Consider the following 52918-nt stretch of genomic DNA (forward strand, 5'->3'; position numbering starts at 1 on the left):
GATCCGACCCCAAAAAATGAACGTTTCCGCAGGTCAGAGGCTTGCACAGGTGGGGCGGGTGGGACTCGAACCCACGGCCGACGGATTATGAGTCCGCTGCCCGGATGCCGCCCCTCGTGACACCTACTGTCAGCCTGTGCGAACCGGTGTCGAACAGTGCAGGTCACCGGCCCTTTCTGCACCCCCGGCACCCTGCCGTCGTGATGACTGGTGACGGCTTCTGTCGGGGACTTCCAGTGCGTACGGGCGAGTACGGGGCGAGCAGACACCCCTCGCGACCTGCGATGACGCGGCGCTCGCCCGGCACTCTACGCCGCCGCCTGGTCGTCGTCGCCGCCCTGCTCCCCCGGCCCGTCGTCCGTCGTCTCCCCAAGCTCCACAGCCTCGACGATGGAGGCCCGCCGAGCACGCGGGACCAGACCCGCCGCCTTCTCCGCGATCTCCCGGTCCGTCTCCTCCAGGAGCGCGGTGTACGTGTCCGACGTGAGCTGAATCGTCGAGTGCCGAAGCGTCGCCTTCACCGCGTGAATGTCGCCGCCACCCGCGTGCACGAGCGTCGCCGCGAGGTGCCGCAGGTCGCGGAGATTGATCGGCGGCAGCCCGGCCCGCTTCTGGATCCGGCGGAACTCGTCGCTGACCTTCTCTGGGTGCAGCCACGTCCCGTCGATGTCCGTGAAGACCTTCCCCGTATCGACCCAGTCCGCGACGTCCTTCCCCTTGCGCCGCTCCTCGACAGCGTGCCGGTTCCACGCGTCGCGCTCGGCGAGCTGCCGCGCGCGGTGCTCGCGCAGCACGCCGACGTTGAGGGAGTCGAGCGCGATCGTCGTCGCCGACTCCTCTGTCTTCGGGTCGTCCTCGAAGACCTCCCAGTTGTCGACGACGAGCGTCTTGGCTGGGGTGATGAGACCGGCGTCCAGGTCGACGTAGACCCACGGCTGCCCGACGCCCTCGCCGCGGCGCAGGCCACGGAACGCGATCAGATGGAAGAAGGCGTACAGCCGGCTCGACTCGGCCTCGTCGAGGAACATCCCGAGCTGCTCGGGTGTCCACACCATGACCGGGCTCGGCTTCTCGCCGGTCCGTCGCCAGTGGTCGACGTGCGTCGCTGTCCACAGCTTGGCCTGCGGCCGCTTCCCCGACTCCAGCTCGACCCATTCGGCCGGGTTGAACGTGATGAGCTGCTTCCGGATCGCGGCGTTCAGCGCCGCCCGGAGCGTCGCCCGGATCCGTTGCTTCGTCGCCGGTCCCGTTTCCTTCCGGTACGGGGGCATCACGGCGAGCCGCTCGCGCTCGACGGCCAAGCGCGCCGACACCTCCTGGGACGGGCGGCCGCCCTTCGTGCCGGGGCGCCACCGGCAGCGTGCTTCCTGCTCGCGCCGCTCGACGTTCTCGGCCCTGATGACCTCGTTCTGATCGTCGATCGCGTCGAAGAACGCCTGTGCGTGGCCGACGTTGAACCGGTCGAGCCGGTAGCGCCCGACGCCGGGCCCCAGGTGTACGCGGATGTGCGACTGGTAGCCGCTCGTCGTGCGCCGCTTCGTCTTCTTCGCCGCCGCCCACGAGTCGAGCCACTCCCCGACCGTCATATCGCTGTTCAGCGCGACGCCCCCAGCGAGCCGCCGCTTCACCTCGCCAACGTCGGGGATCGCCACGCGCTCGCGCATGACCTGCGCGAGCAAGTCGCTGACCTGATACCCGTAATGCTCGTCGTCGCCGGCGAGATCGAGGATCGCGCGGACCTTGTCGAGGTCGCCCTGTGCGTCCGTGACCTTGTCGTACCCGGTCCGGCGGAATGTGCGCCGTGTGCCGTCCGCTGCGGCGGGCAACTCCTGCCGTAACTGGTAGGTGCCGTGGTTGCGCTTCGCTAGCTGGGGGCAATCCTGCCCGAGCCGCTTACGGTCTTCCCCCCGGCACTCGCAGCGCCTTGTAATGCCGCCAGCACGTCGTGCCCCGGCCATGGTCCCTCCCTATGCGCTTGTCGGGTGCTCGCCCACACGGGTCGCGTCCACGCCCCGACAGGCCGCACACACGCTAAGTCGTCGTGTTGTGCCGTATCAACCAATCACGTAGCGTACTGCGCAGTGCTGCGCAGAAATGCGCAGTGATGAAAACCGGAGACGCACGGGGAGCTGCGCCATGACCGAAGACACAAGCCACGGAGCGGAAGCGCTGACCGTCGGCGACCTGCTCGCCCTCCCGGCGACCGTCAACGTCGAGACCGCCGGCCGCGCATTCGGTATCGGCCGCACCACGGCCTACCAGCTCGCGCGGACCGGCAAGTTCCCCTGCCAGGTCGTTCGGGCCGGTCGCGCCTTCCGCGTTGTCACCGCCGACCTCCGCCGCGTCCTCGGCGTCGAGCAGCCGAACGAGCAGGCACCAGCGGCCTGACGCCGACCACAGACCACTCTCCATCCCCCAACAGCGGGCCCGGCTCCTCCCCCCAGGCCGGGCCCGCTGGCATGCGTACTTCACGCGAAGGTCAGCCGGCACGCTGCCCAGTCGCGAGCCGCGGCAGTAAGCGCGGCGCGGTGAGGCATCGGGCGCGTACGCTCCCAGTCCTCCCACGCCGCGTAGACCGTGCGCGCGAAGACGGTCACCGTCGCAGGGTCGGCCGCACGATAGGTAGGAACCTGCGTGGCGATGTCCTCGGCCTGCTCCGGGGTGTGACCGGCCGCGATGAGCCGAGGAATCGTCAGCGCGGCGTCAGCCCATGCAGGAGCTGGGCATGCCAGGGCCCAGTCCAACAGCAGCAGCTCACCCTTGTCCGTCATCAGCATGTTGTGCGGGGACATGTCCGTGTGGGCCAGCGCTCGACCGTGCAGTCCAGGGGGCACGTCCTCGGGCAGAAACTCGGTCCACCTGGTGTGAAGCGGCTTCTTGCTCAGCATCTCGGGCCATGGCGCCTCGGACACGACGGTCAGGGCGTACACCAAGGGGGCGAGGTCATCGGAACCTGGCGCCAGGTCGGGGTACCGGCCCTCGATGTACTCATACCCGTACAGCGCCCATCCGCCAGCATCGACGTCCCACAGTGCGCGGGGGGCACATGGCGCATTCCGTGTGACCTGGAACTCGTGGCGGTAGACCCACGCCTGCGGATCGTCCCGGCGCGTGCCCTTGACGAACGTGTGGCCTCCTTGCGTGCGGACCGTGCAAGCCAGACGCGACATGACGCCGTGCGGTGCGGTGTCGGCCCGCTCCACTGGGCCCGTGCAGCGCTCAACGGCAGCTCGGGTTGCTGCTGGCAGTTCATGCCATGCGATGCGGTCCACCCGCGGCCTCCTGCGTTGATTGATCGAAACGGGAGGGCCCCCGGTCTGGCCACAGAGTGACACAGGCCGGAGGCCGCCGCTGGAACTAGGGATGGTTCGGGCTGTCCGAGCAGTTCGCGTGGCACTGCGAGCATTCCGCGAGATCCAGCTCTGGCCAGAACTCCATGTCGATCTCGAATCCGGCGAGGGTGATCGCGTCCACGGTCCGGGCCCGGAGTTCCTTGCCGCCCCCGTGCTCCTCACGGTCGAGGAAGCCGGGCTGGTGATCCAGGAACCTGCTGAAGTTCTCCTGGCAGAACTCCCGGTAGGCCTTGGTGTGGAGCAGGAACGCGTGCCAGAAGTCGTCCACCAGCGGCGAGGGGCTGAGCGGCCTGCCGCTGTAGTCGCAGGCCGCCAGGAAGGCGAGCATCTGGCCGATACCGCGGTCCGCCTTCTCTTCGGTCAGTTGAGGGAACTTGTCGCACATGTTGGCGACGAGGGTCTCCCGCATCTCGGAGCTGATCAGGCCCCGCGCGTCTGTCAGTGTGCGCTGCTGGGTCTCAGTCACGATTCGTGCCTCCTCGAGTTGGTGGCGCATGGTCTGATCCCTACGCTGCTGAGGCGCAGGGTCTGGCCCTCGTTCCCCGACCACCGTCCGGTCGGGGAACGAGGATCTTGCCCCTGCCGCCGAGGGGGGAGTTACACCCGGCGGCAGGGAGTTCATCGGATCCCGCGCAGTCGCTCCAGGTCCGAGACGTGTTTGCGGTACCAGGCGAGTTCGGCCCGCGCTGCATGGGCGTAGTGCCGCACGACGTCCTTGCCGAGCAGGCACTGGGCGATGGTGCTGTGCTCGAAGTGCTGGAGTGCCTCGGCCAGATCGGCGTAGAGGGGGATGGAGGCCCGGTCCTGGTAGGCGTCGCCGTCGCAGGCTGGCCGCAGCGACACTTTCTCCTCGATGCCGTGGGCCATCGCGGCGAGGTAGGCGGCCAGGGCGACGTACGCGTTGGCGTCGGCGCCGGCTAGGCGGACCTCCAGGTGGGTGCCGTCGCCGTGCCCCGTGACACGGATGGCGCAGCCGCGGTGATCGAATCCCCAGTTGTAGCGGACGGGGGCGAAAGAGTGCGGCTGGAAGCGCTTGTAGGAGTTGAGGGTGGGCGCATACAGCGGGGCCATGTGCGGCAGCGCGGAGAGCAGTCCCGCAACGGCCCGCAGCATCAGCGGCGGCAGCTCTTGTCCCCGGTGGTGGGCGAATCCCGGCTCGTCGCGCTCGGACCACAGCGACACGTGCAGGTGCAGTCCGCTGCCGGCACCGGTCTCGGGTGCGGCCATGAACACGGGGACCATGCCGCGCCGCCCGGCGATGTCGCGGATGAGGTGACGGAAGACTGCGTAGTCGTCGCATGCTTTCAGCGCCTCACCGTAGGCGAACGTCACCTCGGTTTGGCCTGCTGCGCTTTCCGTTTTGATCGCCTCGTGGACGATGCCGACGTCGCTCATCGCATCGGCCAGGTGGCGGAAGACGTCGCTGACTTGGGGCGGGTAGTGGAGGCCGTAGTCGAGATTTTCACCCCACACCGGTGTCCGGCCTGATGGCCCGTCCGTGTAGAGCGCGAACTCGCTCTCGACCCCCGCCTTCACCACGTAGCCCAGTTCGTGGAGCCGCTCGATCTGGGCTTCCAGCATGCGGCGGGGTGCCACCTCCACGGGAGTGCCGTCGTCGTGGACCGGCGTACCGAACACAAGGGCTGTGCCGGGCCGGTACGGCAGCATCCGCACGTTGTCCAGGTCCGGGGTGACGAGGAAGTCACCGAACCCCTGCTCCCAGCCGGTGAAGTCGAAGCCGTCGAGAGGTGTCATATCGACGTCGGTCGCCAGGACGTAGGAGCACATCTCCGCCCCGTCGGTCATCCGTTCCAGGAACACCGGGGCGTTGAAAGTCTTGCCGAGGAGCCGACCCTGGAGGTCCGGCACGGCCAGCATGATGTCGGTAACCGAGCGGTCCTTCAGCAGGCGCTGAAGCGTTTCCCGGGTCACCGGTCCTGTCGGCCACGGGGCGTCGGTGCGGTTGGTCTCTGCGTTCATCAGAAACCCTCACTGATCATGGCTTCGCCGGGCCGGGCCGCGCTGGCGGCGGTGAGCTGGTACTGCTGCTTGCCACGGGTCAGCCAGGTACCCCAGGCCAGCAGCAGCGCGGCCAGCAGGGTCACCCCGGCGTAGTTGAAGGAGTCGGCGGTGAACGGCGAGGACTGCGGCAGGCAGAACACGAGGGTGATGACCACGACGTAGACGACCGCGACGTACCCGACCGGCCGCCGCCACCGCCCCAGGCTCCACGGGCCGGGCCGGTAGTCGCGGCCCTTGACCAGGGCGAGGAGAACGGGGATGCCGTAGGCCGGCGTCATGCCGACCGCGTTGATCGCGGTGATCGCGCCATAGGCGGCAGGCGACCACAGGGCCGGCAGGGCAAGCACGAACGGCACGACGATGACGAACCACACCGCACGCGTGGGCGTCTTCGTACGGTCATTCACGATCCGCCAGCTCTGCCAGCCCGGCAGGGCCCTGCTGCGGGAGAAGGCGTAGACCATGCGGCTCGCCGCGGCGACCTCCGCGTTGCCGCAGAACAGCATCGCGACGATCACGACCAGGAGCAGCGCCTTGGCCCCGGATGCGCCGAGGACGTCGAGGAAGATCTGCGCGGGCGGCACACCAGTCGCGGAGTTCTGCGTAGCCGCGTAGCCCTGCATGGCGAACAGCAGCCCAGCCAGGAGCACGAACCCGGCCGCCCAGGAGACCCAGATGGAGCGGACGATGCCCTTGGGTGCGGAGGTCTGGGCGTCATTGGTCTCCTCGGCCACGTGGGCGGAGGCGTCGTAGCCGCAGAACGTGTAACCGGCCAACAACGAGCCAATGAGAAACACGTAGAAGGGGCTGGAGAAGCCGGAGTCGTTGTGGAAGTGCGTGAACACGAAGCTCGCCGACTGATGCTGGGCCGGGGCGATGGTGAGGGCGCCGACAATGACGGCCACGCCAAGCAGCTGCCACCACACGGATATCGAGTTCAGCACGGTGACCAGGCGAACCCCCGCCGAGTTCAGCAGCCCGTGCAGGAGCAGGATGCACCCGAAGATGGTCATCGTGGTGCCGTCCGTGGGGGTGATGCCCCACTGCATCTGCGCGAAGGCTCCGACGAAGGTGGCGGCCCCGTAGTCGATACCGGCGATCGCACCGAGCAGGCCCAGCAGGTTCAGCCACCCTGTCACCCAGCCCCAGCCGGCCCCGCCGAGCTTGTCGGCCATGAAGTACGGGCCGCCGCTGGTGGGGTAGGCGGAGACGACATCGGCCAGGGACAGGCCGACCAGCAGCGTCATGAAGCCGATGACGATCCACGTGCCGAGCATGACCACCGGGCCGCCGTGGCCCAGGCCGAACCCGAACAAGCTCATACCGCCGGCCAGGATGCAGATGACCGAGAAGCTGATCGCGAAGTTCCCGAAGGGCCCCATCTTGCGGGACAGCTCGGGTTTGATCCCGAGGGCAGCCAGGACGTCATCGTCACTGGCTGGTGCAGTCATGGCAGCGCTTCTGTGAGACACCAAAGATCCACTTTCAGGTGAAGAGGGGGAGACGGATGGGTCGGGAGCGCGTTGCGACCTGGCGGTGCCCGGCTGTGCGCCAGGCGCTGCTATCGCAAGACGGACGCGCGGATGCGGAGGAATGCGTCTGTCCAGTCCCGAGAGCGGCCGAGGCTGGCGTTGACGTCTTTCCAGGGCTGCGGCAGGGCGTAGGGGCCCATCGCCTTGAACACGCACGCGGCCCGCTCGTCCTCTCCGCAGGCCACCAGGGCATGAGCCAGATGGCTCAGATCGGAGATCGACAGCCACGGGTATTCCGTGGCCGGAAGAGGCGCGAACCATTCGTCGTAGGCCCGGCAGGCGAAGTGCCGCACCTGCGCGGTCTGCCAGAACTGGAGCGCTCCGCCCCTGCCGTCGCCGTGCCGCTCCCGGTAGAGGTCCAGGAGCGAGTACACAGGCAGCATGAGCAGCTCAGGATTCGACAGCCTGCCGGACACGAGCCAGGCCGAGAACTGCATGGCCGCCGCTGCCCCGCCGCCGCGGTACAGGAAGTACTCGCGCATGCGGTGATGGCCCTCCCGGTTGCCGGGGTGGAGCCGGTTGACCTCGTCCAGGAGCGGCCACGGCCCCCGGTAGTGCATGGCGGGATCGTCCAGCTGATCCCACGGAACCCGGCGCCTCTGTGCATAGGGATCGAAGTAGTTGGCCGAGTACGAGAGTTGGGTGAGGTGCAGGCGGCCGATCCACCGCACCGGACACTCCGGCCACAGCTGGTCCAGCCTCCGCCACTCCTGCTGGGCCAGGGCCGCAGCACGCCCCACCACCTGCTGACGCTCACCCTTGCGATAGGCCTCCACGGCCGCCCGGGTGAGCGCCCGCGCCCACATCATGCAGGCGTGCGGACTGTCTGGCTCCTCATCCCGCCATGCCTTGAAGACACCGGCCTCCCCCGCGCCGGCGGCGAGGAGCTGGCTGCGGCTCGTACGCAATGCCCAGTGCGAACCCGTCCGGTGCAACAGGTCACGGGCGGCCGAGTGGCGCCCCAGCTTTAGATCCTCCAGTGCTGCCCGCAGGTCTGTGTCCTCACCGATCGGGCTGACGATCAGGGTCATGTCACGTAAGGGCACTCGTGGTTCTCCGCGGCGTGTGGGGATGGCGCTGGTCGCTAACGAGTCAGGCATGGGGGCATCGGGGAGGGGGAGCGTGGGCGCAGCGGCAAAGGCATCGCCGTTCACAAGGCACCTACTTCAGCCAGCGCCGCCCGCCCGCGGTGGCACAGATCCCCCACCTCATCCATGTAGGTCAGGGCTCCGGGGGACTCCATCGGGACACACCAGTACGAGCGCCCGCGCGGCTCGGTGAGGTGGGTCGCCGGTACGCCGAGGAACGTGTCACGGCCGAGGCGCCCCACCTCGGGGAAGTCCCGTCCTCTCCACGGCCATCGCGTGGCCCCGCCTACCAGGGCGTAGTAAAGCTGCGCGTGGAGATCCATGAACACCGCGCCTCCACTGAAGAACCGGCGCAGGAAGTCGTCCACCTCGTTGAGGTCATCCGTCCTGGCCGCCGCCCACACCAGACGGGCGGGGATGCGCATAGCGGAGAGGACGCCGCCGCAGCACAGGAGCGCGATGCCCTGGTCAGCCCATTGGGAACGCGCCACTTCCCGGTCATCTGCGGCGGTCAGGAGCCACTGGGAGACGGCGAGTTGCCGCTCCTTAAGCATCACCACGGGTTCCCCCTCCACCTCGTCCGCCGCAGCTCGTTGCAGCTCTCCTTTCACCGGGCTACCTCCGCTCTCTCGTCACCGTGGAGCCTCGCCCTACGGCTGGGGAAGGCGTCCGCACATCCGAGGTAACCGCTTAACTACCTGGCGTTGACAGGTAATTGCGGGAGCGGTCTCTAAGCGACCAACCGGAAATTTTTACCTTCCGCCTCTGCCGTAGGCACGGATCGCTCTACCGTGAGGACATGACGGGTAACCCGCATCTGACCGCGCGCATTGAACGCGCTGGGCTGACACAAGGCGAGTTAGCAGACCGCCTAAACCAGCGAATCGGCGCCCTGACCGGCCAGTTAGGGAAGCTGACCGATCGCCACGTCAGGAACTGGGTGACCGGAAAAACCCGTTGGCCACAGACAAGACAGCGGCTCGTCCTCGAAGAAGAATTCGGTGTCACAGCGGAAGAACTGGGCTTCATCCCTCCCGCCGGACGAGAACGAGCACCATCGGAGGACCCTGTGCGGCGCCGCACCTTCACCACCGCTACGGCTTCCCTGACGGCTGCCGCCCTGCTTCCCTCCGCGCCGTCCAACGGCTCCCGCCGGGTCGGCATGAGCGACGCAGACCGCCTCGAACGCAACTTCGTGGAGCTCGTACACGACGACAACGAGACTGGCGCCAGCATCCGACTCGAAACCCGAGCCCTTGCCCACGCTCAGCACGCGCTCGACCTACAAGCCGTCGGCCAGGCAGCGACCCGGGTCCGGCAACGCCTGTACTACCTCGCTGCCGCATTCACCGGGACGGCACTCTGGGCAGCCGTTGACTCCCAGCAGCCTCAGCGTGCCCTGGGCCACCTCCATCAGGCGATGAAGCTGGCTGGCATGGCTGGAAGCAGCGAGATGCAGATGCGTTTGTGGGGACACGCGGCGCTTCTCTCGTATCAGGAACATCAGATGCACGACGCTCTGGCCGCAGCCGAAGCTGGGACCCGCGAGCACATCTGCCGACAGGACCCTCTATTCCGCTCTCTTGCAAGCGCCAGACTGGCAGGCATCCAGTCAGCGCTAGGGGAAGACACTCCGGCACGGCGCAGCCTGGCCGCGGCCGAGAAGGCGTACCAACGGGCCGACCTTGAGGATGAGCGCGCGGCCTGGATGGCGTTCTTCGACCGCGCGGAACTGGACGGTCTATCCGCTCTGGTCATGGGCCGGATGGGGCGGCACGCCGACAGCGAGGCCCACCTACACCGAACGCTGGCCCGCCTCCGTCCCGAGTACCGCCGTAACCGCACGTACTACGGGCTGAACCTCGCCCTGGCCCAACTCGCCCAGGGCGAAGCCGAGCAGGCATACGCAACAGCTCTAATGTATCTGCCTGCACCGGGGCAAAAGACGTCTGGGCGGACCGGCAAACTTCTGCAACAGTTCGACCAGGGGCTGACCCGCCTGGCCCCCGGTTCCCGCATCGCGGTCGAGTGGGCCGACCGCTACGCCGAAGGAGATCAAACACCGTGACGGTCGACGTAAAGCACTATGTCGCCGAGGACCTCCCCGAGATCCGGCAGCAGATCCTCGACACGCATGTCGAGGTCCGCCACCGCGACTTCGGCCTCACAGGCCCGTTCTACGACGTGGAGCGCTTTGACGAGCGCCTATCTGCGTACGCATCGCGCCCCGGATGGACAGCGGTACTCGGGTACGAGCACGGCGAGACCGTTGGCTTCTGCTTCGGCACGACCCTGGCACCAGACACCAAGTGGTGGAACAACATGCTCACCCCTCTGCCGACCGACGTCACCGCCGAAGATGGGAAGCGCACCGTCGCACTCAACGAAATCGTCGTGCGCAAGCAGTGGCGGGGACGAAGCGTCGCCTGGCAGCTCCACGAGGCCTGGCTGAGCCATCGGGCAGAGGAGCGCGTGACCCTGCTCGTCAACCCGGCGAATGGCGACGGCGCTGTCCAAGCCGTCTACGAGGCATGGGGCTACCGCAAGTTGGGGGACCAGAAGCCGTTTCCTGACTCGCCCGTCTTCTCGGTCATGCTGCGCTCCGTTAAGCAGGAGGATTGACTGCCGCCAGGTAAATGAGCGACAGCGCCCCTTGGTACGGTGCGCCGATGTCATCGATCAAACAGTTCCAAGTCACCTTTGACTGCGCGGAACCTGAGCGCCTCGCTCGCTTCTGGTGCGATTGAACGTAAACGACCACATCAGCCCTCTAGCCCCACCGTCGTGTCCATGATGGCTCACAAGCTGCCAGCCCTCCCTGCCATGTCGCTCAAGCGTCTGATCGACATCCGACCAGATGGAGTGGCCTTCCCGGGGACTGACGATCACGAACTTGTGCTCCCAATCTCCATGCCCCCCACTCTGCCTGGGCCGAGGCAGTCGCGTGCCCTGATGACCATGACCCAGGGTTGAATGACAAGCTCAGGAGCGGGGTTACGGCGTGGGACCGCTGCGCGACCACGGCTGACCGCCACGAACGCCGAACAGTCGGGGTACGGGCTCGGCAACACGCCTCGTCGGCGGCTGCCGCGGCTCGGCTAGGCGCGCCCGTGCAGGTACGCCGGCCTGGTGCCCCTGCTACTGGATCGTGGAGGGAGCAGCCGGGATGTGGGCCGTGGTGATCGTCATCGGGGTGCCAGTGACGGCGATGAGGTAAGCACCCGGGCCGTGGCTGCCCGGCAGCGCGCGGAACCCTCCCGCGGGTTTCACGTGGTACTCGGCGGAGGCGTGCGGGGCGCTGCGGCTTGGGTGGCCGCCGCCCGGGTCCTGGCCCAGGCGCCTCGCCTGATCCTCGCCGACGAACCCACCGGCCGCCTCGACCGCGCCACCGGCGCCCGCGTCCTGGACGCCCTGCTGACGGCCGCCGGCCACACCGGTGCTGCGCTCGTCGTCACCACCCACGATCCGGCCGTCGCCGCCCGGCTCACCGTCCGGCGCATCATGCGCGACGGACGGCTGCTCGCCCCCGAGGAGGTGTCATGATCACCGCATGGGCTCGCGGGCTGGCCCGCCACCGGCGCGGCCCGTCGGCCAATGTTGCCTTCACCGACGACGAGCACCTCGAGCACAGCCTCCGCCGCGGCTTACGCCATATCCAGCTCCGGCCTGACCTCATCGACGGGTGCTTGGCCGGCACCAGACTGACCCTCACTCAGCAGCCGACAACAACCCGAGAAGTTCAGTAGGGGCCACGGCACGACCGAGGACCGCTGCTGCGGCTACGAAGCCACACCGACGTCGAGATCCTCGGAACGGTCGCCCACCCCCGGCTTCTTCGCGTATGTGACGCTCAAGTGACCTCGGTAACAAGTGAGTCAAGTACTTGTGGAAGGTCCGTAAGTGCCGGTTAAGGTACTTCAAAGTACTTGAAGGTGACATCGATCCGTTAGGCGTACAGATGTATGCCATAACGGACCCGAGAGTCCCAATGCGCCGAGAGGCGGCCCGCGTCACTGGAGACGCGAGCCGCACGCGCTGGGGGCGGGCCGGGGACCCGCCGTTCTCGTGACGCCATCGAACATCTGCGCCATTTCTGGGGGGCATTCCTTGAGATATCTGTCCGTAGTCATCCCTGCCCTGAACGAGGCTGAGAACCTGCCGACGGTCATGGCATCCATCCCGCGCCGAGATCTGGCAGAAGCGGGCTGGGAAGTCGAGGTCATCGTCGTCGACAACGCCTCCACCGACAACACCGCTGAGGTGGCCCGATCGTTGGGCGCCAAGGTCGTGTCGCAGTCCCTGCGGGGCTACGGCAATGCCTACCAGGCCGGGTTCAACGCGGCCGGCGGAGACGTCATTGCCACGGGTGACGCCGACTGTACGTACCCGTTCGACGCTCTGCCGCACCTGCTGCACATCATGGATGCCCGGAACGTAGAGTTCATGACCACGAACCGGCTCGGCATCGAGAACCGGGAGGCGATGAAGCCTTCCCACACAGTTGCCAACCATGCGCTCAGCGCGCTGAGCCGGGTCCTGTTCCGCAACGGTCTGCGCGACTCGCAGTCGGGCATGTGGATCTTCCAGCGCCATGTGTGGCAGGCGATCGACGTCCGCTCGCCCGGCATGGCCTTCTCACAGGAGATAAAGAACGCGGCGACCCGGGCCGGCTTCCGCTGCCTGGAAGTACCCATCGAGTACCGGGTACGCGGCGGTCAGGTCAAGCTGAACGCGCTGCCCGACGGGGTCGCCAACTTCCGCCAGCTGTTCGAGCACAAACTCCGGGACAATCGTCTCCGGACGGCCCCCGCACGGATGGTCCCGCTGGCGGAAGTGGCCCGCGCCAATGCCGCTGCGGAGCGGGCCGCCGATGCCGCAGAGCGGGCCGCGTCCGCCGCGGAGCAGCTCAGCTTCAAGGTGACGCCCCTGTCGGAGCGAGGCTCCGCGCTGGACGAGGTCGATGCCGACACCCCGCGTCAGGCCGAGCGGTACGTTGGGGAGGAGTTCGACACTACTGCGGCGCTGTCCGCCGAGTTCGGGTCGTCAGAGGTGGACGAGTTGAACGCCGAGACGGCTCTGCCTTCCCTGCCGGCGCCGCGCACCGCCAATGGGGCATCCCTGGAAATGGCGTGACCACGACGCCGTACGGTCCCGAGCCGGACCGGTGGGCTGCGACGGATGACGGGGCTGTGCAGGCCGTCGACCGTGAGCTGGGCCGCCGGTCCCGCTCGGCCGCGCAGGGGTGGCGGGAGCGCGGGGACGGGCCCTTCCGGGGCTTTGCTGTCCGCATCGCCGTCGTGCTTGTGCTGCTGGGACTGTGCGGCGCCGCCTGGTCCGTTCCGGCTTTCCGATCCGTGCTGCGGGATTCCTTCACGGAACGTCAGCAGTCGTACATCGAGCTGTCCTTCGGCAAGGACCCGTGGTTCGACGGCAACGAACTCGTCGTACCGCTGCAGTTCGTCGAACACGGTGACAGTGGTGGCCGACACACCGTCAAAGCCTGGGTCCAGGACGCCGAGGGCCGTCGGCTGGACACCGGTACAGACACGGTGACCACCAAGCCGGGCGCCCTGATCGCCGTCGACGTCCGGCTGCGTCTGAAGGGTAAGGGGAAGAGCCGTGCGGACCTGGTCGACGTGACGCTGCCGGGACATCCGCAGCACCTCCGGGTGCATCTGCGCTGACGGGGCCCTCGTCCGCCCCCCCCCTGCACGCGTCCGCCCTGCCGAGCCGCACCATCCACCCGGGAAGCTTCATGCGCACCGTCGTCCAGATCACCCCCTACTATCCGCCGCACCTGGGCGGTCTTGAGCGCGTCGTCTCCAACCTCGCGCGGGAGCAGGCCAAGCAGCACGACGTGCGCGTCCTGACCACCGCGCTGGGGGCGGAAGGCGCGCCACGCACCGCCCGGGAGGACGGTGTCCTGGTGCACCGGCACCGGGCCGTGGAGCTGGCTCACACCGCCGTCGCCCCGGGCCTGGCCACGCGCCTCGTCAGGGTGCCTCGCGACGCCGTGCTGCATCTGCACTGTGCGCACGCCCTGCTGCCCGAGATGGTCGCTCTGGCCACCCGGCTGCGCGGCACCCGCTTCGTGCTGCACTTCCACCTCGACGTCGACGCCTCCGGCCCGCTCGGCGCCCTCCTGCCGCACTACAAGGAGCATATTTTCGGCCGGGTGCTGCGCTCCGCGGCCGGGGTCATCGCGCTGACCGCCGCGCAGGCGGCCTTTCTCACCCAGACCTATCGGGTGCCGGCCGAACGCGTCCACATCGTGCCCAACGGTGTGGGTGACGCCTACTTCATGCCGGTACGCGAGATGGGACCGGGGCGGATGAACCTGCTGTACGTCGGTCGGCTCGGCGCCCAGAAGAACGTAGCGCGGCTGCTGGACGCCATGCACCTGACCCGGCGCGACGTGCGGCTGCGGATCGTCGGAGACGGAGAGCTGCGCGGGCGGCTGCAGGAACAGGCCGCTCGGCTGGGGCTGCGGAACGTGGAGTTCAGCGGGGGGCTGCTCGGCGAGGACCTGGTGAAGGCGTACGCCGACGCCGACGCGTTCGTGCTGCCTTCCGACAAGGAGGGAATGCCGCTGGTCGTCCTGGAGGCCATGGCCGCCGGACTGCCGGTCGTCGCCACCGACGTGCCTGGCACCCGGGAACTGGTCCAGGACACGGGGCTGCTGGCCGCACCCGAACCGGCCGCCCTCGCTACCGCCATTGACGCTGTCGCCGGCGATCTCGAGCTCAGAGCCCGGCTGGCCCGCGCCAGTGCAGAGCGTTCTCGGAACTATTCCTGGGACACGGTCGCGCGCCTCGTCGACGACGTCTACGCCAAGGCGGGACTGTGACGACGAAAGACACGACCCTGGCCCTGCGCGTCACCGGCCCCGAACCGCAACACCAGGGCGGCCAGGTACCCCCCGCACAGACGAGCCGGGCCGATGGGCCCCGACGCCCCCTGGTCAGCCGTCGTTTGGCATTCCTGCTCAGCCTAGCCCCGGCGAGCGTCGTCGAACTGCTGCCCCATTCGCCCGGCGCGCTGCACACTCTCGCCGGGCTGTGGCTGCTGTTCGGTGCTCCCCTGCTGCTGTGGCGGCGCGTCGCCACCCGCATCGTGACCAGCGGAACGGCGGCGCTGCTGCTCTCCGTCGGGTTCACGGTCATGACGGACATCGTCGTCGCGCTCACCGTGAACACCGCGCTGCCGCCACTCGGCGTCGGCCGTCCGTTGACGCAGCTGATCCTGACGCTCGCCACAGCCTGCGCGGTGATCGCACTCGGGGTGCTCGCCCCAGAACCGAAACGCCCCGAGAGAGCCCGAAGGGAGGCGTGGTACACCGCCCGCGGCCTCAGGCCGGTCGCTGGGCTCGGTGGCCTCGCCGTCGTCCTCTCCGTCGCCGGGCCCATCCGACTCAACAACGGCCTGGGCGGCGCGGTCAGCACCGTAGCAACGGTCGTCGTTGCCGCCCTGATCGTCCTGCTCCTGCTGCGCCGGAGCCGCTACCCAGTCCCCGTCCTGGAGTTCGGCCTGTACTGCGCGTCGGCCGCACTGCTGCTGCTCACCTCGCTGCGCGGGCAGTACATCACCGGCCACGACATCCAGAAGGAGTTCCTCTACTTCCGGCTCGCCCTGGGCGGCGAGCACTGGGACATCAGCACCTACACCGACCCGTACAACGCCTGTCTGAGCATCACTCTGCTGCCGGTAAGTGTCTTCCAGCTCACCGCGCTCTCCGACACCGCGATCTTCAAGGTCGTCCTGCCGCTGCTGTTTGCACTCACCCCGGTGCTCGTGCACCGCGCGGTGCGCAATGTGGCGCCGCGCATTGTCGCGCTGATGTCGGCCGTGTACTTCATCGTGTTCCCGACGTTCTTCACGGACATGCCGTATCTCGGCCGCCAGGAGATCGCCTTCCTGCTCCTCGGCTGTGCCATGGTGGTCCTGACCGACTCCCGCGGGCCGCTGCTGCTGCGCCGGATCGTGTTCGTGGTGCTCCTGGCGGGCATCGTGCTGTCGCACTACTCCACGACCTACGTCGTGGTCGGCACCCTCGCGGTCTCCTTCTGCCTCGACAAGGTATGGCGGCTGGTGTCCCGGCGCGGCCGCGGGCGCGCGCGGCGCAGGCGCCGCGAGGACCGGATGCTGTCCTTCCTCACCTGGTGGATGGTGGCCGTGCCCGCGGTGCTCGCCCTGCTGTGGTCGGGCCCGGTCACCCACACTGGCGGCCAGGCCGAACGCACACTCCGGGCGGTGGCATCGGCAGTAGTGGGCGGCCAGTCGGAGTCCGGTTCCTCGGATACCGCGTACAGCATCCTCGGTGGCGCCAAGGTGCCACCCGCCGAGCGGCTGAAGGAGTACAAGGCCGACCTGCTCAAGCAGACGGCGGCCGAGCGGGCAGAGGGCAACTACCTGCCTCTGAAGGAGATCGACGGCCTGTCCACGCCGGTGGTCGAGGTTCCGACTATGAAGCTGACGTCCGTCGGGCGAGCCCTGGGCGCCGTCGGGATCAGCGTGTCCGGACTCAACGGTGGGCTCAGACAGGCGGCCGCGCTGTTCTTCCAGGTGATGGTGATGGTCGGGTTTGCGGTGGCGCTCTGGGCGCGACGCAGCGCGTTCCGGCCTCTGCGCGACCAGGTCACCATCGCCGCCGGTGCCTGGTGCATGGTCGCGGTCTTCACCCTCGTACCGCAGCTGTCGGTCGACTACAGCCTGCTGCGAGCCTTCCAGCAGGGGCTGTTCTTCTTTGCGCCATTCCTGGCCACCGGCACGCTGTGGGTACTGCGCTGGGCGGGCCGACGCAGTGTGCCGCTGGCCTGCGCGTTGCTGGCCGGGCTGCTGCTGGACCTGTCCGGGGTCGTGCCCAAAGCACTGGGCGGCTATCCGGCCCAGGTGCAGCTGTCGAACTCTGGTCAGTACTACGCCATTTACTATCCCCACGCGGAGGAGCGAAGGGCCGCGCTCTGGCTCGACGCACGGCTCAAGAAGGACGGCACCGGGCTGGTGCAGACCGACCGCTTCAGCTACAGCCGCCTACAGGCGCTGATCACGTACCCCACCATCGCCGACGTCCACCCGGCGGCCCTTCGCACCGACTCCTACGTACTGCTGGGTACCACGCCCACGCGCACCGACCAGGTGACCGTCTTCTACGGCGGCGACCTGATCACGTACAAGTACCCGATGAAGGTGCTGGACTCCAGGGATCTGATCTACAGCAACGGGGGAGCGGTGATCTACCGATGAGCACGCGAGCGTTGAGAGTTCTCCTGGTCTGCCACTACTACCCGCCGCATGTCGGCGGCATCGAGAACGTCGTACGCCACGAGGCCGAGGGCCTGGCCGCCCAAGGCGCCGACGTCACCGTCGTCACTAGCGCCGACCGTTCGTCCGTCCGCGTCGAGCACGGCGTGCGGGTGGTGCGTGTGGCTGCCTGGAACGGCACCGAACGCAGGGCCGGCGTGCCCTTCCCGATGTTCTCACCCGCCCTGGTCTCCGCCGCACTGCGCTGGGCGCGCCACGCCGACGCGGTGCACATCCACGACTGCCTCTACCTCAGCTCGTGGGCAGTCGGCCTGGCCGCGAAGCTGACCCGCACGCCGTACGTCCTCACCCAGCACGTGGCCGTCGTCGACCACCCGTCCGGCCTCGTCCGGGTCGTACAGCGCATGGTGTACGGCGTGGCCGGCCGGGCCCTGCTGCGCTCAGCCCGCGCGGTGTTCACGCTGAACGCCACAGTTGCCGGGTTCGTCCTCACGTACGGCGCACGGGAGGGAAGGGCGCACCACCTGGCCAACGGCGTAGACACCGAGCGGTTCCGCCCCGCCGCCTCCGCCACCGAACGGGCGCTCGCCCGCGAGCGGTTCGGACTGCCGGCCGACCGGGTCCTCGTCCTGTTCGTGGGCCGACTCGTCCCCAAGAAGGGATACGACCTGCTGCTCGCGGCACACACTCCCGACGCCAGCTACGACCTGGTGTTCTCCGGGAGCGGGGACGCCGAGGCCCTGGCCGGCCGGCCAGGTGTCCACCACCTGGGCGCGCTGGATCCGGAGGCCGTCGCCGAGGCGTACCGGGCCTGCGACGTGTTCGCGCTGCCCTCGACCGCAGAGGGGTTCCCGCTCACCGTCCAGGAGGCCATGGCTTCCGGGCTGCCTGTGGTCACCACCGACGACCCGGGATACGCCCCCTACGACCTCGACCGCGACCACGTGTCCTTGCTGCCGCGCGAGGTGGCCGTACTCGCCGCCGAACTGCGCGCACTGGCTGCGGACCCGGAGCGTCGGGCCCGCATGGGGGCGTACTCCCGGGCCTATGCGGAGAAGGCATTTGCCTGGGACGAGCACGTGCAGGCCCTGGTGGCGCACTACCGCGGTGAACGCCGATGACCGACGTCGTGAGTACCGCCCCGGCCGCACGCGAACGCGGTCGGCACCGCCGTGCCGGGGACCGGATCTACCGCAGCTCGTTCTTCCTGCTCGTTTCCACCGTGGTCACCGCTGGCCTGAGCTTCGTGTTCTGGGTCGTGGTCGCCCGGTTCTACACCCCCGCCCAGGTCGGACTCGCCACCTCGCTGATCTCCGCGACCTCGCTGCTGGCCACCTTCAGCCTGCTCGGCCTCAACAACACGCTTGTCCGCTTCCCGGCGGAGCGCGAGGCGCGCAACGCGCAGATCAGCCAGGCGATGGTGCTGGTGACGGTTGTGGGGTGTCTGGCGGGGGCGATCTACCTCATCGGTCTGCCGTTGTACGGCGCCAAGTTGACGTTCATACGCGACAACTGGCTGACGGCTGCTGCCTTCGCTGGTTTCTGCGGCTGCGCGGCGGCAAGCATGCTGGTTAAGTCGGTCTTCACCGCGGCCCGCATCCCCGAGTACAACGTCCTGATCGACGGGCTGACCCAGGGCGCCAGCAAGGTCGCCGTGCCGGCAGTCCTCACCGGGCTCGGTGTCTTCGGCATCGTCGCCTCGGCCGGAGTGGGCTATGCGGTGACGGTCGTGGTCGCCGTACTGGTGCTCAGGCGCCGCCTCGGTTTCCGGGTCGACCTGCGCACCCGCGGCACCCGGCTGCGCGAGAAGTTCCGCTTCTCCATGGCCAGCCATGTCTCCAACCTGATCAACCTGGCGCCGGTGCTGGCCACCCCGCTGATCGTGCTGCATCACCTGGGGGCCGCGCAGACCGGCTACTACTTCGTGGCCTTCCAGATCGCGGCCATGCTGAACGCCGTCTCCACCGCCGTGGGCGAGGCCGTCTTCGCGGAGGTCTCGCACGAGCAGGCACGGTTCCGAGAGCTGATGCTGCGCTCGGCGCGAATCATCGCGGCCGTGCAGGTGCCCGCCGCCGCGGCCGTGGTCCTCGGCGGCGGACTTCTGCTGCGCGTGTTCGGCGGTGGGTACACCGAGAACGCGCGCCCCCTGCTGACCGTGCTGGCCGTCGCAGCCCTGCCGGTCGCCCTGAACACGTGGGCCTGCTTCGCGCTCAAACTCGCCCAGCACATGCGGGAGTTGATCGCCGCCAACACCATCATGGCCGTGCTCTCCATCGGTCTGGGCTCCTACGTCGCGGACCGCGGGCTGGTATGGATCGGCTACTCGTGGGCCGTGGGCAATGCCGTCGCCGGTGTGTTCGCCACGGCGAGCCTCGTCCGGCGCTCGCGCGGTTCGTCGTCCCCGCCGACTGCGAGCGCCCCCGCAGCACCGGATCCCGAGGGCGCGCCGCAGGCCCCTACCGCCGAGCCCCGGCCAACCGGTCCCGGCCAAGCGCATCCGGCAGGGCACCGTGCCTGGTACCCAGCCGAACACGATGGGCCGAACCCGACGGTGCCCGGTGACCTGTACAGGATCGGGCTGGACTATCCGTATGCGGCGACCGCCGATCCCGATGAGTACCCGCACGGCCCGTATGCGGATCCCTCCGATTCCTATGCGGCCGACATCGTGGATCCCCACGCCTATGCGCCGGACCGCGTCGGCCCCTACCCATCCGGCCCCGCCGATCCCCGCGCGGCCGCCGCTTCCTTCCCCATACAGAGACCCAGTTCCGAGAGGTCCGCCCCTTGAACATCGTGGTGATCAACGCGTACGTCCGTGAGAACGCAGGCGACGCGGCCCTGCTCTCCGTCTGTCTGCGGCAGGTGCAGGAAGCCTTCCCCCACGCCGACGTGGTCATCGCGGGGATGGAGGACGCGGACGTCCACCGGTCGTTTGAGGGCGTACGCAACATCGGCTCGATCCGCCGCTACGTCGCCGACGGCACCGTCTCGCTGCCCCGCCGCCTGCTACGCAAGGCGCTGCTGGGCCTCGCCGGCACCGCAGCCGTATCGCTGCCCCGCCCGCTCGCCCGCGCAGTGCTGCGGGTGCTGCCCGCCGAGGCCCGACGCGAGGCGGACGCCGTGATGCGCGCGGACCTGGTGGTCTCTATGGGCGGCGGCTACGTTCTTGCCCGCCCCGGCCTCGACGGCTACCAGAACATCTTCTTCGTGCTTCTGCCCGCGCTGCTGGCTCAGAAAGCGGGCGTCCCGGTCGTCTGGGCCCCACAGTCCTTCGGCCCGTTCCCCGCCGCCGCCCAGCGCCGGCTGGTCGGCCGGGTCATGCGCCGCTCGGCGGCAGTGCTCCCGCGCGAGGACGTCAGCGTCACCGAGCTGCTGGCCTGCGGAATCCCGGCGGAGCACATCGAGCGGGCGGTGGACGCCGGCTTCGCCTTCGACCCGCAGCGCAGCACCGACTGGAGGGCCAGGCTCGGCCTCGGCCCGGAGGAACGGCTCGTCGGCATCACCGCCCGCCGCTGGCTGGACCGCACCGGTCAGGAGCGTTACGAACGGGAACTCGCCCGCACCATCGACGCCGTCCAGGCCACCGGTGCCCGCGCGGTCCTCATCCCCCAGGTCAGCACCGACTACCTCGGCGATGACGACCGCATCTGCGAACGCCGCATCGTCGGACACTGCACGAGCGGTCCGCTGATGGTTGACGAGGTCGTCGACTACCGCGACCTCAAGGGCCTCTACGACGAGTGCACGCTGCTCATCGGCACCCGCTTCCACTCGGTGATCTTCTCGCTCACCAGCAACGTGCCGTGCGTGGCCATCGAATACGAGCACAAAACCCGCGGCATCATGGCCGACCTGAACCTCGGCGAGTGGGTGCTGCCCATCGCCGACGTCACCCACGACCGGCTGTGGACGCTGGTGGAACCCCTCCTGAAGGACCCCACCTCCTACCGCACGATCCTCGACCGTAACCTCCCCGGATACGTCGCCCGGGCCTGCTCCCTGCCCGCCCGTCTGCGGGAGGCAGTGTGACCCGGCGCCGTACAATCGCGGTCGTCACCCCGTACTACCCGCCGAAGATCGGCGGCGTGGAGCAGTACACCGCACGCATCGCGGCCGCCGTGGCAGCTACCCCCGACTTGCGCGCCGTGGTGATCACCACCCGTCTCGACGGGGGACTGCGCACCACCGTCACCACCGAGAACGGCGTACCGGTCGTCCGGCTCGGCGTCTGGCTCAAACTGTCAAACACCCCACTCAGCCCTCTGTGGCCCCTGCAACTGCGCCGCTGGCTGCGCCGCACCGCCGCCGACGTCGTCAACGCGCACGCGCCCGTCCCCGGACTCGGTGACCTGGCCATCGCAGCGGCCGGCCGCCGCCCGACCGTGCTCACCTACCACGCGGGCTCGATGCTCAAGGGCGAGCCGGGCAGCGGCGCCGCCGACCGCCTCATCGGCCTGTACGAGAAGGCCGTACTGCCTCGCGTATTCGCCCGCGCCCGCCGCCTCGTCGCTGTCTCCCCGGTGTCACTGGCCGACGGCCGCCCACACGCGGTACGGATCACACCCGGCGTGGACACCGACCGGTTCACCCCAGGCGAGCCGGCCTCCCGACGACCCCAGACCATCGTGTACGTGGGCCGGATGGACCGCTCCTCGGCGTGGAAGGGCGTCAACGTCCTGGTCCGCGCCTTCGCCCGGCTGGCGAGGGAGTTCCCGCATGCCCGGCTCCGCCTCGTCGGCGACGGAGACGCCCTGCCCGATCTGAAAGCCCTCGCGGCCGAACTCGGCGTCGCCGACCGGCTTGAGACACCAGGTGCGCTGAGCGGCGCCGCACTGACGGACGCGGTGCGCACGGCCGCCGTCCTGGCGCTGCCCTCGCTCACCGAGGCGGAGTCCTTCGGCATGGCGCTGGTCGAGGCCATGGCCTGCGGCACGCCGGTGGTCGGCTCAGACGTCGGCGGCATCCCGCATGTCGTCGACGACGGCGAGACGGGCCTGCTAGTCCCGCCAGGCGACCCGGACGCCCTGGCCGCGGCATGCGCCAAGCTGCTGTCCGACGGGGACCTGGCCGACCGTACGGGCGCGGCGGGCCGCCGGGCAGCCGAGGAACGCTATGCCTGGCCCACTCTGACGGACCGTTACCTGGACTTGTTCCGGACTCTCTAGTCCTTCTTCTGCTGGTAGTCCCGGATGGCTTTCTCCAGGGCCTCGAAGGCGGGCTTGCGCAGGCCGCCGTAGTACGTCAGGCCGTAGTGGCGCGACTTGCGGCTGGTCGCGTTCTCCGGCTCCCCGTCCTGGTAGGAGTACCAGAACACCACGTCCACCGAGGGGATTGCCGCCGACGCCGGCACCATGTCGGCGGCGATCTTGGCCTGCAGCTGCAGGGTGGCGTGGTCGGTGCCTTGGGCGTCCTCGCTGTCTGCGGCCTTGCCCGTGGACCAGGTGGGCGCGCCGGTCTCGGTCAGCCAGATCGGCATGTCGGGCTTGCCGTACCGCTTGAGGATGGCGACGAGGTTGTCCGGCGTGCGGTCGATCTCCTGGAAGCGGGTGCCGGTGGCGGTCTCTGTGCTGGGCAACAGGGGATAGGTGTACGGGTGGTAGGAAATTGCGTTCACCTGCTTCAGCGCGCCCCGCCGACCCAACTCTGCCAGGAATGTCTGATGCGACACGTACTGCCTGGAAGGGATGGTGTCCACGGCGGCGAGTCCGCCGAGAAGGAGATAGGCCGTGGGATCGACGGCGCGGATGGCCGGGGCGGTCACGGCCAGCAGCTTGGCGTAACGATCGGCGTCGGGGCCGGTGTGCCAGAACGGCTTGATGTTGGGCTCGTTCCAGATCTCCCAGGTATGCACGCCCCTGGGCGCGTAGCGCGCGGCGGCCTGCCGCGCAAACTCGGCGAATTGCGCGTTGTCGGCGGGCGGGCAAGTCTGGCTGGTGCTTCCGCAGTTCGGGTCGGCGGCCCAGCGCGGGGTGTAGGAGATGGTGGGCAGGACGTCGAGTCCGCGGGTGCGAGCCGCGTCCACCACGCGGTCGAAACGCTCCCACAGAAACTGCACGGAGGAGTCGGGCTGGATATTGCGCCACGACAGGTCCACCCGCACCCAGCGCACACCCAGTTCCGCTGCGTCGTCCATCGCCTTGGCGAGGTTCGCGTCCGTCATCCAGGTCAGGGTGTCACCGAAGGCGAGCCCGAAGCGGAGGTCCCGGCTGCGGGTGCTGGCCGATTCCGAGGTGGTAGACGGAGAGGTGGACACGGGTGTCCCGATGCCGTCGTCAGGGGTACGGGACGGGGAACCTACGCCGGTCGTGGCCACGAGGACGGCCACGGAAGCACCAAGCACGCCGACGGAGACGAGCCCGCCGAGGAGCCGCCGCCCGATGCGCGATGGCAGGACACGGTGGGAACGCGGACGGGCGGGCACGGACAGTCTGGGCAGCTGGGACACCAGCGCAGCCTAATCTGTCGGGATTGCACGACCAGGCAGCAGGGTTGATGCGGCGCCTTTCCCTTGGTGCGCTCCTCTGCCCGTGACCCCCGCTTTCTACCTGTCTGATTACCTGTCTCGAAGGTTGGCGGACGCCGTCGATTGGGGATATAGAACGCCGCGCCGTCCGTCCTCGCAGTCCGCGAGGCAGGCTTGCGAACCAGCGGGCAGCGGATTCCCCTTCCGACACGCGGACACTCAGCCGAGACCTGGCTCACCTGTCCACAACCTCCCCGGACAGAACAGCTAGGAGGCCAGCGAAGCGAAGATCTTCGCCTCTTTCTCCTCAGCTATCCCGTGCTCCGCCCAGCGCGGGTGGTCCACGGGACGCTCATCGGACGCCCACCAACGCCAGGTGTCGCCGACCGTCTTGGCGATCGGCCGGCAGGTGAGGCCCGCCGACAAGGCACGGCTAGAGTCAACCGCCCACACCCCGGCGTGCGTTCGCCACAGGGGCAACTCCGTCCACTGCTTGACGCCCTGGTTGACCAGGACCGCGGGATCCACCCAGACAGGGGCTCCGGCGCCGCCCATCTCGTACAGACAGGCCTCCAGGAAGCCGCGGAACGTGATGCCCTCGGAGTGGGTGACGTTGTACCCACCGCTCGCGTCGCTGGCCGCCATCGTCAGCGCAAAGTCGGCGACGTCGCGCACGTCGACCGGCTGAATGCGCTGCTCGGCCGGGGCGGGGGCGAGGATGCGGCCGCCGCGTTTGGCGCGCTCGAGCCACCAGGGAAGACGTCCCACGTACTCGCCGGGCCCCAGGATCACGCCCGGCCGCAGGAACACCGCGCTGTCGCCGAACTCCTCGGTGACGGCGCGCTCACCCCAGCCTTCTGGAACCCGTACTGCGTGGGCGAGCCGTCCGGCCCCGTGTAGCCGTACAACTCGTCAGCGTCCGGCGGGCATTCGAGGAGCGGCGAGGCATCGGTGAGCGGCTGGTGCGGCCAGCCCTCGTACACGGACACGGTAGAGACGTGCACCCAGCGGTGCGCAACCGGACGCAGTGTGGCGGCGGCCGCCAGCACATCCCGAGGGGGAAGGTCAGAGCTCGAAGTATCGATCACGGCATCCCACGGCCCATGTTCGGCGAGGCGCTCAAGGTCGACGCGGCTCGTGCGGTCTCCGTGAATCGGCTCCACGCCGTCCACTCGCGACCGGATCGCCCCCGGTTGAAAGTGGTGACCTGCCACCCCCTCGCCAGCGCATTCTCCGCAATGTGCCTGCCCAGGAACCACGTTCCGCCCATGACCAAAATCCTCATGGGAAGGATCCTGCCGCGCGGGCCTGGTACAGGGGAAGTGCACCTCGGTGCGTCCTCAAGCCACCGCCGCAGGCTTGAAGTTGCGTACCTGCACCTCAAGCGGTGTCAGTGCCTGCTCGTATCGTGAAGTCGTGTTCCCCTCGACCTGCCCGAACGGGCTCCGCTGCCCTGCCCTGGATGACGTCAACGCCCGCATACGCACCCTGATGGGCGAGCCCGCCACACCGGCCCGCGCCGAGCGGTACCGGCTGCTGCTCGACCTGTGGGGCTCTCTCACACGCGGAAACCTCGAGCCGGCCGCGTGAAGCTCGGGAGCATGGTGCGCCGGGGCTTTGACGTCGTCATGCAGGGGGGAACGCCAGGCGGCCGGATTCTGTGACATACCGCCGCGTTAGTTGATCTAAGTACAGGGGGACGAACCACCAGTGACACCAAGTGACCTTTTCGAGTTCAACGTGCGCGAGAAGTTTCGATCAGAAGGGCCCCCCTCAGCTCACTGCTGAGGGTGGGCGCACGATCGCGCTGCCGTTGAGGGGCACCCCGAGGGCGTCGTGTGCACCACCCGTAGAACTCAGGGAAAGCCGAGTTCCGTGGTCGTGCCCGATCTTTCTGCCGTGCCCGCCTGGGGAGTTCTTCTCACTGGCGTCCTCACCACCGTTGCCTCAACGCTCATAGCGCTCGTTCGCCTCGTGCTGCACGCGCTGCCGCAGAATTCCGCTGATCGGCTTGAGTGGTGGAAGACCTTCCTCGCGTATCGACTGGACCGCCGACGCGTGCAGAGGGCTGAACAGCTCCATGAGCAGGAAAGCCGAAGTGACACCGCGCCGGTGCCTGAGCGAAGCGAAGGCACTGGAACTACTTGATGGTGTTACTTGATCTTCTTACTAAAGGGGCCCAACTGTTCAGCGGCCAGGATGCGCCTGGTCAAAGTGGTCCGTGATGGCGGTCTCGATGCGTTGGCGAAACGCTTCGTGGCGGGCCTCAGCGTGCGCGGTGAGCGCCTCATTCAGCTTCGCCGGATCGAGCGGCACGACGAATGTCCCCAACGGCTCGTGGCTCGGGTTCTCATCGTGGTACCAGCCGCAGCTGAGCGGGCACGAAAACCGCATCGTCCCCGACAGCGGGCCCCGAAGGCCGTACGGGTAATCCGGCATAGGGATGATGCTCGGCTCTGGCGGCGGCGCGGCTTCCGCTGCTCGGCGCGCGGCCTCGAGTTCGTCGAACACCTCGCGCGGCGTCTTCTTCGGCAGTCGCGCGAGCAGCTCGTCGAGGTCGTCTGCATTCATGCCGGTCAGCATGGCAGAGCCCCACCCCGCGGAGCGGTTGAGGGGCGAGGCTCAGTCTCGGGGCGGTCAGCGAACAAACAGAGCGGCAACACCGGTCGCGACGCCCGCGAGACCGGTCAGCGCGCCGATCGCTGGCAGCGGCCACCGTGCGGACTCCAGCGAGGCGATCCGGGCTTCGTCCCGCAATTGGCGCGGCGTCTCGCCGAGCTCCAGCGCACGAAGCCGAGCCTCATGGTCCGTCACGTGGCCCTTGGTCTCCCGACTGTCGGCGAGGATCCCGTCCAGCTTGCCGTCCATGCGGGAAACCAAACGGGACAAGTTCTGCACCTCCTGGTACATCTGCACTGGGGAGATGTAGACGCCGGACTCGGTCGGCGGCTGCGTGGTCATGACCGGCTCTGGCGCAGCAGCTCGACAACGTCATCCGTCCTCTTGTAGCGGGGAGGCTGCGCCCACCCAAGCAGAGCACCCGCCGCGCCCTTGACCCAGGCCGGCCCGCCGAGCTTCTCGACGACCCGCTCGACGAACCGGAACACCACGTAGTAGGCACCCGCCGCGGCGAGCGTCACGGCCGCCTGCGCCGTCTGGCTGTTGAGCGAAAACCCGAGATGGGTCAGGGCGACGATGATCCATCCGGCGACGAGCGGCACGACCGTACGGAGGAGAGAAGGCAGCAGCACGTCAGGACTCCTTGAAGACGAGCGCCGTCAGGACGGCGCTGGTGATGGTGATCGGCGCGTCGGACTGGTTCAGCAGCCTCACCCGCATGCCGCGGTCCTTCGCGAGCCGCTTCACGAGCGGCACGACCCGGAACGTCCCGCCGGGCGTGCCGATCAGTTCGTCGATCGGGTGGTCCTTCGCGAGCTTGTCGCCGTCGTACTCGGACATACGGGCCTGGACGACGTGCCCGACGGCCAGGCCGTCGATCGCCAGAGACACGCTGCCGGTGAACCGTGCGGCGCCGCGCACGAAGACGCTGCCGTCCGTTCCGTGGTCGCCGGCCGTGTCGTTCCACTCGGTGGTGAACTCGATCGAATCCCAGGCGCCGGGCTCGAGCGTGAAGGGCTTCGCGAGGCCAAGGTTCACGTATCCGGGCATGTCGTCGTCCTCCTGGTGGGTGGGGTCCCAGCTCGCCGGGTGGGCCAGGCGCTCGGCCACGTCCGCGCGGAAGCGGTCCATCGTGAACGTGAAGCGTCCGCGGTTGCCGTAACCGGCCACAGGGCCGCGAGGGTCGACCTTGCCCTCGACGCTTGTTTCGAGGTGACCGGCCACGGACGCTGCCGACCAGCCGTGATGACGGCAGATCGCCGCGTTGAAGCGGACCCAGGTGTCGTACTGCTCGGCCGTGTACGTGTCGACGTTGTCGCCGAGGTTTTCGACCTCGATCCCGTACATCGCATCGTTGCCGTCGACCGTGCCCGACGCCGTCGACTGCCTCGGAAGGTCTCGCTCGGCAACGAGTGCGTCGAACACGTTCTTCGCCGCCAGCCCGGCATGGTTGGCGCGGCCGTCGGCGACGAGCGTCAGCACACCGGACTTAGGCAGGTACGCGTGAGCGAGCGGCGGCGGCAAGTCCGGCAGGCCGTTCATGGCGACCGTCGCGAGGGAGTCACGGCCTGCCGTGTGGTGATTGAGTATGGCGTGCACCGGTCCGAAGGTCTTGCCCGTGGCCGCGTCCCGGCCGCGCGTGGTCCAGCCGCGGTACTCGACGAACCGCACACCTTCGGCGCGCAGCGCGGCACGCCACTGGGCAGGTGTCATCGGGGCTGCCATCACGCACCGCCCGTCGGCTCGGGCTGGTAGCCCGACAACGTGCGGGCCGCCTCGTCGGGAATCCCGGCGGCGATCAGTGCCTCGTAGGCGTCCCGCTCCCGCGCGGTCTCCGCTGCCCGGATGGCAGCCTGCCGCTGCTCCTCCGCCGCGTCGGCCGCCGCCTTCTTCGCGGCGTAGTCGGCTGCGGACAGCAGGGTCACGCCCTCGGGGTGGACTGGATTCTCTGCGGTCGTGACGCGCTCCGTGAGCGCACCCGACGGGTACTCGTAGTAAAAGGTCTGTTCGGTCATGACTGGCGCTCCCCCGTCAGTTGAAATGGTTGGACCACACGTAGGCGCGCAACGATTTCTGAACGCGCGTGATGGTGGCCCCGCCGCTTCCCCGGCCGGCCTCGACATTCATCGTGATCGTGCGGGTCTCCCCCGGCGCGAGCGTGAAGGACGTGATCTTGTTTGTCTGGGCGTGGGTGGCGAAGATCTGCCGGTTGCCGGTGTTGCCCAGATAGACCGTGTCGTCGCCGTCGATACCGGCCATAGCGCCACTGTTCGGGGGCAGTTGGAAGTCGAGGTCGACTTCCCGGAACAGCAGGCCGAGCCCACGCCGGCAGGGGTCCGGGTTGGTGATGTCGATGGACACCGTCTCGATCACGGTCTGCACGGCCGGTACAGGGATCGGGGCCGCGACGTACGAGGTCGTCGCCTGCTCGCCCTCGAAATCGGACCAGTACCGCGGGTCGGCGCGCAGTTCGCCGCTGGCCGGGTCGCAGTACACGCCGCTGCCGCTGTCGCCGATGGCACACGCGAATGGCCATTCAGCCACGTTCGCGGCAAGCGGGGACGCGGCCGTGCCGTCGCCACTCAGACCGCACGCCGTGACGGTGGGGCCAGCGACAACGGTGCATCTGCACCGCTTGCTGCCGCAGCAGTTAGCCATGCTTCCCTCCGAAGAAGAGAACCTGGCTCGGCCCAAAACCAGCAGCCCCGACAGTTTATGGCCCGGCCACCACGCCCCAACCGCCACAAACGCGAGCTCAATCACTGTCCAGCACACCCCCCGTGTAGCCGGACAGGCGCCGCGCGACCGCGTCCGGCAGCAGCGCGGCCAGAGCGATGTACGCGGTCCGCTCCTCGGCTTCCTGCGCAGCCTGGCGCTCGGCCTCGTCCCGGGCGCGCTGCTCCTCGATGGCGGCGAGCGCGGCTTCGTACTCCTCTGCGCTCACTCCCATCGCACCGTCGGGAACCGACACGTCTACGCCCTCGGACGTGGTCACCGTGCGCAGGCCGCCGTCCGGGAGCTGGTAGTAGCTGGTCGTCGTCTGGTCCACAGCAACCGCCCTATGCGCTCAGAGGGATGGAGAACAGCCAGGCCCGCATGGCGGTCTGGATGCGGTTGTACCTTGCGCCGCCGGCTCCACGGCCGACCGTCACGTTCAGGTTGATGGCGAGCGAGCCGCCCGCCGGGATGACCGCGTTGTGCATCACGCTGCTCTGGGACTGCCACGAGGTGATGCCCGAGCTGCCGGTGTTTTTCATGTACGCGAGGTCGTCGCCGTTGATCCCGGCCGCCGCTGCTCCACCGTTGGCCGGCAGGTTGAAGCTCACGTCGACCGCCCGGTGCACGATCACGAACGCGGGCCGGCACGGGTCCGGGTTGACCATGGTGATGGTGGTGGTCTGGATGGTCGTCTCTGTGCTCGGCACGACCCTGGCAGTCACCGTGTCGTTTGCGGCTGCCTCCCGGTATCGGGCCCGGAACGGGGGATCGGTCTTCAACTGGCCGCTGACCGGGTCGCAGTACACCCCGCCGCCGTTGGCCGCGATGCCGCAGCTGTGCGGCCAGGCCGCTGTGTTGGCGCGTACCGGGCTCCCGCCCGAGCCGTCGCCGAGCAGACCACACCCGGCCGTCACGGTGGCCGCGCCGGTCGGCACGTACAGGCCGTTGGGCCGTATGACGGCGTTGTTGCCCGCGTCCTCGGAGAGGTCGAGCGAGATCGCACCCGTCGACGAGTTGTACGAGATGCCCGCGCCGTTCGACAGACACGAGCGGACTTCGGCGCAGTTGGTCACCGCAGTGATGACGAACGGGTTCGGCGTACTGCCCGCGCCCGTCACCTCCGTGTTCTCACCGGCGACGATGACGCAGTTGCAGCCCGTCCCGCCGCATTGGCACCTGGCCAAGTCGCACCCCTTGAGGCGTCGATCCTTGGCCCGGCCCAGAACCAGCGGCTACACGTCAGTCTAGGGTGCTCTTTCGGATCTTCCCCCGGCGCGTTCCGGGCGGCCGCTAGAGTGCGCGCCGTGGGCATACCCGGTTGGTTCGTCTGGATCTTTCTCGTTCTGTTCTTCTGGCAGGTCCTCGGTCTCATCCCCGTCATCCATCGACTGCGGGAAGCCGACTCCGCGCTGCGTTTCAAGGCGCGCCTTGACCTGATGGAGGTCGTCGGCTCCCTGCTCCTCTTCGGCGGCATACCGCTGAGTTTCACGGTGGGGGAATCCTGGTTCTGGCTCGGCCTCGCAGGCTTCCCGCTCCTGACCGCTGTCTACGCCGTTAAGGGTGTGCACTGGCTGCGCGCCCACCGCCACCCCACGGCCTGATCCAAACGAATCTGCCTTTAGAAGCATCCGCTGGAAGCGACGAGCCGACATTCACGAAGCGTTCCTCAAACTCGCCTGCTGCCTCATCACCCACCGGCAACTCAGTCATTCAGTAGCCGTTGTTAGCCGCCGAGTGCGTCCGGAGCTGCCGGTATCACCCTCACGCCGGCCTCACGCAGGACCGTACAGGTCGCGTCGTCTCCCGACGCGTTGGTGATGACCACATCCAGGTCTTCCGGATCACAAATCTTCACCATGCCGGTTCCGGGGAACTTGCTCTTGTCGGCTAGAAGGACCACTTTGTCGCTGGCGGCGATCATGGCGCGCCTGGCGGGCACCTCGGCCACGGTGGTGTCCATGACCTGGCCTCCAGGGCGAAGGCCGCAAGCTCCCATGAACAGCCAGTCTGCATGGACTTGCCGGAGGTTGTCCTCGGCCATGAACCCATCCAACATGCGTGATTCACGGATGACCATGCCCCCGAGCAACATCAGGTCGATGTTTTCGTCATCGATGAGCACGTCGTAGACCGCAAGGTTGTTCGTGATCACAGTGAGTCGGCGGCCATGCAGCTGAAGCGCCAGCCGGTGCACCGTCGTTCCGCTGTCGAGAATGACCGACTGGCCGTCCTCGATCATCGTGACCGCTTGGGCGGCGATCGCGTCCTTCTCTCTCACCTGAACCGAAGCGGCCTCGTCGAAGGGCGGCTGATCCTCCTCGACGACCGCTCCGCCATGCACCCGGGTAAGCAACCCGTCCCCCTCCAGTTTTAGGAGGTCTCGCCGGATCGTCGCCGCACTGGCATCAAGCTGCTCGGCGAGGTCAGTCACGGACGCCGTGCCGCCCGAGCGCAGGGCCTGCAGGATGAGTTGGTGTCGTCGTTCAGCCAGCACGCAACCGGACACTACACGCTGCCAGCCAGCGCAACCTGGCGACCTCCACTGGCAGTTACCGAGTACTCGGGCGGCCACAGCAGTCACTCGAACCGTTTGAAGGCGACCAGGACACATGGCGTCGTCGAAAGGTCCGCTGTTACTGGCTCTAACAAAAGCGTTTGAGCATGTGACTGTCGGCTTGATCGCTCGTTGGTGTGGGCATGGGGAAGCGTCAGTCACGGCCGTGAATCGTGTCGGACGAACTGTGGTCGCTCATCGAGCCGTTGCTGCCCGAACCACCGCCGAAGCAGGTGGAGGGTCGGCCGCGGGTGCCGGACCGGCAGGCTCTGTGCGGGATTCTGTTCGTGCTGCACACCGGGATCCAGTGGGAGTACCTTCCGCAGGAGCTCGGCTTCGGCTCCGGGATGACCTGCTGGCGCCGCCTGGCGGCCTGGAACGAGGCCGGCGTCTGGGTGCAGCTGCATCAGCTGCTGCTGAACAAGTTGCGCTCGAAGAACCAGCTGGACTGGTCCCGGGCGGTGATCGATTCCTCCCACGTCCGGGCCGCCCGCCGGGGCCCAAAAGCGGACCCAGCCCGGTCGACCGCGCACGCCCGGGCAGCAAACACCACATCCTCACCGACGGCCAGGGCATCCCACTTGCGGTGTCGCTGACCGGCGGCAACCGCAACGACGTCACCCAACTGCTGCCCCTGTTGGACAAGATTCCGCCCGTTGCGGGCGTCGTTGGTCGGCCGCGACGGCGGCCCGACATGCTCTTCGCCGACCGCGGCTACGACCACGACAAGTACCGACGGCTGCTGCGCGAGCGAGGCATTCGCCCGGCGATCGCCGAACGAGGGCAGCCGCACGGCACCGGCCAGGGTGCCTTCCGGTGGGTGGTCGAGCGGACGATCTCCTGGCTGCACGGCTTCCGCCGGCTGCGCATCCGGTGGGAACGACGCGACGACATCCACGAAGCCTTCCTCGGCCTCGCCGTCTGCCTGATCACCCACCGCCACGTCCAGAGGCTTTGTTAGGGCCAGCCAGTAAGTCCTCGATGGCCCCCACTGCCGGCGAGCGCACTCGCGTACGGCGCCGCATTCCGCGTCCGTGCAGCTCAGCTCAGCCACCCCCGCGGCCCGTGCCGGCTGCCGCCGAGGTGACGATGTCGGCCCTGACCCGGGTCTCGGAGCCTAGCCATCCCGCACGACCACCTTGCCGCTGCCGAAGTCGTTGACAGCGAGGGGGGTTCTCCCAGCTCAGATTCCAGAGGAGAGCTACACCAGGTCACGAATAATGAGGAAAAACCCCAATGGTGCCGATATACCATTCGAATAAGGTATGAAACGCTACCCGATCCGCCTCTGTGCTGAAATCTGACGCACCAACAGCTGACGATGCGATACAGGCGCTAACCGGATGTATTCGCCTCCGGTAGTCACCCAAAGCCACTGCCGCTCAGGTCCGCCACCCTCCTGCTCCTGCGCTTGCCCGGGGAGGCGCGCACATCGTGCGGGTTGCGTGAAGGACCAGGTGAGAGGATCACGCGGCCGCAAGGTGCCCTCTTTTTAGGCCTGTTGCGTCCTTCATTGCTTGATTTCCTCTGAAAGGGCTCATCTGACGTGTTGTCACGAAGGTTTGCGGGCGGGCTGACAGGTCCGCCCCTTGCGAGACGCATCGCGATCGCGGTGACTGGGGCACTGGTCTCCACCGCGCTCACGGTCATCTCCCCGGCCAGCGCACCGGCATTTGCCGCCGCCGCGTCCGCGACTCCCGTCGCGTCGCGTCCGGACGCCTACGCGGCGATGATGGCGGCGAAGAAGCAGGATTCCCGGGTGGAGGTGTTGGACGACCGCACAGACGCTTCGCAGACCTTCGCCAACTCCGACGGCACCTTCACTTACGAGAAGTACGCCGCACCCAAATGGGTCTATCAGGACGGTTCCTGGAAGGTCCTGGATCCGACGCTGGTCAAGGACTCGGCGGGGGACTGGGCGCCGGCGTTGTCGGAGTCCGTGCTCAAGCTGTCCGGGGGCGGTAGTGGCCCGCTGGCCATCATGACCGTGGACGGCAAGCAGCTGTCCCTGACCTGGCCCAGTGTCCTGCCCACGCCGACTGCCTCAGGTGCGACGCTCACCTACCCCGCTGTGCTTTCCGGCGTGGATCTCCAGGTCACCGCCACTGCCGCAGGTGGTGTCGAGGAGACTCTGGTCATCGAGGACGCTACCGCCGCTGCTGATCCGGCACTGGCCGATCTGGTGCAGACGGTGAACACGAGTAACGGCACCACTGCGGCCACGGACGCCGGCGGCAACCTGACCGACACCGATACCCACGGGGATGTGCTGGTCAACTCCCCCTCCCCGGTGATGTGGGACTCGGCTGCCACCGCAGACGTCACCACAAGGGCCTCGGACAGCAGTTTCCTGACCCACGCCGACACCTCGGCGGGCTCCACCCACGCGCTGGCCCACGTCACGCCGGCGAGTCTGACGGCCCAGCCAGGCACCCGTTCCACTGTGCACGCGCCGGGCATGCGCGCGCATCAGGCGCCGGTGCGGGCGAACCTGAAGAACCACAAGCTGCACCTGGTTGCCGATAAGAGCCTGCTGGCGGCGAAGTCCACGGTGTTCCCGGTATACATCGATCCGGCCTACACGCCGCACCCGGCCAGTGGTTCGACGCTCAACTACGACGAGGTGCAGCAGGCGTATCCGACCACCTCCAACTGGGACACCGCCCCCAGCAACGGCAACGCCGTCGGGTATCAGGGCTTTTCCTCCCCGACCGGGATCGAGCGCACTTACTACAACCTGAGGGTGCCCTCCACCATCTTCGGGGCGACGATCCTGTCGGCCACGCTGAACACCACGGTCAGCTACGCCGCTGCCTCCGGATCGACCACGACCGCGGTGGACCTGTACTCGACCTGCTCGATCTCCACGTCGACGACGTGGAACAACCAGCCGTGCAAGGACAGTTCGGTCAACCCCAACTATCCCAACCCGGTACTCGCCAAGAGCTTCACCACCACAAGCCAGTCCCCGAACCTGGCCGTCGCGTTCAACGTGCAGGCCTCGATGCAGCTGCTTGCGAACGGCAGCCACAGCAACTGGACCATCGGGCTGTTCAACGCTACCGAGACCGACGACACCCACCTGGTGCGCTTCGCCACCAACCCGTCGTTCTCCATCACCTACAACCACCCCCCGGTGACCCCGACCAACTTGTCCATGACGCCGTCCAACGTGGTCGGCTCCACGTACACGTCCAGCGGCACGCCGACCCTGTCGGCGTCGGCCACCGACGCCGACAGCGACACCGTCCAGCTCAGCTACCAGATCCTGTCCGGCTCCACGGTCACAGCGTCCGGCACGACCGCATTCGTGAACTCCGGCACCGCGGCAACCTGGAAGCCCAGCTCCGCACTCGCGGACGGCTCCTACACCTGGAAGGTCCGCGCGTACGACGGCAATGACTACTCGGCCTGGAGTGCGGCGCAGGCGTTCACCGTCGACACCAGCACCCCACCGGCGCCGAGCGTGTCCTGCCCCGGCTACCCGCACGGGGTGTGGACTGCTGCGATCTCCGGCGGCACCACCTGCTCCCTGAGCGACACGGCGAGCGACGTCATGGGCTTCAGCTGGGGCATCGATTCCGGCAACGGCACCTGGACCTCCGGGACCTCGGCCACCATCAGCATCAACCCCCCGGCCGGCTACCACACCCTGTGGGTCTCCGCGTACAGCAACGCCGACAAGCAGGGCACGGAGACCTACTACGTCTTCGGAGTCGGATCCGCTGGCATGACCAGCCCGGCCGACCAGTCCGCGACCTCCACCACCCTGCCCCTGTCCGCCAGTGCGCCCACCGGTGCGAGCACCGTCACCTTCAAGTACCGGGTCGGCGCCAGCGGCTCCTTCACCTCCATCCCCACCACAGCGGTCACCCAGAACGGGACCGCCATCAGCGCCTGGCCGCTGAACACCGTCTCCGGCACCAACGAGGTCACCAGCCCCAACCTTGTCTGGAACCTCACCCAGACCGTCACCAACGACGGTTTGCTCCAGGTCGAAGCGCAATTTGGAGCCTCCAACGGCAACACTGTCGTCTCCCCACCGGTCAGCGTCACCCTCGACCGGCTCGGCACCGGCACCGACTTCGGAACCACCCAAGCCGGACCCGTCACCGTCGGCCTGCAGTCCGGCAACGCTTCTGTGACCTCCACCGACGTGAGCGTCGCCAGCTACGGCTCCGGCCTGTCCGTCGACCGCACCTTCAACTCCCTCAAGCCCACCGCGGTCAACACCGGTTTCGGCCCCGGCTGGACCACCAGTCTGCCCGTCGCCGGCACCAGCGCCTCCTGGGCCTCTGTCACCGACAAGGGCACCTACGCCCTGCTCACCGGACACGACGGCTCGGGGTTGACCTTCGCCGCCGGGACCGCCAGCAACGGCACCACCCCCTACACCGGACAAGGGCCAGCCGCAGCCAGCGGCCTGACCCTGACAAAGGGCTCCACCGGGTTCACGCTCGCCGACAGCACTGGCACCGTGGTCACCTTCGTCGTACCGGCGGGCGGCACCAGCGGCCTGTACCTGCCAGCGACGGTCACCCAGCCCGGCAGTGCCAAAGCCACCGGGTTCATCTACGACCCGAACAGCGGAGCCACACAGGGCAAGCTGATGCTCATGGTCGCCCCGAACGCAGCCAGCAGCCAGCCCGCCACCAGCGCCTGCCCGTACCCGGCCACCAGCGGCAGCTGGGCCGCCGGCTGCCGCGGGCTGCAGTTCACCTACGACGGCACCAGTGGCAACATCTCAGAGATCGACTTCCTCACCTCCGACGGCACCACACTGACCAAGACCGCGGCGGCCAAGTACACCTACGACGCCTCCGGGCGCCTGGCCACCGAATGGGACCCGCGGATCAGCCCCGCCCTGGTCGCCACCTACACCTACGACGAGACCAGCACCGACGCCGACTACGGGCGCCTCCTGCACATCAGCCCCGCTCAGTCCACCGCCGGTTCCCTCGCCCCCTGGGTACTCGTCTACAACGACGACAACAGCAGTGCGGACTACGGCAAGCTCGCCTCCATCACCCGCACCCACAACAGCGCCAACGGCACCGGCATAGCCAAGACCGTCATTAGCTACAGCGTGCCGCTGACCACCGCCGCAGGCGGCCCCGCCAGCATGGACGCCGCCACCACCGCCGGCTGGGGCCAGAGCGACAACCCCGTCTCCGCCGTCGCCATCTTCCCGCCCGACCACGCCCCCAGCAGCAACCCGCCCACGGACTGGACCTACGCCCAGATCCTCTACTACGACTCCCAGGGCCGGGAAGTGAACACCGCCAGCTACAACAACGGCTGGAACATCACCACCACCGAGTACGACCAGAACGGCAACTCTGTCCGCGAGCTGAGCGCCACCAACCGGGCTAGCGCCCTCGCGGCGGGCAGCACCTCGGCCACCGTCGCCGCCCAGCTCGACACCGAGAATCTCTACAGCAGCGATGGCACTGAACTGACCGACAGTTACGGCCCCGCCCACCAGGCCACGGCAGCCGGCAGCATCCAGACCATCCGCACCCACACCCACGACGTCTACGACCAGGGCGCCCCGAACAGCGACAAGGACGCCAACGGCAACCCCTACCAGCTCGTCACCAGCGAGATCGTGAGCGCCAGCCTGGGCGCCTCTGTGCCCGGCAGCAACGACGTCGACAGCCGCACAACCAGCTCGGTCTACAACAAGGGCAGCGACAACGAGGGGTGGACTTTGCACACCCCGCTGCAGACCGTCACCGACCCCGGCACCGGCCACCTGAACATCAGCAACACCGTCGCCTTCAACGAGGACTCCTCGCTCTACGGGGGCGAGCCGCTGCAGATCGCCAGCAGCCAGCCCAGTGACACCGCCCAGACCGGCGCCGGCACCACCAAAACCATCTACTACACCGCCGGCACCAACAGTGTCGACGGGGCCTGCGGCAACCAGCCCGTCTGGGCCGACCTCGTCTGCAAAACCAAGCCCGCCGCCCAGCCGAACACATCCGGCCTCGCGAACCTTCCAGTCACCACCTACACCTACAACGTCTATCTGCAACCGCTGACCAAGACCGAGACGTACACCGCAGCAGACAGCACTACCGCAACCCGCACCACGACCACCGCCTACGATGCGGCCGCGCGTACGACGCGCAGTGACATCGCCACGACCGGAACCGGTATGGGATCCGCTGTGGCTCCGGCCAAGACCCTGTACAGCTCCACGACGGGTCTGCCCAGCGATCTGCAGAACCTGGACGCCTCAGGGAACGCGACAGCGGACCTGAAAACCTCCTACGACGACTTCGGCAACCCCAGCAGCTACACAGACGCCACCGGAAGGGTCACCAACTACACCTACGACCTGGCGGAACGCGTCATCAGCCGGAGCGACAACGGTGACACCACGACATACACCTACAACGGCGGGACCGTGCACGACGGCAGTCTCACCAGCGAGAATGACAGCCGAGCCGGGACCTTCGGCGCCGGCTACGGACCGGACGGCAACCTCGTCAACGAGACCTACCCCGGCAGTACCACAGCGACCTACACCGTCGACGCCACGGGCGCCGCAACCTCGCTGACCTACACCAACAGCAACTGGTCCGGTCCGTTGACGGATTCCGTCCAGACCAACGACGCCGGAGACTGGGCCAACCGATCGGAGCTGTCCACCACCAAGACATACAGCTACGACGCGGCGGACCGGCTGACCACCGTAGCCGACACCCAGTCAGGCCAGTGCACCACCCGTGCCTACGGCTACGAGGTTGATTCCAACCGCACAAATCTCACGACGAGCGCGCCAAAGACCGACGGTACGTGCCAGACCAGCACCAGCACCGCAGAGAGCCACGCGTACGACGCGGCGGACCGGATCACCGACACGGGATACACCTACGACACGCTCGGTGACATCACCACCACCCCGTCCGTCGACGCCGGAGGCTCTAGCAACCTGACCGCCGGCTACTTCGCCAACGGTATGCTCGCCAGCCAGACACAGGCTGGCAGCACCAACAGCTGGACCCTGGATCCCACGGGCACGCGCGTCTCAATCGCCGCCGCAAGCAGCGGCATCACCTTCACCAACGACTACGCCGACCCGTCCGACAAACCCGATCTGATCACCGCGTCCAACGGCGCATGGACCCGGAACGTGCTCGGGCCGGATGACCACCTGGCCGCCACCGTCACCGCATCTGGTGTCACCCTGCAGCTGATGGATCTGCACGGCGACCTCATGGCCACGGAAGACCTGGCAAGCAACTCCGTCACTTCCACCAACACCTACAGCGAGTTCGGGCTGGTGGAGACAGGCACGGCGGCCTCATACGGGTGGGCGGCGGGCGCTCAGCGTGAGAATGCGGGCCAAGCCGGGCAGATCCTCATGGACGTACGAGGCTACAACCCCTACCTGGGCCGCTTCGACCAACGCGACCCCGTTCCCGGAGGCAGCGCCAACGCCTACGACTACGCCGACCAGAACCCCGTCAACAACAGCGACATCTCCGGACGCTTCACCTTCCCGCACGGCCACTCCACATGCGGTTACACCACCTGCACCTTCTACCTGAGCCGCTGGGGAACCGAACATCTGTACATCTGGATGGCGGACCACGGCTGGACTTACGCAACCGTCGCCGCGGCTGTCGGCTCCCTGATGGCGGTGGCTCTGTGTGCGGACTCAGGTATGGGTCCGTACTGTGCGGTCGTTGCTGGAACCTACCTCGCCGTGTTGGCGAGTGAAATCATCGATGAGGTGGACAGCGCCCACAACCACCACCAATGTTTCGCGATGAAAACCACGTTCCCCACGTGGACAGCGGGCGGGCTCATGTTCGTCCCTCTGTATCCCGAACATGTGAAAGGAAGAAATTGCTGGTGAACAGGGAATTCGAAGGAGTAAGGAGCTTGGTGACGTTCGGGATCGCCATGCTGGCCGCGCAGTTCGCGTTCATCTCCTTGTGCCTGACTGTCCTTCTGTTCCTGGAAGGGGTGTCCTTCTACCCCGTTCCCCAGGCTGGAGCGCGCGCTCTGGAGAGGGCTCCGATCATGGCCGCCGCGATCTCAGCAGTGATCACCGGAGCGCACTTCGTACGAATACACCGGACGCCGCCTGTCACAGCAGCCTCACTGCGGTCTGTCCACCGCGTCACGTTCAACACCCTCAAGGCCACCGAACACGGTGATGACGCCTTGGAATCCATCCGGTCCATGGCCGGCGTAAGAGGGCTGACGCCCTACGGCTTGGACTCCTGGGAAATCGACATGGGTGCAAGCGTCCGATGGTTCGCGCGCATCACTGTCAGCATCGCCCGCGAATCGATCGTCCTCGAGACCGCACCACGACATCCGCTGCTCTTCCCGGGACGTCTGCCCCGAATGAAGAAGATCGTTTCATTGACCTCCAGCATCCAAAGCAATCTGTCGCGGGGAGCCTGAGCAAAACCGTTCGCCTCGGGCCGTAGATGCCCCAAGGCGAACGCCGGCCCACGAGCCGGGGAGCCTTGCACCAATGTGGTGCAAGGCTCCCGTGCGTCCAAGGAGCTCGAACACCCCGACGACGAAGAGGACGAGCGTAGCCGCTCTCCACCTCATAGCCGCTTGGCGACTTCGCGGGCCCGCCACTCCCGGCGGGCGTATTCCCGCACGGTGTCGCGCTGTGCCTCTGCGCAGCCCTCCCGCAGCGGCGGCGGTATATCGTCGCTGCGGCTCGTGCCATGGCGCTGGTCGTGCTCGGCCAGGTGGCTGGCGACGCTGGAGGCGTCGGTACGCAGCTCATCCCCTTCCTCTGGCCCGCCGGGCTCCTCTGTGTAACGCCGACATCCATGAAGCCTTCCTCGGACTGGCCGTCTGCCTGATCACTCACCGCCACGTCCAGAGGCTTTGTTAGGGCCAGTTAGCGCCTGTTGGGCGCACAGGGGTATGCCGGGCGGTGTCGCCTCACCCGTACAGTTCGACGATTACGACGCCGTCACCGCCCCTGCCGCCGTCGACATCGCCGCCGAATGACAGGCCGCCGCCCGCGCCAGCGCCCCGGCCACGCGGCCCAAGGCCGTTCCCCTGGGTGGTGCGGCCTAGGCCGCCCGTCCCCAGGAACGAGTTGCCGCCGTGTCCGGCCATGGCGAAGTTGCCGTTCAGGCGGAGCGCCGAGCCCGAGGCGCCACCGCCTTGCCGGGAGTCACCGCCCGTGCCCGAAACGGGGCCGCTGATGCCCTGCGAGGTACTCGCCGTTGCCCCGCTCGGCATGTTCGAGGTGCCGCCGGCCCCGCCCGGGGAGAAGAGGTGGCCGCCGAACTGCGACGAGCCGCCGTCGCCACCATCGGAGCCTGCGCCGCCCGCCGAACCGCCCTCGCCGACGATGATTGTCTCGGTCGCGGACAGGGCCGATACCTGGATCAGGCCCTCGCCGTACGCGCCGCCGGCCCCGCCCGGCCGGGCGATGGCCTCGTTGTTGTCAGCGTTCGCGCCCGCCGATCCACCGCCCGCGCCTTGGACTCGGACGCGGACCCGGCTGAGCCACGGATACGACGCCTTGCGGAAGGTGACCGTTCCTACGTCGCCATACGAGATGACCTGCCGCAGGCCCATTGAGCCTGGTTTCAGGCACAGTTCACCGTCGCTGCCCAACATGAAGTAGTCGTCACAAACGCACGCCCTGGCTATGGGGATCACCCCTGTGTCCGAACCTCGCCCGGCCCTTAACCAGTCGGCGCACCGACAGGGTACGCGCGGTCAGATGTCGGCAGGTTGCCCGCTCGCCGTCATGTGAACGTGCACCCCCGCCGCGGCGGGGGCCAGTGGCAGGAGGCCCAACCCGAGAAGCGGCTGTGTCTGCCACACCCGCACGGTGGCTTCCTGGGCGGTGACCGACTCCAGCGTCACCGTCACCGTGCGGTCGTCGCTCGGCGACGGGTCGACGGCGAGGGCACTGATCACGGGAGGCTGCGTGAACGGCCGCGGGTACGTCCACGTTGCGCGGCCGTGGGCGGATGTCACCACGACCGCCGCGACCGGCGGCACGCCGGGCGGTCCGGGCGGCCCCTGCTCACCACGCAACCCGCGTTCGCCAGGCGGACCTGGCGGGCCCTGCTGACCACGATCGCCACGCTCTCCAGGGGGCCCCTGCTCGCCGCGCGGGCCAGGCGTCCGCGACGCCGTACGCGCCGCGCGTCCGACCTCGCGCAGGACTCCGCCCATTGGGTTACCTGGCAGGCGCCTGGACGCGGACCCTCGCGATGCCATGCCGTCAGTCCTCCAGTTCGCTGCTGAGGGGTGCGAGCGTGACCTGAACGCTCTCGCCGTCGCCGTCTTCCTCGACCTTGACCCCCGCGATCTTCAGGCGCTGCGTCAGTGGCCGGCAGGTCGCCTGCGACGCGACGTCGACGCACCAGCCCGGCACGAGCTTCGCGACGTCGACGGCGGCCTCCGGGGACAAGGTCACCTCGTCGGACGCCAGGAACACCGGCACCGGGTAGTTCGCCGCCCGCCGCGAGCGGGCAGCCGCACGGGCCGAGGCGTCCGTCTTCACTGACGACTCGTCGACGCTGCGTTCGAGGAGTCCGTAGTAGGCGTCCGTGCCGCCTGAAACGCCCTTCACGCCGCTGTTCTGGTCGCCGTGGACGACGAATCGCGTCGCGAGCTGCGACCCGTCCTCAGCGACGATCAGCCCCTCGGGAAGGTCAACGTCGGTCAACAGGCCGACACTCGCGCTCCACGTCTCGGGCATCAGCACGATCGTCGACCCGATCGCCGTGTAGTCGAGACCGGTGTCCGCGAGGTCCCGCAGGTGGTCGCCGGTCTGCCCGTCGTCGACGACGTACTCGCGACCGCCCTCGACGTTCGCGGGTCCGAGGATCTCCACCGTGTGGCCGGGATCATCGGGAGCAAATCCGTCCTCGATCAGCCACGCGCCGATGTCGGTCAGGTCGGCGCCGGTGAACGTCGCGTTCGAGTGCGGCACGCGCCGGTCGAGCCAGACGAGTATGTCGCTCGCCCACAACTCGACCTTGCCGTACGACCACTCGGCTTGGATGATCGGCCCCTCCCACACGACCACACCGTCCCGAGCGACGACGAGCTTGTGCCGCCAGGTGCGGACGCGGCCGAGCTGCGCGCAGCAGTCACCGTCGGGGTTGATGATCACGTGAGCGGTCGAGACGTCGTCGAGGACCCGGTTCCACTCGACGGAGATCAGCTCGTCGGCGTTGGAGACGACCGCGCCGTCCCGGTCGACGATGAACGCGCTGTGTACGCCGCATCCTGCTGAAGACATCAGGCCACCCGCGGGAGAAGGAGGCCCGGCCCAAAACCAGTCGGCGTCTTGTCAGAGTATCCAGCCAGCCGGGGGGCTACCCCGCTCCAGCCGCCGGTCAGTAGCCCCGGCCGGTGAGGGCGACCGTCACGCTCGCGTCGTCCGCAGGCGGCACGATCTCGTCGCTCTCAAGGCACACGACGAGCGTGCCGCAGTCGATCCCGGGCCAGGTCGGCGGCGCCCCGTCCCGGCCCCACACGCTCGTCGACGTCTCGCAGGTGCCGCCGCACTCGACGGTGGCCCGGCCGATCTGCCCGTCGAGCGTCAACGTCCCGCTTTTAGGCACAAACCCGACCTCGAAGACGGCGAGGGGATCGCACCGCCTCTTGTCGGCAACCTCCCCGGGCGACAAGCCCTCGTCGGCGTCGCTGCGCTCGTAGAAGCTGACCGTGAGCCGGCGAAGATCCTCGCTGCCCGCGTACACGGTGATGACCGGCACGTCAGACGACCAGGCGGGGCGGTCGGTCAGGTCGAGGTCGTAGCAGTCTCGGTTCGTCGCGAGCGCCTGGCAGAAGCACGAGGACGGTGTCGACGGCTGCGGCGGAGCGGGTGCCGCGCAGAACGGGTCACCGCACTCGGCGCCCGCGTCGGGGCACTCGGCCAGCCGGCATCCGCCCGGAAGGCACTGCGGCACCCAGTCGGGCAGCGAGCTGCGGTGGATGCACCACTGAATGCAGTCGCTGTCGTCGTCGGTCGGGACGCTCACGCTCAGGACCGGCGTCTCGTCGGTCCACCCCCACGGTGTGGCGGCGGTGAGCACGAACTCGACGCTGAGGACGTCCGCGCCAGACGAGCACTGCCCGGCCGTGCACGAGCCGTCGCCGTGCCGCGCCGTCACGGTCGGACCCTGCACGAGCGCAACGCGGCGGAAGGTGCGCCGGTAGCGGGCGAGGAACTCAGCGGGGGTCTGCTCGCCGCCAGGGCAGCACTTGAGCATCTGGACGCAGTCGCCGCCGCACGCGGAGCCGGTGCAGCCCTGGAGCGCCTCGGCGAGCCAGTGAAGCCCGTACTCGACGGCACAGCACGTCGCACCCAACAGGATGCCGGTGACGGTGATGGTGCGCGGCTGCACGCGCGCCGGTCCGAGCGCGCCGCCGCCGATGACCGCGTTCGTCACCGAGCGGCGTACCGGGTAGTCGTCGACGCCGTCGAAGTCGAGCGGCAGGAACCCGGCGAACTGCGCGCTCTCGGGCACGTCGGCGTCGTACCAAGGTGCGGGACTGTCGGGGTCGTCCGGGGTCGTGTAAGGGGTGTGGTCGAACGTGTCGTTGGTGATCGTCGCGCAGCCGCAGACGTCGTCGGCGCCCGAGGTCAGCGGTGAGCCGACCGTCGCGAGGTACGCCCGCAGGCGGGCCGTGTTGATGACCTCGATACCGCCGACCGTGAGGTAGTCGGTGAGCACGCGCGGACCCCCATGACGGAGTGCGCCCGGCCCACAACCAGCGGCGGCACCAGCTTACGGCCGGCCTCGGATCACCCCAGGCTGTACGCCATGGCCATGCGGTGCATGACGCGCTTCGCGGTCGCGTCGCCGTCGCCGACTTCGTTGATGGTGAACGACGGGGCGATCGTGACGCCGCCGCTGCTGTTGTCGGCGCTGTTCGCACCGATGATGCCCATCAGTCCGGACTCCTCGACGAGTTGCGCGGCCCGCCGCGGCTTCGTCAGCGGGATGACGACCTCGGGCCCGGCTTCACCGATCAGCGCGTGAGTGGGGCCGAAGACCAGGCCGCCATTCGCGAAGGGCAGATACTTCCTGACCGCCGACGGGAGGCCGCTCTTGATGCTCGCCATGATCCGCGAGCCGATGTTGCCGAGCGCGCCGACGATGCGGCCAGGAAGGCCCGAGAACAGGGACACGATCCCGGAGATCAGCGACGAGACAGCGCCTCGCGCTGCGCCCGCGGCGCTGCTGAACACGCCCGCGATACGGGAGCCCAGGGCGCTCATGGTCGACACGATCCGGCCTGGCAGCCCGGAGAAGAACGAGACGACCGACGAGCCGAAGGACCGCGCGGCGGACAGGGCGCTCGACCCCGCCGACCGGAACAACGCGGACAGCCGGCCGGGCAGCGCGGCGGCGGCCGAGGCGATCCGGCCCGGCAGCGACGAGAAGAACGACGCCGCCGACGACAGGAACGACGAGATCGCCGAGCGCGCCGAGTTGAACGCCGAGGTGAAGACCGACAGCAGCAGCGAGCCGAGCGACGACAGGGCGCTGTCGATCCGGCCCGGCAGTGCGGTGAAGATGAACACGACGGCCGCGATCGCGGTGAGGATCGCAATGCCGACGGCCGCGACCGCCTGAACGAACAGATCGACGAGCAGGCCCGGCAGCGCCGCCAGCCCGGACATGATCATGCCAGGCAGTTGGGTGAAGAAGCCGACGAGGGTGGTGAAGGCAGTCGTCAGCCACGTACCGATGGTCGTGACGAGGCCGGTGAAGAACGTCGCGATCGTCGAGCCGAGCGCCGACAGCCCGGAGACGATCATGCCGGGCAGTTGGGTGATGAACGTGACCGCCGACGTCAGCCCCGACACGAGCCCGGTCAGTACGCCGACGACGCCCTGAATGATCGGGACGACGATGTTGATCGCCTCCCACGACGCGAACGCCGCGGCGACCTGGAGCACAGGCGCGAGGAGCTGGACGATCAGGACGACGAGCGGCGCGAGGGCAGCGACGAGCCCGGCGATCGGAGGCAGAAGCGGGATCAGCGCCTGCAAGATCGCGTTGATCGCGTCGACGATCGGCGGCAGCACCGGCAGCAGAGCGTCAGCGAACGCTGTGTAGACGGGCACCAGGGCGGTCGCCACCTGCACGAGCACGCCGGCCAGCGTCGACAGCACCGGCGCCAGTCCCTGAATGAGCTGCGCGACCGCCTGCCCGACCCCGGCTGCCAGCGGCGCCATCGCCGCGACCAGCGTCGTGAACGCCTGCGAGATCTGCGGCAGCACTGGCATGAGCGCGCCGACCAGCGCCTGAATGATCGGCGTGAACAGCGTCGCCAGGCTCTGCAGAACCGGCGCGAGCGCCTGCGCCAGGACCGCGACGAGTTGACCGGCCAGCGGCAGAAGCGGGGCCAGCGCGGACAGGACCGAGCCGACTGCCGCGCCGACGGGCCCGAGGCTCGGGCCGATGGCGGCGAGCCCGTCAGCGAGCGCGGACGCGGCAGTCTGGAGGCTCGGCGCGATCGCCGCCAGGGCGGGCCCGAGCGCGTTGATGACCCCGGTGATCGCCGGGCCCAGGGTCGAGAAGACCGGCGCGAGCGCGGGAGCGATCTGCCCGATCTGTGTGACGAGCGCTGACAGGATCGGCCCGAGCTGGGCGGCGATCGTCGCAACCGTGCGGAAGACGTTCCCGACCGCCTCCTGACCGGCCGCGCTCTGGACGAAGTCACGGAGCGCCCCCGTGACCGTCTGAAGGTTGTTCAGCAGCCCGCCGCCCGCGCCGGACGCCGCAGAGAAGACACCGGAAAGGATCTGCCCGACGTTGGAGGCGACGGCGCCGAGCTGCTGGAAGACACCGACTGCGCCGCGTACCACCTCAACCGCGCGGCCCGAGGCCGCGAACTCCGATAGGAACGTCCCGACCTGCGCGCCGACCTGAGCAATCAGGCCGCCGACCTGAGACCCGAACGCCTGCGAGACCGCCGCGGCTACGTCCAAGAAGCCCTTCGCCAAGGGGGCGACGGCAGCCTGAAGCCCGGCTGCGGCCTGCGTGGTGCCCTGGATGATGGCGCGCAGCGGCCCGACAGCCTGCTGCGATGCCGCGAACTTCAGGCCCTCGTCGGCGGCCTGGCCAAACTCGGTCGCCAGTGCGGCGAGCTGCGTCCGCAGCGGCAGCAGGTTCTTGATCGCCGCGGAGACGTCGTCGGCGAACTGGGCAAAGAACGCCTGCTGAATGGACTGCTGGACCTTCTGCAGCTCCGGCCCGAGATCCCTGACCGCGGTGACGGCCTGCTGTGCGGCCGGGGCCAACTTCTGCAGCGCCTCTTCGAACTTCGCGGCGTCGCCCGAGAACGCCGCCGACAGGGCGTCGCCGACTCCGAGGACGGCGAGCTTGAGGGTGCCGAGAGCGACCTGGGCCCCGGCCATCACCGCCGGAAACGCGGCGACGATCCCAGCGGCCGGGGCGAGAGCGGCCGTGAGCGCGATGACGCCCTGCGCGGCGCCCGCCGCGTGGCGGGCCCCCCGACGTCCGGCTTGTACTCAGGCATCGGGGGGATCCCGACGACAGGCGCGGGCTGCGGCCCCTCCTCCTCGACGGCATGGCCAGCGGGGCGAACGCCGAGCTTGCGCAGCGCGGTACGGACCGCAGCCTCGTCGCCGAGCTCACTCATGGCTGGGGTCCTCGGGTCGTGTCGTCGGGCTGAGGATGGCCGCCGTCGCCGGGCCCGTCCGGTCCTACCGGTGTGGGACGCGGGGCAGGCCCGGTCACACCCCCTGCGAGGACCAGGTGCGACGGGGGGCGGCCGACCGGACGCGGCATCGGACGGGTGGGATCCGGGGTCGGACCTGCCGCCCCACTGGTGCGATCCGGCGTCGGACTTGCCGTCGCACTGGTGGGAACCGGCGTCGGACCGATCCTGTAGGCGATGGGAACTGTCGTCTGCGCCGTACCGGGTGCAGGCCACTGCCCAGGGTCACATCGTGTGATCCAGAACCGTTCGATCGTCGGACGCGTGTGCATCGGCACGGCGCCGGCGTCCCACACCTTCCGGTAGACCCCGGCGACGATGAGCAGCGCGGATCGCAAGGCGTCCGACAGGTTCATACCGGTGGCGAGCATCGTCTCCAGGTCGTCATACATCTGGGCGTCGACCTTGACCGAGGCGGTCTTACCGATGGCGGGCGGTGTGCTCATGGTGTGATCCTTCGCAGTCGTGTCGTGAGGAGGCCGGGTCCTCGTCGGGGGCGTCGAAGACCCGGCCGGTCAGGGGGCGGTCAACGGCGGCGGCGGAACAAGCCCTGCTTCTGGAAGGCGAACTTCGTGCCGTCGCCGCGGTTGCCGTTGCGCGCCACGGAGGCGCGGTGCCTGCTACGGCGATCCGCCGCAAGGTCGGCCTCACGGCCCCGCTGGCGGGCGTTCTTCTCCTGGTCGCAGGTCGAGGCGTACGGGCCGACGGCGGGCGGGTAGCGCGGGCCGCCCGTCAGCCGCTCACGGAAACGGTCGAGGCGCTCACCCATCAGGCGCTCACCGGCCCTGATCGCGAAGGCCCCTGAGTGCGCTCCCGGAGCGCCTTGAACTGCTGCGAGGCGGCAGCTGCCTGCGCGGCCTGGTCGCGACCAGCCCGGTCCTGCTGGCAGGTCTCGGCCGTGGCCGGCTCCGTGGCGATCTGGTTCGGCGTCTTCGTACTGATCTGGCGGGTCACCGGCGGACCCCCGTGGTGTTGCGGGCCGGGATACCGCGGGTCTGCTCCGGGGCAGGCTCCCGCTGGCCGCGAAGGACCACGGACTCGTAGGGCGGTCCGGCGTCGCTCGTCTGCCCGCCAGGGGGACTACCCGGGCGTGCGTTAGTACCCTGTGGCATGCGTCAGCTCCATCTGACGTGGCCCCCGGTCGGCGTTTCCTAGGCCCCGACCGGGGGCCGACTTGTAGGCGCAACATCACGTTGCTTGCCCGACTGTATGGGACTCCCATACAGTCGGGCAAGCGGCCATGGCAGATAGGAACCGGATGGCCGAGGAAGAGGCAGACGGCGGAGGGGAGGCGCAGCGCGTGTTCGACGCCCTGGAAGCCCTCAAGGCCATCGAGGACGAGACAGCCAGAGCCCGGGAGATCAGCGTGCTCCTCCGGGCGTACGGCCCGAAGATCAAGGAACTCAGCGACCTTCGCCGGGACTTCGTCCTCGACCAGCGGCAGCAACAGGGGGTTTCCGTCAGGAAACTCGCAGCGAAGATCGGCGTCTCCCCGTCAACCATTCAGGACATCGAGCGCGGCTACTCCGGGTCCGGCAAAACCCGGCCGCGAAAGACGAAGGATGATGCCGATGCAGGCAACCGCGACGACCACTCCGGCGACTGACGCAGCCCGGGGTGTGATCGTCCACCCATCAGGACCCGACGATGTAGCGGTCTACCGCCTGTACGACAAGGACGGGGACCTGCTCTATGTGGGCATGAGCAAGGACCCGATCCACCGTTGGGCCGACGAACATCGGCATCGGTATTGGTGGCCGGAGGTCGCCTCATATGAATGGGCCTGGCACGGTTCACGCGCCGAGGCCCGGAGAGTCGAGCGAGAACTCCTCTCGACCGGTCTCGCCAAGTACAACGTCCACAGCACGCCGAAGCATGGGCCCAACCAGCACCGACAGCGCGAGGCGAGCTGACCCAGCAGCCTCGGACGACCATGCGCGGCTGTCCTGTGCCATCGAAGCTTGAGCTCGTGCCAACGAACCTTGACCGGTGGCGCGTAGGCGCGTACTCGTCGAGCGGGATTCGATCAGGGGTGGTCTCTTACCAGGATGCCGGGTGCGAAGTACGTGGCGGCGGCGACCAGCCGGTCCCTGTCGAGGCGCCACCCGTTCACTGCCCTGGACGACAGTGCCACGTCGGCGGACACGGGAACGAGATGGCTCAGGACTGCACGAGCCTTGGGGCCATCCCCAGGCAGAGGGGGCGCACCCTCCCGCCGCGTCACCCCAACATAGGGAACAGACGTGCTGCCCACGGTCTGGCGCCAGAGCACGAAGCCTGTGATGTCGTCCCAGGGCACATGGGTAGTCGTGGACTTGTATCTAGCGGGGTTCCCACCGAGGAGCACTCCCGTCTCGTCCACCCTGAACGCGACCTTGCGACTCATGGACGTATACGCCATGAACAGCCCGCCCACGCCAAAAAGCGGCAAGCCCAGTATCCGGCCGAGCAACGGCACGTCCGGAAGCAGCAGCACCGCAGTGAAGAGGACGGAGGCCCCCACGATTCCAGTAGTCCGGCGATCCCAGCCGTAGCGCTCCTGATACACGGGCGACGATCTGTCAACCATGCCGAGATCCTGACAGTACCTAGCTTTCAGCGGAAGCCTGGGGCGGTGTCACTTCAAGGTTCGTTGGCACGAGCTCAAGCTTCGATGACACAGGACAGGCGGCGCCACGTCGACGGGTCGCGGGCGGGAGTGTCCCGTCTCTGCCGATCTAGTCCTTGTCTCAGTTGATCGGGTCCAATTCGCTCGTCATCTCAGACGATCTGGTCTGCAAGATCGTCTGAGACGAACTGCCATGGGGACCGTCAGAAGTCACCGAAGGTCGTTTCCTGCGAGGAACCGATGGGCTGCCCGCAGACCTGCCTCGTCCCTGGCCCACAGCCCCCACTTGGCCTGCCTCTCCTGCTGAAACAGTTCAGCGAACGTCCGCCACAGGTGTACTCGAAACCCGTCGGACTCCCACCACCACTCCGTGTTCCCGGAACCTTCCCGGATCAGAGACAGCCGTGAAGCCGCTTCCCTGACCCCTGCAGCGGACTGCCCTACGTTCGGCTCCACCACTGGGATCCAACTCTCGCACTCCCAGTACAGCGCGTCCGCCTCGATCAGGGCGTCGGCGTCCGCGAACACCGCCACGTCTGCGGCGAAGCGGTACACGACCGCGCTGTCGCTCCGCAGGGTCACGGAGTAGGGGTGCGCCACCTCGTGGTCGATGAACTCCCCCAGCGGCCCGTGGCCCACGCTTTCCTGGTAGTACGGCCACGGCTCGAAACGAATCTCCTCCTGGAACGACCAGGCCGAGGTGCGATAGACGAGCCCGCCGTAGCGCTCCTGGGCCCGCCGGAGCCCGGCGAGCGCCATCGTGGTGTCCACCTCGGGAAACGGCGCGAGCCGCGCGATGACCTCGGTGTCGTCCGGGTTGTCCTGCACAGGGAAAGGAACGGTGCGGGCCCGTGCGGCGAGGAAGCGCCGGCCCCTTTCCGTCAGCCCTCCCGGTGTGTTGAGGATGTGCTGCATCAGGTCATCATCTCCACGGCCGTTCCACGCTCGCACTGCAGGGGCGGAACACGGTTATTCGAAACCGTGGAGCTGGACCAGATCAACTGAGACGGCATCCGGCATCCCCCGGCCAGGACCACATCAGCTGAGATTCGCGGCACCCCCACGTCTCAACCGAACTGGTCGCCGCATGTCAGGGGTCCAACTCGGAACCAGATCAATTAAGACGGGACAGGGAGTGCTTGAATCGAACGCATGAACGAGTTGCCGCCGGACCCTCCTCGCCTTCGGGCGATCCTCGGGTACCTCGAACAGCAGCTCGCCGAGGAGGAGACCGTGGTCACGTACCTGCGGCTCCAGGTCGAGTCCGTGCGGCATGCCCTCGCGGTGGCCGAGAACCGGAAGCCCGCGGAGCCGGGCCCGCCACAGCGCCGGCCAGCCTCCGCCCGTCTGGCGTTGGGTCCCGCGCCGACACGGGCGGAGCGAAGGTCGACGGGCTTCGTGGTGGAGCAGCGGCGGACTCCGACGGGCCCGCAGGAGGCAGCGGTGCACCTGGACGACTGCACGATGACCGGCAACATGACGCATCCGGTGACCGGGCACGAGGCTCGGTTGGCGTTGACGGATGCGCAGCTGGAGGCGTGCGCGTTCTGCCGTCCGGACACCGAGCTGGGGATTCTGGACTAGGCCACCGCCTTTTCGTTAATCCGTTGCCCAGGGGTCCGGCGGCCAGCTAGGTTCGCCCAGCCGCCCGCATCGGTGCAGGCCGGCGCTGTCGACCAGGAGGTGTGGAGCACATGCGCACGAGTGCCCAGGAGTTGAGCTCGCGTACTGATCCTTGCCACCTCCTCTCGACGGAGACACCTTGTCCCTTCGCATCACCCCACTGACCGACCCCGCTCACGGGCCGCACGGCCGGCGTCTCGCCTGGCTGGCCTCGGACGCGGACTCCATCCCTGCCGGGACCGCCTTCTTGCGCCTGCTCGACGGCGGACAAGAGCACCTCGCCGAGATCGACCTCCGCGTTCATCCCGCGGAGCGCCGCAAGGGCGTCGGCTCCCGGCTCCTCAACGCCGCCGTGGCCGCCGCCCGGGACAACGCCCGACGCCGCGTCGTCGCGCAGGCCGAAGCCGGATCGCCCGGCGACCACTTCCTGGCGGCACGCGGCTTCCGGAAGGTCCTCACCTTCAGGTACACCCGCCTGGCGATGGCCGACGTGGACACCACCGTCCTCGCCGGAATCGTCGAGCGTCCGCACCCCGGCTACCGGCTGACGTCATGGCAGGGAACCGTCCCCGACGACCTCGCCCGGACGTTCGCCGCCTCACGCCGCGCCATGGACGACATGCCCATGGACGACGCCGAGTACGGCACCGTGGCCTGGGACGTGGACCGCTTGCGGGCCGCGGCGAAGGCCGTCGAACAGCGCGGCGACCACCTGCACACCGTCGTCGCCATCGACGCCTCCAACGGCTCGATCGCCGCCTTCACCGAACTCGTCATCCCCGACAACGGCGCAGGTGACGGCCAGCACTACGGCACGGGCGTGCTGCCCGAGCACCGTGGTCACGGCCTCGGCCGATGGATGAAGGCTGAGTCGATCCGACAAGCCCATAGGGACTATCCGGACCTCGATGGCCTCCTGACCGACACCGCCGACAGCAACGCGCACATGCGACGGATCAACGACGATCTCGGCTACACACCCACGCACACGACACACCAGCATCAGCTCGACCTTTAGCAGAGAACGGACGGGCCGGACCGGGGCATCACCCCGCCCGGCCTGTCCGTGCTTTCGATACACGCCCGAGCCGGCAGTCGCCGGGGCGCTGGACGGCGGGCTTACGTCGCGCTCGCGGAGCTGGTGGCGGAGCCGCCGACCGGGCCGTTGTGGCGGTACGAGATCAAGTTATGGACAGGGCTTGTACGTGTCCGTTGTCCGCGTCGGCAGCAGTGTCGAGGTCGTCCGCGGTGGAGGGGCAGCCTCAGACGCCATCCGCTTTCCGAACGTGATCGTTTGGTTCGGGGTGGGTGGGCATGAACTCCGGCTGGCGGCGGGAGAGATGGGCGTGGTTCG

The 52918-nt window shown here is 68.3% G+C and carries 49 protein-coding genes, 1 tRNA gene and 3 pseudogenes; 24 read left to right on the forward strand and 29 right to left on the reverse strand.

Going from position 1 to position 52918, the window contains the following annotated elements; translation table 11 throughout:
* Positions 1-50: 50 nt before the first annotated feature.
* Positions 51-114 (reverse strand) — tRNA-OTHER (locus ABZT06_RS44275).
* A gap of 194 nt (positions 115-308) precedes the next feature.
* Positions 309-1958 carry a site-specific integrase gene (locus ABZT06_RS44280; RefSeq protein ID WP_355754141.1) on the reverse strand — a complete coding sequence of 550 codons (1650 nt, stop codon included), beginning with the start codon at positions 1956-1958 and terminating at the stop codon, positions 309-311.
* A 178-nt stretch (positions 1959-2136) separates the two neighbouring features.
* Between ABZT06_RS44280 and ABZT06_RS44285 the strand changes: the two genes are divergently transcribed.
* Positions 2137-2388, forward strand: a complete 252-nt coding sequence (locus tag ABZT06_RS44285) for a DNA-binding protein (RefSeq protein WP_355754143.1) — start codon at positions 2137-2139, stop codon at positions 2386-2388.
* Positions 2389-2468: 80 nt separating this feature from the next.
* Here the strand turns inward: ABZT06_RS44285 and ABZT06_RS44290 are convergent, their stop codons facing one another.
* The 6 genes from ABZT06_RS44290 to ABZT06_RS44315 all read right to left on the reverse strand — a co-directional run bounded on the left by ABZT06_RS44290 (position 2469) and on the right by ABZT06_RS44315 (position 8555).
* Complete coding sequence (locus ABZT06_RS44290) at positions 2469-3272, reverse strand: phosphotransferase (RefSeq protein WP_355754145.1); 804 nt, start codon at positions 3270-3272, stop codon at positions 2469-2471.
* A gap of 85 nt (positions 3273-3357) precedes the next feature.
* Positions 3358-3819, reverse strand: coding sequence for a hypothetical protein (locus tag ABZT06_RS44295; protein WP_355754147.1), 462 nt, complete (start codon positions 3817-3819; stop codon positions 3358-3360).
* Between the two features lie 152 nt (positions 3820-3971).
* The gene (locus ABZT06_RS44300; protein ID WP_355754149.1) at positions 3972-5333 is read right to left on the reverse strand and encodes a glutamine synthetase family protein; all 1362 of its coding nucleotides are present in this window, start codon (positions 5331-5333) and stop codon (positions 3972-3974) included.
* Positions 5333-6826 (reverse strand): amino acid permease, encoded by a 1494-nt coding sequence (locus ABZT06_RS44305; protein WP_355754152.1) that lies wholly within the window; start codon positions 6824-6826, stop codon positions 5333-5335. The genes ABZT06_RS44300 and ABZT06_RS44305 overlap by 1 nt, the downstream gene beginning before the upstream one ends.
* A gap of 110 nt (positions 6827-6936) precedes the next feature.
* Entirely contained in the window at positions 6937-7938 is a 1002-nt protein-coding gene (locus tag ABZT06_RS44310; RefSeq protein ID WP_355754154.1) for a hypothetical protein, read from the reverse strand.
* A gap of 119 nt (positions 7939-8057) precedes the next feature.
* Positions 8058-8555 carry a hypothetical protein gene (locus ABZT06_RS44315; protein ID WP_355754156.1) on the reverse strand — a complete coding sequence of 166 codons (498 nt, stop codon included), beginning with the start codon at positions 8553-8555 and terminating at the stop codon, positions 8058-8060.
* 239 nt (positions 8556-8794) lie between these two features.
* On the opposite strand from ABZT06_RS44315, the gene ABZT06_RS44320 reads away from it, so the two are divergent.
* The 13 genes and pseudogenes from ABZT06_RS44320 (at position 8795) to ABZT06_RS44380 (ending at position 22424) form a co-directional block, all read left to right on the forward strand.
* Positions 8795-10063, forward strand: coding sequence for a hypothetical protein (locus ABZT06_RS44320; RefSeq protein ID WP_355754158.1), 1269 nt, complete (start codon positions 8795-8797; stop codon positions 10061-10063).
* Positions 10060-10617, forward strand: a complete 558-nt coding sequence (locus ABZT06_RS44325) for a GNAT family N-acetyltransferase (RefSeq protein ID WP_355754160.1) — start codon at positions 10060-10062, stop codon at positions 10615-10617. The genes ABZT06_RS44320 and ABZT06_RS44325 overlap by 4 nt, the downstream gene beginning before the upstream one ends.
* 47 nt (positions 10618-10664) lie before the next feature.
* Positions 10665-10739, forward strand: a pseudogene (locus ABZT06_RS44330) (VOC family protein); the annotation flags it as partial.
* A 565-nt stretch (positions 10740-11304) separates the two neighbouring features.
* A pseudogene (locus ABZT06_RS44335) lies at positions 11305-11538 on the forward strand (ABC transporter ATP-binding protein); the annotation flags it as partial.
* Positions 11539-11570: 32 nt separating this feature from the next.
* Positions 11571-11741: pseudogene (locus ABZT06_RS44340) on the forward strand (IS630 family transposase); the annotation flags it as partial.
* Positions 11742-12102: 361 nt separating this feature from the next.
* The gene (locus tag ABZT06_RS44345; protein WP_355754162.1) at positions 12103-13128 is read left to right on the forward strand and encodes a glycosyltransferase family 2 protein; all 1026 of its coding nucleotides are present in this window, start codon (positions 12103-12105) and stop codon (positions 13126-13128) included.
* Complete coding sequence (locus ABZT06_RS44350; RefSeq protein ID WP_355754164.1) at positions 13125-13679, forward strand: hypothetical protein; 555 nt, start codon at positions 13125-13127, stop codon at positions 13677-13679. The genes ABZT06_RS44345 and ABZT06_RS44350 overlap by 4 nt, the downstream gene beginning before the upstream one ends.
* A gap of 71 nt (positions 13680-13750) precedes the next feature.
* Positions 13751-14842, forward strand: coding sequence for a glycosyltransferase family 4 protein (locus ABZT06_RS44355; protein ID WP_355754167.1), 1092 nt, complete (start codon positions 13751-13753; stop codon positions 14840-14842).
* A complete protein-coding gene (locus ABZT06_RS44360) occupies positions 14839-17238 on the forward strand; it encodes a DUF2206 domain-containing protein (RefSeq protein WP_355754169.1) in 2400 nt (799 codons plus the stop codon). Before ABZT06_RS44355 ends, ABZT06_RS44360 begins: the two co-directional genes overlap by 4 nt.
* Positions 17235-18377 carry a glycosyltransferase family 4 protein gene (locus ABZT06_RS44365; RefSeq protein ID WP_355754170.1) on the forward strand — a complete coding sequence of 381 codons (1143 nt, stop codon included), beginning with the start codon at positions 17235-17237 and terminating at the stop codon, positions 18375-18377. Before ABZT06_RS44360 ends, ABZT06_RS44365 begins: the two co-directional genes overlap by 4 nt.
* Positions 18374-20047, forward strand: coding sequence for an oligosaccharide flippase family protein (locus tag ABZT06_RS44370; RefSeq protein ID WP_355754173.1), 1674 nt, complete (start codon positions 18374-18376; stop codon positions 20045-20047). Before ABZT06_RS44365 ends, ABZT06_RS44370 begins: the two co-directional genes overlap by 4 nt.
* 5 nt (positions 20048-20052) lie before the next feature.
* A complete protein-coding gene (locus ABZT06_RS44375) occupies positions 20053-21288 on the forward strand; it encodes a polysaccharide pyruvyl transferase family protein (protein WP_355754246.1) in 1236 nt (411 codons plus the stop codon).
* Positions 21285-22424: a glycosyltransferase gene (locus ABZT06_RS44380; RefSeq protein WP_355754176.1), complete on the forward strand. Its 1140-nt coding sequence runs from the start codon at positions 21285-21287 to the stop codon at positions 22422-22424. The genes ABZT06_RS44375 and ABZT06_RS44380 overlap by 4 nt, the downstream gene beginning before the upstream one ends.
* Here ABZT06_RS44380 and ABZT06_RS44385 read toward each other — a convergent pair.
* Entirely contained in the window at positions 22421-23704 is a 1284-nt protein-coding gene (locus ABZT06_RS44385) for a cellulase family glycosylhydrolase (protein WP_355754179.1), read from the reverse strand. The genes ABZT06_RS44380 and ABZT06_RS44385 overlap by 4 nt on opposite strands.
* Before the next feature lie 285 nt (positions 23705-23989).
* On the reverse strand, positions 23990-24532 hold the full coding sequence (locus ABZT06_RS44390; RefSeq protein WP_355754180.1) for an epimerase: 543 nt from the start codon (positions 24530-24532) through the stop codon (positions 23990-23992).
* Between the two features lie 606 nt (positions 24533-25138).
* On the opposite strand from ABZT06_RS44390, the gene ABZT06_RS44395 reads away from it, so the two are divergent.
* Together ABZT06_RS44395 and ABZT06_RS44400 are read left to right on the forward strand one after the other, a co-directional pair.
* Entirely contained in the window at positions 25139-25312 is a 174-nt protein-coding gene (locus ABZT06_RS44395) for a hypothetical protein (RefSeq protein ID WP_355754181.1), read from the forward strand.
* A 285-nt stretch (positions 25313-25597) separates the two neighbouring features.
* Positions 25598-25870, forward strand: coding sequence for a hypothetical protein (locus ABZT06_RS44400; protein ID WP_355754183.1), 273 nt, complete (start codon positions 25598-25600; stop codon positions 25868-25870).
* Between the two features lie 39 nt (positions 25871-25909).
* Here the strand turns inward: ABZT06_RS44400 and ABZT06_RS44405 are convergent, their stop codons facing one another.
* From ABZT06_RS44405 to ABZT06_RS44440, 8 genes are all read right to left on the reverse strand, one after another.
* The gene (locus ABZT06_RS44405) at positions 25910-26293 is read right to left on the reverse strand and encodes a hypothetical protein (protein ID WP_355754185.1); all 384 of its coding nucleotides are present in this window, start codon (positions 26291-26293) and stop codon (positions 25910-25912) included.
* A gap of 66 nt (positions 26294-26359) precedes the next feature.
* Positions 26360-26683 (reverse strand): hypothetical protein, encoded by a 324-nt coding sequence (locus tag ABZT06_RS44410; RefSeq protein WP_355754187.1) that lies wholly within the window; start codon positions 26681-26683, stop codon positions 26360-26362.
* Positions 26680-26973 carry a hypothetical protein gene (locus ABZT06_RS44415; RefSeq protein ID WP_355754190.1) on the reverse strand — a complete coding sequence of 98 codons (294 nt, stop codon included), beginning with the start codon at positions 26971-26973 and terminating at the stop codon, positions 26680-26682. The genes ABZT06_RS44410 and ABZT06_RS44415 overlap by 4 nt, the downstream gene beginning before the upstream one ends.
* A 1-nt stretch (position 26974) precedes the next feature.
* A complete protein-coding gene (locus ABZT06_RS44420) occupies positions 26975-28054 on the reverse strand; it encodes an N-acetylmuramoyl-L-alanine amidase (protein ID WP_355754192.1) in 1080 nt (359 codons plus the stop codon).
* A gap of 11 nt (positions 28055-28065) precedes the next feature.
* A complete protein-coding gene (locus tag ABZT06_RS44425; RefSeq protein ID WP_355754194.1) occupies positions 28066-28356 on the reverse strand; it encodes a hypothetical protein in 291 nt (96 codons plus the stop codon).
* A gap of 16 nt (positions 28357-28372) precedes the next feature.
* Positions 28373-29104: a hypothetical protein gene (locus tag ABZT06_RS44430; RefSeq protein ID WP_355754196.1), complete on the reverse strand. Its 732-nt coding sequence runs from the start codon at positions 29102-29104 to the stop codon at positions 28373-28375.
* Positions 29097-29390: a hypothetical protein gene (locus ABZT06_RS44435; RefSeq protein WP_355754197.1), complete on the reverse strand. Its 294-nt coding sequence runs from the start codon at positions 29388-29390 to the stop codon at positions 29097-29099. Before ABZT06_RS44435 ends, ABZT06_RS44430 begins: the two co-directional genes overlap by 8 nt.
* 10 nt (positions 29391-29400) lie before the next feature.
* Complete coding sequence (locus tag ABZT06_RS44440) at positions 29401-30243, reverse strand: hypothetical protein (protein ID WP_355754199.1); 843 nt, start codon at positions 30241-30243, stop codon at positions 29401-29403.
* Between the two features lie 120 nt (positions 30244-30363).
* On the opposite strand from ABZT06_RS44440, the gene ABZT06_RS44445 reads away from it, so the two are divergent.
* Positions 30364-30660: a hypothetical protein gene (locus ABZT06_RS44445; protein ID WP_355754202.1), complete on the forward strand. Its 297-nt coding sequence runs from the start codon at positions 30364-30366 to the stop codon at positions 30658-30660.
* Positions 30661-30782: 122 nt separating this feature from the next.
* On the opposite strand, the gene ABZT06_RS44450 is transcribed toward ABZT06_RS44445, so the two are convergent.
* Entirely contained in the window at positions 30783-31553 is a 771-nt protein-coding gene (locus tag ABZT06_RS44450) for a DeoR/GlpR family DNA-binding transcription regulator (protein ID WP_355754203.1), read from the reverse strand.
* Between the two features lie 230 nt (positions 31554-31783).
* On the opposite strand from ABZT06_RS44450, the gene ABZT06_RS44455 reads away from it, so the two are divergent.
* The 3 genes from ABZT06_RS44455 (at position 31784) to ABZT06_RS44465 (ending at position 40040) form a co-directional block, all read left to right on the forward strand.
* Positions 31784-32574, forward strand: a protein-coding gene (locus tag ABZT06_RS44455) for an IS5 family transposase (protein ID WP_355754248.1) whose coding sequence is annotated in 2 segments (ribosomal slippage) — positions 31784-32108 and positions 32108-32574 — 792 coding nt in all. Because the reading frame shifts where the segments join, the coding sequence is not laid out codon by codon here.
* 651 nt (positions 32575-33225) lie between these two features.
* Positions 33226-39483 carry an RHS repeat-associated core domain-containing protein gene (locus tag ABZT06_RS44460; protein WP_355754206.1) on the forward strand — a complete coding sequence of 2086 codons (6258 nt, stop codon included), beginning with the start codon at positions 33226-33228 and terminating at the stop codon, positions 39481-39483.
* Between the two features lie 29 nt (positions 39484-39512).
* Positions 39513-40040: a hypothetical protein gene (locus ABZT06_RS44465; protein ID WP_355754209.1), complete on the forward strand. Its 528-nt coding sequence runs from the start codon at positions 39513-39515 to the stop codon at positions 40038-40040.
* Between the two features lie 501 nt (positions 40041-40541).
* Here the strand turns inward: ABZT06_RS44465 and ABZT06_RS44470 are convergent.
* The 8 genes from ABZT06_RS44470 to ABZT06_RS44505 form a co-directional block, all read right to left on the reverse strand.
* Entirely contained in the window at positions 40542-41231 is a 690-nt protein-coding gene (locus tag ABZT06_RS44470) for a hypothetical protein (protein WP_355754211.1), read from the reverse strand.
* A 102-nt stretch (positions 41232-41333) separates the two neighbouring features.
* A complete protein-coding gene (locus ABZT06_RS44475) occupies positions 41334-41537 on the reverse strand; it encodes a hypothetical protein (protein WP_355754214.1) in 204 nt (67 codons plus the stop codon).
* Between the two features lie 310 nt (positions 41538-41847).
* Positions 41848-42873: a hypothetical protein gene (locus tag ABZT06_RS44480; RefSeq protein ID WP_355754218.1), complete on the reverse strand. Its 1026-nt coding sequence runs from the start codon at positions 42871-42873 to the stop codon at positions 41848-41850.
* Positions 42874-42970: 97 nt separating this feature from the next.
* Positions 42971-44314 (reverse strand): hypothetical protein, encoded by a 1344-nt coding sequence (locus ABZT06_RS44485; protein WP_355754221.1) that lies wholly within the window; start codon positions 44312-44314, stop codon positions 42971-42973.
* A gap of 71 nt (positions 44315-44385) precedes the next feature.
* Entirely contained in the window at positions 44386-47010 is a 2625-nt protein-coding gene (locus tag ABZT06_RS44490) for a hypothetical protein (RefSeq protein WP_355754223.1), read from the reverse strand.
* Between the two features lie 241 nt (positions 47011-47251).
* Entirely contained in the window at positions 47252-47779 is a 528-nt protein-coding gene (locus tag ABZT06_RS44495) for a hypothetical protein (RefSeq protein WP_355754226.1), read from the reverse strand.
* A gap of 80 nt (positions 47780-47859) precedes the next feature.
* Positions 47860-48102 (reverse strand): hypothetical protein, encoded by a 243-nt coding sequence (locus ABZT06_RS44500; RefSeq protein ID WP_355754228.1) that lies wholly within the window; start codon positions 48100-48102, stop codon positions 47860-47862.
* Entirely contained in the window at positions 48102-48287 is a 186-nt protein-coding gene (locus tag ABZT06_RS44505; RefSeq protein ID WP_355754230.1) for a hypothetical protein, read from the reverse strand. The genes ABZT06_RS44500 and ABZT06_RS44505 overlap by 1 nt, the downstream gene beginning before the upstream one ends.
* Before the next feature lie 304 nt (positions 48288-48591).
* Between ABZT06_RS44505 and ABZT06_RS44510 the strand changes: the two genes are divergently transcribed.
* Together ABZT06_RS44510 and ABZT06_RS44515 are read left to right on the forward strand one after the other, a co-directional pair.
* Positions 48592-48939 carry a helix-turn-helix transcriptional regulator gene (locus ABZT06_RS44510; RefSeq protein WP_355754233.1) on the forward strand — a complete coding sequence of 116 codons (348 nt, stop codon included), beginning with the start codon at positions 48592-48594 and terminating at the stop codon, positions 48937-48939.
* Positions 48905-49246: a GIY-YIG nuclease family protein gene (locus tag ABZT06_RS44515; RefSeq protein ID WP_355754236.1), complete on the forward strand. Its 342-nt coding sequence runs from the start codon at positions 48905-48907 to the stop codon at positions 49244-49246. Before ABZT06_RS44510 ends, ABZT06_RS44515 begins: the two co-directional genes overlap by 35 nt.
* Positions 49247-49359: 113 nt before the next feature.
* Here ABZT06_RS44515 and ABZT06_RS44520 read toward each other — a convergent pair whose 3' ends face one another.
* The gene (locus tag ABZT06_RS44520) at positions 49360-49902 is read right to left on the reverse strand and encodes a hypothetical protein (RefSeq protein ID WP_355754238.1); all 543 of its coding nucleotides are present in this window, start codon (positions 49900-49902) and stop codon (positions 49360-49362) included.
* A gap of 249 nt (positions 49903-50151) precedes the next feature.
* Complete coding sequence (locus ABZT06_RS44525) at positions 50152-50856, reverse strand: hypothetical protein (RefSeq protein WP_355754240.1); 705 nt, start codon at positions 50854-50856, stop codon at positions 50152-50154.
* A 237-nt stretch (positions 50857-51093) separates the two neighbouring features.
* On the opposite strand from ABZT06_RS44525, the gene ABZT06_RS44530 reads away from it, so the two are divergent.
* Together ABZT06_RS44530 and ABZT06_RS44535 are read left to right on the forward strand one after the other, a co-directional pair.
* Complete coding sequence (locus ABZT06_RS44530; RefSeq protein ID WP_355754242.1) at positions 51094-51525, forward strand: DUF6233 domain-containing protein; 432 nt, start codon at positions 51094-51096, stop codon at positions 51523-51525.
* Between the two features lie 178 nt (positions 51526-51703).
* Positions 51704-52582, forward strand: coding sequence for a GNAT family N-acetyltransferase (locus ABZT06_RS44535; protein ID WP_355754244.1), 879 nt, complete (start codon positions 51704-51706; stop codon positions 52580-52582).
* Positions 52583-52918: the final 336 nt, after the last annotated feature.

This window comes from Streptomyces sp. NPDC005483 (assembly GCF_040606035.1).
Lineage (GTDB): Bacteria > Actinomycetota > Actinomycetes > Streptomycetales > Streptomycetaceae > Streptomyces.

Bases quoted from the DNA above. Each gene is read 5' to 3' on its own strand.
- ABZT06_RS44355 (WP_355754167.1), top strand. From the start codon at position 13,751: ATGCGCACCGTCGTCCAGATCACCCCCTACTATCCGCCGCACCTGGGC.
- ABZT06_RS44410 (WP_355754187.1), bottom strand. From the start codon at position 26,683: ATGACCACGCAGCCGCCGACCGAGTCCGGCGTCTACATCTCCCCAGTG.
- ABZT06_RS44370 (WP_355754173.1), top strand. From the start codon at position 18,374: ATGACCGACGTCGTGAGTACCGCCCCGGCCGCACGCGAACGCGGTCGG.
- ABZT06_RS44515 (WP_355754236.1), top strand. From the start codon at position 48,905: ATGCAGGCAACCGCGACGACCACTCCGGCGACTGACGCAGCCCGGGGT.
- ABZT06_RS44305 (WP_355754152.1), bottom strand. From the start codon at position 6,826: ATGACTGCACCAGCCAGTGACGATGACGTCCTGGCTGCCCTCGGGATC.
- ABZT06_RS44280 (WP_355754141.1), bottom strand. From the start codon at position 1,958: ATGGCCGGGGCACGACGTGCTGGCGGCATTACAAGGCGCTGCGAGTGC.
- ABZT06_RS44510 (WP_355754233.1), top strand. From the start codon at position 48,592: ATGGCCGAGGAAGAGGCAGACGGCGGAGGGGAGGCGCAGCGCGTGTTC.
- ABZT06_RS44405 (WP_355754185.1), bottom strand. From the start codon at position 26,293: ATGAATGCAGACGACCTCGACGAGCTGCTCGCGCGACTGCCGAAGAAG.
- ABZT06_RS44495 (WP_355754226.1), bottom strand. From the start codon at position 47,779: ATGAGCACACCGCCCGCCATCGGTAAGACCGCCTCGGTCAAGGTCGAC.
- ABZT06_RS44500 (WP_355754228.1), bottom strand. From the start codon at position 48,102: ATGGGTGAGCGCCTCGACCGTTTCCGTGAGCGGCTGACGGGCGGCCCG.
- ABZT06_RS44365 (WP_355754170.1), top strand. From the start codon at position 17,235: ATGAGCACGCGAGCGTTGAGAGTTCTCCTGGTCTGCCACTACTACCCG.
- ABZT06_RS44300 (WP_355754149.1), bottom strand. From the start codon at position 5,333: ATGAACGCAGAGACCAACCGCACCGACGCCCCGTGGCCGACAGGACCG.
- ABZT06_RS44470 (WP_355754211.1), bottom strand. From the start codon at position 41,231: ATGTTGGGCAGCGACGGTGAACTGTGCCTGAAACCAGGCTCAATGGGC.
- ABZT06_RS44285 (WP_355754143.1), top strand. From the start codon at position 2,137: ATGACCGAAGACACAAGCCACGGAGCGGAAGCGCTGACCGTCGGCGAC.
- ABZT06_RS44420 (WP_355754192.1), bottom strand. From the start codon at position 28,054: ATGACACCTGCCCAGTGGCGTGCCGCGCTGCGCGCCGAAGGTGTGCGG.
- ABZT06_RS44520 (WP_355754238.1), bottom strand. From the start codon at position 49,902: ATGGTTGACAGATCGTCGCCCGTGTATCAGGAGCGCTACGGCTGGGAT.
- ABZT06_RS44320 (WP_355754158.1), top strand. From the start codon at position 8,795: ATGACGGGTAACCCGCATCTGACCGCGCGCATTGAACGCGCTGGGCTG.
- ABZT06_RS44425 (WP_355754194.1), bottom strand. From the start codon at position 28,356: ATGACCGAACAGACCTTTTACTACGAGTACCCGTCGGGTGCGCTCACG.
- ABZT06_RS44490 (WP_355754223.1), bottom strand. From the start codon at position 47,010: ATGGCCGGGGCCCAGGTCGCTCTCGGCACCCTCAAGCTCGCCGTCCTC.
- ABZT06_RS44310 (WP_355754154.1), bottom strand. From the start codon at position 7,938: ATGACCCTGATCGTCAGCCCGATCGGTGAGGACACAGACCTGCGGGCA.
- ABZT06_RS44525 (WP_355754240.1), bottom strand. From the start codon at position 50,856: ATGCAGCACATCCTCAACACACCGGGAGGGCTGACGGAAAGGGGCCGG.
- ABZT06_RS44530 (WP_355754242.1), top strand. From the start codon at position 51,094: ATGAACGAGTTGCCGCCGGACCCTCCTCGCCTTCGGGCGATCCTCGGG.
- ABZT06_RS44480 (WP_355754218.1), bottom strand. From the start codon at position 42,873: ATGTCTTCAGCAGGATGCGGCGTACACAGCGCGTTCATCGTCGACCGG.